The sequence below is a fragment of the Paenibacillus sp. SAFN-117 genome, assembly GCF_051966115.1.
Lineage (GTDB): Bacteria > Bacillota > Bacilli > Paenibacillales > NBRC-103111 > Paenibacillus_L > Paenibacillus_L residui.
In genome coordinates this window covers 288,358-346,028 of the sequence record NZ_JBQCLK010000001.1, presented here as the reverse complement: position 1 = coordinate 346,028, position 57,671 = coordinate 288,358, and the positions used below count along the sequence as shown (strand labels likewise).

Here is a 57,671-nt window from a genome sequence, read left to right as displayed (position 1 = left end):
GGAAATCCCGGTGGAGAAAGAGTTTTACAATCTGGTTAAAATGGCTGACGAAGCTTATTTGAACCCGGAGAGGCCGATCGCGGACATTACGCATGGAGAGCATATGCCAACACCTCCGGAAGATATTCAGATGATTGTCTCCAGCGTCAACAAGCAGATCGATGATCTGTGGAATAAAGCCATCGTCAGCGGCCCGTCCTATACTGCCGATCAAGCCATGACTGAGGCGAAGACTCTGTGGGACAAGGCGGGAGGCAAGCAAGTCGAAGAATGGTATGCCAAATGGTACAGCGAAAACAAGGATACGGCGCTGCTGCGAGACAAATTGTATGAATTCAAGTGATAAAGCAAGCCCCCCTTGGAATTTGCAGGCGCTGTCGCGAAGTCCCCGGATTTTTCCGCTGCCGGAATGGGAGGATGGGGACATTAAAGCGCTGTTCTATGAGGGAATGCCTTACCAGGGCCGTTCCACCCGTGTCTTCGCTTACTATGCCCTGCCTGAATCGTCTGCGGGGAAGAAGGTGCCCGCCATCGTGCTGGCGCATGGAGGAGGGGGAACGGCTTTTAAAGAATGGGTGCGGCTGTGGAAGGACCGAGGCTATGCCGCCATTGCCATGGATTTGGAGGGCCAGCTCCCTCTGGGGAAGGACAGCCGGGGGTTGAGACCCGGGCATGAATGGGGAGGCCCGCGCAGGCAGGGAATTTTCGCCGATTATGGTGAATCCCAGGAAGATCAATGGATGTACCACGCGGTGGCGGATGTCATTCTTGCCCATTCCTTTATCCGAACCCTGGAACGGGTCGATGCAGAGCGGATAGGGATTAGCGGAATATCGTGGGGAGGGGTCATTGCGAGTATCGCAGCGGGAGTGGATCACCGCCTGGCCTTCTCCATTCCTGTATATGGCTGCGGATATTTATATGAAGCCGACAACCAGTATGGCGACAGCTTCAGGGAGATGCCGCCGGAGGCCGCCGCCATGGTGAAGCGCCTATGGGACCCGTCCTCTTATTTCCGGCAAGTCTCGATTCCTGTGCTATGGGTCAATGGGGGCGAGGATTCTCACTTTCCGCTGCATTTGACCGGCAAATCATATGAGGCCGCTCATAACGGCATCCCCGGGTCCGCGATGTGCATTCATTTTGGCTTGGGTCATTCCCATCACGCAGGGTGGAGTCCGCCGGAAATTTATGCCTTCGCCGATCATGTGGCCCGGGGCGGAAAGCCGCTTGTACAAGTCATTCGTCAAGATTCGGACGGAAAGCAAGCTCAAGCTGAATTCCGCTCCGACATTGCCGTAACCAAGGCGGAGTTGAGGGTATCCCATTCGGATAAGTATAAAGTCGAATGGGAGCCTCGGGAAGCCCGAATCGACAAGGATACCGGCAAAATTAGCGCCGAGCTCCCGGAGCAAGCGGCTGCGTATTTTTTTCAAATCGTGGACGAATGGGGAAGGCTGGTGAGCACTCCCCTTGTGAGTCTTCAATAAAGATAAAGGCGGATAAAGCTTTGCCTTCGAACCCGTGCCGGGACAGGTCAACGGGTGGGCATTTTTAAACTCAAACCAAGATGGAGGATGGAATCGGAATGCAGTACAGACGTTTAGGAGCCAGCGGCTTGAAGATAAGCGAAATTGGCTTGGGCAGTTGGCTGACCTATGGAAATTCAATGGAAGAGAAGCAATCGGAAGCGGTCGTGGACAAGGCTTACGAGCTGGGGATCAATTTTTTCGATACGGCCAACATGTATGGCAGAGGTGCCGCAGAACGAATCATGGGCAAGGCGTTGTCAAAATACCCGCGGCATTCCTACGTCATTGCGACGAAAGTGTTCCATCCGATGGGGGACGGGCCTAACGACAGAGGGCTGTCCCGCAAGCATATTATGGAGCAATGCGAAGCCAGTCTGCGGCGGATGGGTGTCGATTATATCGATTTGTATCAATGTCACGGCTACGATTCGAACACTCCTCTCGAGGAGACGCTGCGGGCGTTGGATGATTTGATCACGCAGGGGAAAATTGTTTACGCCGGGGTAAGCCGCTGGAAGGCGGCCCAACTTGCGGATGCCGTCCATACCGCCGAGAAGTATAACCTGGACCGGATCATCTCCAATCAGCCCCAGTACAACATGTTCGCGCGGGGTCTGGAACAGGAGGTGCTGCCCTTGTGCGAACGGCACGGGATCGGGCAGGTCGTCTTCTCTCCGCTGGCCCAAGGGGTGTTGACCGGAAAATACAAGCCGGGCATGGCTCCGCCGGAAGATTCCCGAGCCGCCGATCCGAAATCCAACATGTTCATGCAATCATTCATTCAGGAAGCAAATCTGGTTAAAGTGGAGAAAATGCGGCCGATTGCCGAGCGAAACGGGCTTAGTATGGCTCAGCTTGCGCTGGCTTGGATTCTGAGGCAGGATAATGTGGCCAGCTGTATCATCGGCGCCTCCCGTCCGGAGCAGGTGGAGGATAACGTCAAGGCGGCGGGAGTGAAGCTGCCGGCCGGAGATCTGGAAGAAATCGAAGCCATTTTAAACGGATAATTCGGTTTTTCATCGACGTAGGGCCGTTGACGATAGCCAATCGTGAGAGGCTTCGAGCCGGCAGGCAGGCTGATTAACCGGGAGTGAATTATAGACATTTTATAGTTAAGTCGCTTACTCTCTTTTGCATTATAATGGTCGTAAGTAAGGGGGATCGGTAGAAAATGCAGCCGGAGCCGCCCGCCATCCGATCCTGAAAGGGCTGTCATGGCCTGTCTTGTCAGCTTTGTCGGTCCGAGGCACGAATCCATTATGAGGAAAGAGGGTAAGGACAATGGAAAAGGTTGATTTGGAGAAGCTGGCTTTAAACGGTGGAGCTCCTGCCCGGAGCAAGCCGCTCCCGCCCAATTATCCGGGGGCAGTCGTCATGGGAGAGGAGGAGGCGGTTCACGCCGGTCAGATCATTAGGGCACAGTCTCCTTTTCGCTTCTATGGGCCCGATGTGCGGAATGCGGTAACGACGCTGGAGAGCATGATGGAACGGGACTTGAATGTCCCTTATGCCTTGGGGGTAACCTCCTGTACGGCCGCTCTTGTCGTTGCTTTGAAAGCTTTGGGCATAGGGTATGGGGATAAGGTCATTGTTCCCGCCGTCACTTTTCTGGCTACGGCCGGAGCGGTAGTATCCGCCAATGCGGTACCGGTTTTTGCCGATGTGGATGAGAGCCTGAATCTCGATCCCGCCGACCTGGAGCGCGTCATGGATGAGGAAGTGAAAGCGATTATTGCGGTCCCCATCCTCGGCGTTCCCTGCGACATGGACCCGATTATGGACTTTGCCCGCAAGCATGGAGTTCCGGTTATCGAGGATGTGGCCCAATCCTGCGGGGTACAGTACAAGGGTCGTTACGCCGGCGCTATCGGCGATGTCGGGGTTTTCAGCTTTCAGATGAATAAAATCATTACCGCCGGCGAAGGTGGAGCGGTGGTCACTCACAGTGCGGAACTATATGAGCGTGCGGCAAGGTATCATGACCAGGGGCTGCTGCGGCCGCAGTTGAAGGAGCGTCACGGGCTAAATCCGGATGAGGAAACCGCGGCGTTCATCGGGCAAAACTACCGGATGAGCGAAATTACCGGAGCCGTTCTGATCGAGCAATGGAAGAAGCTGGACGGAATCGTGGCGACGATGAGGAGCCATCACCGGTATTTGAAACAGGCACTGGCTGACAGTGTGCCGGGCATCCGGTTCCGTTCTTCCCCGGATGAGGAGGGTGATATCGGGTCCAATCTCGGGATCATCCTGCCGTCGGCTGAGCAAGCACAGACCTTCATGAAGGCTATGCAGGCGGAAAATATTACTGCCCATACGTTATATGGAAATCTCCCGGTTTACAGGGTTCCGCAAATTTTTCATCAGCGGACCGCAGAGAAGGATAACTTCCCCTTCAATTACCCGTTTCAAAAACCGGTTATCTATACGGAGGACATGTGTCCGCGGGCGGTTGACCTGCTGCCGCGCACCGTCTTCGTACCGCTCAGCCCGGTGCTGGAGCAGAACGATCTGGATGAAATCGTCAGCGGCATAACGAAAGTCTATCGGACCCTGGACTAGACGGCAAGAGCGGGACACCCGCCTTGGAGACAGGGATGAATGCAGTCCGATGACAACGTATATGAAATAGATAAGAAAGCCTGCTTCCCGTTCCGGGCTGCGGGCTTTTTCTTCGGGATTCGAAATCGGTGGTCTGTTCTTTTGCAGAAGGAAGAGGTATTAAGGGGGCTGTGGAAGCTAAAAGAGAGCTGGTGCCGGGGAACGGGATGGAGGCTGAATCAGGTCCGGAACCCGAACCGGAACCCGGAAACCCGGAACCTTGAACCCCGAACCCCGAACCCCGAACTCGGAAATGGAGCCGCAGCCCTGTTTACGAGATTGACATCGGTGCCGGACAAATGCTACCCTTCAAATAAGTGGACTTACTTGTATTGGACAACAAAATTATAAATACGGAACAACCCACCATTCGTTCACGTATTTGACAGGAGAGATGAAGACGATGTTATTTTCAAAGTTACTGGTAGCTTATGACGGGTCCGAGACTTCGAAGAAAGCTCTGGATAAGGCGATCAGCTACGTCAAGGAAAATCCGGCAGCCCAGATGGAGGTCGTCTACGTCCTGAACATGCAAAGCCTCATTATAGGAGAAGCGATGATTAACATTCCGGTTCACCTCGAGAATGAGATGTACGAGCAGGCGGAATCCGTCGTGAAGGAAGTGAATGAGCGGCTGGCCGAGTTCTCTGGAGCGAAGGCGATTCTCAAGCGCGGTGCGCCGGCCCGTACGATTCTGGAGTATGCGGAGGAAGGCGGCTTTGACGTCATCGTCATCGGAAGCCGCGGGCTTGGCGGACTTCGCGAGTTCATGCTCGGAAGCGTCAGCCATAGCGTAGCCCAGCATGCCGAAATTCCGGTGCTTATCGTGAAATAACAACGGAGATAACAGTTAGCATGAGGAAGGCCCCGAGGAACCGGGGCCTTTTAGTTTGCGGCGTGCCCAGTCAAGCATGCCGCATCAAAAGAAGTGAAGCTCCGCTCACGGCATCCTCCGTCTGGTTGCGGATGGGAAACTATGAGCAGCAGAGACATTCCGCAAGGAGGCTGACGGCGCTGGGGGAAGTGGAGGCGATGAACGCCTGACCGGCATTCCAGGAGGCCTGAGCTACCTGGGCCCGGGCATTCTCTTTGGTCAAGCGTTAAGACGGCCGAACAGCTCCGACACTTGCCGGACGGTCCGGCGGATGATGTCGGCCGCCCCTTCCGTCCGGCACAGGGCGGAGGCCTGTCCCGCCCATAGCGACATGCCTTCGGCATCGCCGGCCCTCGCGGCCGCTTGCCGGATATCGCGCGTCAGGGCATTCTGGACGGGGTAGGGCGGTATCCGCGCCTCGCATCGCTCCATGTCCGCGATGAACGAGTTGCGGATGCCGCGCGCGGGCCTGCCCGAGAACGCTCGGGTCAGCGTCGTGCTCTCATCGGTGGACCGCTTAAGCTCCTCCTGGTAGCGGGGGTGAGCCCCGCTCTCCAGAGCGGTCAGGAAAGCGGTCCCCATCTGCACGCCCGACGCGCCGAGAGCGAGCGCAGCGGCTACCCCGCGCCCGTCCATAATGCCGCCGGCGGCGATGATCGGCACGCGGACGCGGTCGGCGATCTGCGGGATGAGCGCCATCGTGCCGACGAGCGCCTGCTCGTGCGGGACGGCGAATGTGCCGCGGTGACCGCCGGCTTCGCTGCCCTGGCCGACGATCAGGTCGATCCCGGCCTGCTCCAGCCGGACGGCCTCGCTCACCGTAGTCGCCGTGCCGATGGTGACGATGCCGCGGCTTCGCAGCCGGTCGATCACATCGCCGGAGGGCTGCCCGAACGTGAAGCTGAACGCCGGCACCCGTTCCTCCAGCACAGTCTCGAGCTGTTCTTCGAACGGTTCACTGTACCGGTCGGGAGCCGGCGGGGCTTCCGGGAGGCCGAGCTTCCGGCGGTACGCACCGAGCGCTTCGTTCATCGCTGCGATGTCCTCGGTCCGCACTTCGTACGGCTCCGGAATGAACAGGTTGACGGCGAACGGCCGGTCCGTCAGCTCGCGGATACGGCGAATGGCTTCGCGGATTTGCTCCGCCGTCATGTAGCCTGCGCCCAGCGAGCCGAGTCCGCCGGCATTGGAGACGGCGGCGACGAGCTCCGGCGTAGTGCTGCCTCCGGCCATCCCGGCCTGGATGATCGGGTAGCGAAGGTTCAGTTTTTCGCTGACAGCGGTTTGGTACCAGGGCAAGGAAGCGGAGGATGGGGCGGCGTTCGTGTCGGTAGAAAGCCCCGAAGCAGTTTCATTGGCAGAGAATGCGGGCGTAATGTTTGGTTTGGCCATACATATCAGCTCCTTTTTACCGAATGATCTTTAGACTATTGCTCAGCTGTCAGTTCATGGTGGATAAAGCGAAATTAAGATGATTGTGCCGGGGTAAAAGTTCAACGGCTGTGTAGCAGCAATGAAACCGGACAGGCAGCGATGTCACATCCGAGGCCAACGATTCTGTAACGGATTAACAATGGCGCACAACAAATGGCAGTTGAACAGTACAAGGCAACATGGCACAATAGATGGCCCTGAGCCTGTAACGATTAACAATGGCGCACAACAAATGGTAATTGAACAGCACGGGCATCAATGACACAACAGACGGTAATGAAACTGTAACGGACTTAGGAAGGCTGTCGATTCATTTGGGAAAGGTATTACAACAGGATGTTGTACTAGTGAAAAGTCTGATTGATATAGTATCAATGAAACTAGTTATGGTTAAACAGCGAAAATGTAACGGAACTGGGAGACCCTATTTCGTCAAAATAGGCCGTTTTTTTAAACTAACGGAACCAGTCGCGCTTATTGCTTGGAATTCTCCTACTTTCGCGAGCATTTCTAGGGAATAAGGTCATCTGGTTCCGTTAAAATGACCGAAAGGCCCTTTTGGGGCGAATAAGGTCATCTGGTTCCGTTAAAACCAAAACCCTGCAGGATCTTCGCATGATCTCTGGTTGCATACCATTAATCGACAGCCTCTTAGGGGACCTTATTCTGCCCAAATCGGCCGTTTTTCGTGCTAAACGGACACAGATGCGCTTATTTCATAAATTTCTGCTGTTTTCGCCTGCGTTTCGTATAAATAAGGTCATCTGAGTCCGGTAAAATCGCTGAAAAGCCTTTCTGGACCGAATAAGGTCTCTGGTGTCCATTGCAACCAATATTGCTAAGCTGGACATGCATCCTAATTATCCGCAACCGCATATGTTTCCGGGCAATTCATCCGAAATCATGGAACGAACAGGCTCGTCCATGTGGATGAAGTGAAAATTCGATGTGCCGCTGGCTGGAAAGCGGGACCTTATGACAAAATGCGGCCGGATGCCGCAATCCGCCCACGCCTTCCCGCGGAGCGGGAGTTCAAACCTATTATAGTCTATAGAAGTTTCCCTCTTCTACTTTTTATCATGAAGGTTGAAGAATCGGGCAGCCAGCCGTCCATTTAATATCCGGCGAGAAGAAAGGTTGTTCGCTCCCAAAAAAATGGCTATTTGCTAGTTTTTGGTGTGCAAAGGCTGGACCCTCGTACCATATGTGCACATTTAACTGTATGATATTTCATACCAAGGAGCCTCACTCACGGAATTAGTGCGCCCATCTGTACGGTATTTCATACAAAATGCACCCGTTCGCATCAAGCTAACACGCATTTGTACCTCTAGCAGGCAGTTTGCTGCCGGGGACGCAGAGGTTGAGAACAAAGGAAAGGGGAAAGTGGAAACTTGAGCACCTACGGAACGGCTCCATACCAAGTCCTGTTAATTCACGGAGGGCCCGGGGCGGCCGGAGAGATGGCCCCTGTTGCAGAGAGGCTGAGCGGCGAAACAGGTGTGGTCGAAGCATACCAAACCAAACGAACGATAGATGAACTGTTGACAGAATTAGATGACATCATTGACAAAGCATGTGACTCCCCGGTTACATTATGCGGCTATTCCTGGGGAGCTTGGCTGTCCTATATATATTCCGCAACATACCCTGACAAAGTAAGAAAGCTCATACTCATCAGCAGCGGGCCCTTCTATGAACACTATGCCCCTGAGATCGCGGCAGCCAGAAGGAGCAGAATGTCTGAGGAGGACAAGCTGGCTCATGATCGTCTGGTGAGCAAACTCAATCGTAACGGGACTACGAAATCCGATGATTTACGAGATTTCGGCAGGCTGATGACCCAAATAGACAGTTATGCTCCCCTTCCATTGGAAGCCGATTCCTTGAATGTAGACATGGAGATTTATCAGAGGATTTGGCCGGAGGCCGGCATTCTGCGAGCAAGCGGCAAGCTGGCGGAGTATGGAACAAGCATTTCTTGTCCGGTTGTAGCAATCCATGGAACCTATGATCCTCATCCGTATCAAGGCGTTATCGAGCCTTTATCCGGACGCGTTAAAGACTTCAAGTATATTTTGTTGGAGAAATGCGGACATACTCCGTGGATCGAAAGATATGCACGAGACCGTTTTTACGAAGTGCTCCTTCCAGAATTGGAAAAATAGCCCTATCCCTCATCAATAAGTTGCCGTTTTTTAAGTGAAAAACTTAATAAAAGTGAACATTCGGTGAACCCCGTCCTCAAACCGGCAGGGGCATGCTACAATGAAACAAAATACGGTAAAGAGGTGACTGCGTTGTGGGCACAGCGATGGTTGTTTCTTTCATATGCGTGATCATTGTATCCGCTATGACATTCTGGGTGACCCGGCTAGCCTATTCCAGGAAATGGGAGGAATCGGATTCGGATTAATTCCATTCATTTATTAAGACAGCACCGATAATAGTTATAGAGTAATTAACCGGCCATTCTCATGCGAAGCGGCCGGTTTTTTGCATAGGCTGCGATATAAATTAACGAGCCTGTTGGCCGGTGCTCCTATATTCTTTCGCCACATGACGCCGCTGCAGCGCTGCAAGGAGGGCGCCCGGGCACCAAAGCTTGCAGGCATATTTTACTCAAGAAAAATATTTCCAACATATAAACCAAGAACCGGCGGTATGCCGGATGGGGTGTCGAGTCGGTCCCGGCCGGCGCTTCCGCAACCCTTCAAGGCACGCTGCTGCTTTGTCTGGATATCTCTTGAGCGATCCATTCGTCTTTGCTTTCTCACGAACGCATCGGCTTCCCCTTCTCCTTCTCCTTCTCCTTTCGATTTTCAACCCTTCCTATCCGGAAAACGTGAGTGGAGGCTGATTAAGGAGGATTCCGGAAAATGACGGCGATATGGCACCTTTAGCCTTAGCTTGATTATTTTGGCAAAATATTTCACAATAAAAGCAAAGCAGAGCTTCGATTTCATACCGCTGAGTGCTTGACCGATACCGTTGCAAACCGATGAACCTTATGTCAAAAAAAGGGAAGAGGAGGGGCTCAGGCCTTGAAAAACGCAGCAGCCAGTACTAGCATTGTTCTGCGCCTGGAAATCGACAAGGAGCAAACATCCTTCGGACAGATCGCGACCGCAATTGGCGACGCCGGAGGAGATATTATCGCCGTCGACGTTACCCGGGCGGGTAAAACCTCGACGACCCGGGATATCACCGTTCAACTGACGGACGCCTCGCTCAGTCAAGACCTCGTCCGAAGCGTCGCCCAATTGCCCGGCGTCCAGGTAATTAACGTCTCAGATTCGACGTTCTTACTTCATCTGGGCGGCAAAATTGAAGTGACGCCGAAGATGCCGATCAAGAACCGCGATGATCTGTCCCGCGTCTATACGCCGGGCGTTGCCCGCGTGTCGATGGCGATCCACGAGAAGCCATCCCGCGCCCATACGCTGACGATCAAGCGCAATACGGTGGCGGTCGTCTCCGACGGAACCGCCGTGCTCGGGCTCGGGGACATCGGCCCGCTCGGGGCGATGCCGGTCATGGAAGGCAAGGCGATGCTGTTCAAGCAGCTGGCGGGCGTCGATGCTTTCCCGATTTGTCTGGATACCCGGGACACGGAGGAAATCATCCGCACCGTCAAAGCGATCGCCCCGGCCTTCGGCGGCATCAACCTCGAGGACATCTCGTCCCCGCGCTGCTTCGAGATTGAGCGGCGGCTCAGCGAGGAGCTCGACATCCCCGTGTTCCATGACGATCAGCATGGAACGGCAGTCGTGCTCCTGGCAGGCCTGCTCAATGCAGTGAAGCTCGTCGGCAAGCGGCTCGCCGACTGCAAAATCGTGCTGTGCGGGCTCGGCGCGGCCGGCATCGCCTGCACGAAAATTTTGCTTGCCGCCGGCGCGCAGAATATCATCGGCGTCGACCGCTGCGGCGCGCTCGTCGCGGGGAAGACGTATGCGCATGAGGCGTGGAATTGGTACGCCGCGCATACGAATCCCCACCGCGAGGAGGGAGCGCTATCGGACGTCATCGCGGGAGCCGATATTTTCGTCGGCGTCTCCGCTCCGGGCGTCCTGCGGGTCGACGACGTGAAGAAGATGGCGCCGGACGCGATCGTGTTCGCGATGGCGAATCCGACGCCGGAGATCGCGCCGGAGGAGGCCGAGGGCTACGTGCGCGTCATGGCGACGGGCCGCTCCGACTATCCGAACCAGATCAACAACGTGCTGTGCTTCCCCGGCTTATTCCGCGGCGTTCTCGATTGCCGGGCGTCGCGGATTACGGAAGGGATGAAGCTGGCAGCCGCGAAGGCGATCGCTTCGGTTGTCGGGGAGGATGAGCTGAACGAGCTGTACATTATCCCGAGCGTGTTCAACCAGAGCGTAGCCGAGAAGGTAAGAGAGGCGGTCATCGATGCGGCTTATGCAGAAGGTGTAGCCCGCCGCAGGGATTTTCGCGAGAACAAATAGCTGAATCGCTTTGTCGGAATCTATCAGAGCGTGGCTGGTTGGAGAGACGGCTTCCTTGTAACCGATAATGCTCCATAGTTGAGTTACTTTCCGACAGATCGTTTTGTTCGGTATTTATCAGACTTTTTTTACGATTGGCAGGAGGACACGGTGAATGAAAGAGTGGATTGAATATGGCTTGGCCAAGAAAGGGGCGTTCAAGGATTACCCCTTCGGAGCGCAGCCGTTGGTTCTGAAGGTGGGCACCCGAATGTTTGCCCTCATCGATGAAGAAGGGAATCCGGGGAGTATGTCCTTGAAATGCGATCCGGAAATGGCCCATCTGCTTCGGCAGCAGCATCCTTCGGTCAGGCCGGGGTATCATCTGAACAAGCAGCACTGGAATACAATCAGCTTGGACGGCACCGTGCCCGAGGAAGATATAAAGTGGATGATGGATCACTCTTATGAATTGGTCGTCAAGGGCATGAAGAAATCGGAAGCCCGCGAGTTGGGTTTACTTTAAAATATTAGAAACTATAGGAGAGTATAATATTCACCTAGTGCCCGAAGCCTTGATTTCGATTGACATTAGCCTGCACATTTGCTCGTCTTTAGCTGATGCTAGCTAAATTTCGTCTAAGCACCTGCATTATTGCACGTGCTTATCCATTAAACTTTCCCCAACGGCACTTCGAGGCAAGGACCGCTGCAGACCATACTGCCGCGGTCCTTCTTTTGGAACGGATTGAAGCCGAATAAATGAGCATGGCCTCCTTCCACATGAATAATTCATTCCATCCCGACAAAAGTTAGGAAAAATAGTGATGGAGGAAACCTGTATGAAAAAAGCATTGGCAGCAGCCATTATTTGTATCGGTGTGGTCATGTTCGCCCCTGAGGCAGCGTCTGCCGACGGGAATCCGGCAAGTCTTGAATGGCAGGGACCGTTCACGTTTTCTTTAGTCCATAATGCGGAGCGGAACGTCCCGGAATACGCCAAGTGGGGAAACCTGGCTATGAGGGAAGCCAGCAAGAAGGGCTATCAAATTTTAGATTACAAATATGTAGGTAAACAAAAAATCAACCCCACGGTTACCGAGCAAACCTTCAAATTCTGGGTTAAGAAAGCCGGTAAGCCGATGGGGCTGTATGTGTCGCTGCGGTATGAGACCGCTACGGAAAGAGTATTGAATATCGATTATCGGGAGACCGCCCGTTAGGCCTAGGCTTGATGCTCTTTGTCCGAGGACAAGCCCACATAAGCATCGCGTCCCGCTCCCAGGCCAAAGATGAGCAGAAGCAAGACGGTTGCCAGAAGCAGAAGCAGCGGGACGGTCCAGTTAAGCGTATAATCATGAATCCAGCCCATGAGCATGGGGCCGACGGCTGCCAGCAAATAACCGATACACTGGGCCATACCGGACAACCGGGAGGTTTGCCGGGGATTCTTCGTCCGCAAAGCTATAAACACAAGTGCTAGACTGATATATGCCCCGCCGCCCAGGCCGATGAAGGCTACCCAAAGCGGCAGCAGAGACGCCCCTCCGGCAAACAGGCCGAGGTAGCCGATCGCGGAAAAGCAGAAAGTAAGGACGACGAAGCTGCGTTGACTGGGTCGGCGTCCGGCCAACAACGGCATAAGGAAAGAAGTCGGCAGGCTGCAGAGCTGCATCAGGGAAAGCATCCAGCCTGCAGCGGTAGCGCTGTAACCGCGGTCCGCCACGATTTCAGGCAGCCATGTTACGGTTACGTAGAAGAGCAGGGATTGCAGCCCCATAAAGAAAGTAACCTGCCAGGCTAAAGCCGATTTCCATAAGGGGCTGTTCTGATCGGCTTTGGCTGTCACTTCCGGCCGATGAGAACGCAGTTGAGGCAGCCATACTATAATAGCCAACACGGTAACCCCTGCCCAGCAGACGAGAGCCCCCCGCCAGCCAAGCCCGAGTCCGACGGCCATCGGGACACTGATTCCGGAGGCCAATGCTGCCCAAAGATTCATGGACATGGTATAAACCCCAGTCATAAGTCCCACATGATTGGCGAAATGCTGCTTGACCAGAGCGGGCAGCAGGACGTTGCATACGGCAATCGCAAGCCCGATCAGCAGCGTTCCTGTAAACAAGGTAAGGGTATTAGGAAGCGACCGCAGCACGGTACCGACAGCGAGCGTAATTAAGCTGGCGAACAATGTATTCTCCGCCCCGAACCGATTAGCGATGGACGGTGCAAGCGGAGAGAGAATGGCAAAGGCGATCAGAGGAAGGGTGGTAAGCATGCCGACCAGCGCACCGGATAAGCCGGTGTCCGCTTGGATCGTTCCGATTAAAGGCCCGACGGCCGTAATGGAAGCGCGCATATTGGCGGCTACCAGAATAACGCCGATGACCAGCAAGGCTCCGGTCAGTTTAATAGGTTTATTCATTACTGCAGGTTTTGTCATGTTTCTCATTGTTGGCTTTCCTTCCTTCCCGGTGGTGAAGACTGGTTTGTAGAGCTTCGATGTAAGAACGCACGGCTTCCTCCGCCGCTTCTGGATCGGAGTTGGCAATCGCCTCAACCATATCATGATGCGCCTCATGATGAGGCTCAATAGTTAGCGTTTCGTCCACGGCGGTGTCGATGGATTGAAGAAGCGCATCCGCCATGTGCTCGTATAAATCGATCAGCAGACCGTTATAGGTAGCCGCCAGTACGGCTTGATGCAGCATCAGATCCGCCTTGATGTAAGCGGCCGTATCGTTGCTTCTGAGCGCAGCATTACGACGCTGCAGACATGCGCGCATCTTGTCGATGTCCTCTTCGGTACGCCTCATGGCGGCCAGCCTGGCCGCTTCCCGTTCGAGGCAATACCGGACCTCAAACGTGTCGGCAACGCTCGATTTGCGCAGCCGGCGCTGAATCGCCGCCCTCAATTCACTGGAGGAGCATACATAAGTGCCGTCCCCGGGCTTCGCCTCCAGCAGCCCTGTATGGATTAAAGCCCGAACCGCCTCGCGAATCGTATTCCGGCTGACTCCCAATTGATTCACGAGCTCCGGCTCCGCGGGAATTCGTGAGCCTACCGGCCATTTTCCGGAACTGATCAGCTCTTCCAACTGGGCCGCTACCTGCTGGGACAGGGTCAGTCGGGTAGGTTGCTGCAGTTTCAATTTCATGACCTCCTTTATTCCATAAATGTATAGGTAATTACTCAATTGTCTCGGTACGAGCAGTGGTTTTAAGAATGGATGAAACTGGCAAAAATAGGCTTGGATAGATGATGTAAACATTATCCAATCATCCAAACATAGGATGTTTGATACGTTGACCATTATACGCCTCACTTTTGATGGATGCAAGCCTGAAAATAGGCGCCATTAGAGCGATACGATAAACTTTCCCTTAATCATGCTGCCGATCCGGCCGGATGAAACCGGGTCAATTTGCATTAAATGGCCATCTTGGTTTGCTGTGCCCTCATGGAAATGTTATCCTTTAAATATTGCCCTTTTCCAAAATTTTTTTAATGAGGTTAGTTTTATGGTTTATTCGGTGCTTCACAAATTGAAGAAAGTTGATCCGGTCATTATTTGTATATTAGGCTGCTTCATGATTCTAAGCACGATGGTCATCTACAGCGCGACCTCCGGCACACGGCTGGACGGACTTCATATCAGCAGCCTGAAGCTGTATTTCCTGCTTATGATCCCGCTGTTTTTGGCGGCATTTATCAATTATAAATTTTTGATTCGATACGGTACTTACGGGTTATATGTTATAGGATTGGGTTTGCTTGTCTATGTCCTGCTCAGAGGAGTCAATATTAATAATTCGGTTCGATGGATCAGCATCGGCGGGCAACAGTTTCAGCCTTCCGAGCTTGTCAAGATCTTTATGATTCTGATGCTGGCGAAAATATTTTCCCGCAGACAGGGAGAACAGCTCAGACTGGTCAATGATATCCTTCCGGCCGGCTTGCTAACGGCGGTTCCCGTTCTGCTCATTATGAAGCAGCCGGATTTGGGAACAGCGCTTGTATTCGTTGCGATATTTATCGGAATGCTGTGGATGGCAAACGTGCGCCTCGCCCATATTCTTCTGGGGCTCCTATTGGCCGCACTTGCCGTTGGCCTGCTTGTATGGCTCTATTACAATCAATTTGATTTGTTTGCCAAAATTATTAAGCCCCATCAGCTAAGAAGAATAGAAACCTTCCTGGACCCGTCGACAAATCCCCAGCAAAGCTGGCATGTTCTCAATTCCATAGGTGCAATCAGCGTCGGACATTTGCTCGGCAAAGGTTTTTTGCATGGGGATTTCGTCCAAAACGGCTTCATTCCCTATCATTATTCCGATTCCATCTTCGTAGTAATCGGGGAGGAATTCGGCTTCATCGGCTCGGCGGTTTTGCTGCTGCTCTATTTTCTGCTTATTTACCGGATGATCCGGATAGCACTCGGCTGTAAAGACTTGTTCGGCTCCTACATAATCATAGGGATCGTCTCCATGTTTACGCTTCAGGTGTTTGAAAATATTGCGATGCATATCGGACTTCTGCCGCTTACGGGTATATCCCTGCCTTTCGTCAGCTACGGGGGAAGCTCGCTGCTCACCTACATGATAGCCATCGGACTGGTGTTTAACGTCAAAATCCATTCCGAGGAAGCTGTTATTCCCGAATAGCCCTAAGCCGTCAGGCGGATTTAAAGGAGGCAAGCAGGTAAAACCATCATTCGTACGGACATCCGTTCTTGCCGTGAAAGATAGAAACGGTAAACTACGGATGTTTTTTCTATATATCTGACCTTCAGCGGCAGATTTCGAAAGAACCATAAGCGCGATTTTTAAGATTACATTAATGTTTCTATGTTAAGTTAAGGAAACGTAGCAGGGGAGGTATCGTAGTTGAACAGTTCAAGGTTCCGTTGGTCTGAGCCGTTCGTCGTTTTTTCCTTTCTGATGGTGTTAAAAATTAATTTAGCCTGGTTCGTCATTTTTGGCGCGGCGAACGTCATTCCTTTTTTGGTCGTCAGTATTCCGTCCGTCTGGGTTCTCTTCGGCTTGATCGAATGGCTGGCGGTCAAGAGAAAGCTGTTGTTTTATATGCTGGCCAATCTCATAACGACATCCATTTATTTTGCTGCGATCATGTACTATAAATATTACGGGGTTATAGTTAATTATAAAGCGCTTCAGCAAGCCAAGCAGGTTGTTCAGGTTAAAGCGAGCGTCTTTGATCTGATGCATCCGCATTATTTGCTGATTTATCTGGATATCGTTATTTTGCTAGGAGTATTTCTATGGAGCAAAAAATCGCGGACCTGGGGAAAAACGCAGTCCCCCATTGCCCGCAAGGGGATTCCGGTCATCCTCTCCGTCTCCTTGTTAACCTGTCTGATGACGGTCTGGTCCAATCGCGGGATAGCCAATGAATTGAAGCAGGCGGAGCAGATGGGGATATTGAATTATCAGGTCTATACAGTATTTGCCAACATGCGGAAGGAAGAGCCGATTCCGGTCGATTTGGATACGATACGTGAGCTTAAGAACATCGAATGGAAGGAAGACGAAGACCGGGTTTATTGGAAAGCGGCGGAAGATAAACATCTTATCGTCGTTCAGCTGGAATCTTTTCAGAACTTCCTGATCGGCCTTACAGTCAACGGCCAGGAGGTCACTCCGGTATTGAACAGGCTGGTGGAGCAATCCCTGTATTTCCCTAAAGTTTACCAGCAGGTCGGACAAGGGAACACATCGGATTCCGAATATATGTCCAATACGTCATTTTATATTCCAGCAGGAGGAGCGGCCTCGGAGGTGATCGGCCATAAGGAGATTCCATCCCTGCCCAAGCTGCTGAAGGGGAAAGGGTACCGCTCGGCCACCTTTCATACGAATAGCGTCAATTTCTGGAATCGTATGGAGATGTATCCTGCCCTAGGCTTCGATCAATATTATGACCGTGAATTTTTTGGGGATGAGGATCCGATCGCTTTCGCGGCATCCGATGAAGTGCTGTATAACAAGGCGGCAGCCGAAATAGCCGATTTGGTGCGCGAAGGAGACAGACTCTATGCGCAGGTTATATCGATGTCGAACCATCACCCTTTTGAATTGCCGGAAGACAAACATCGGATCGAGATTCCCGACAAATACAAGGAAACGCTTGTCGGCAATTATTTGCAGGCAGCCAGCTATGCGGATTATGCGTTAGGTTTGTTTATCGATCGACTGGAGGAAGAAGCGGTCCGCAGCCAAAGCGTAATCGTTATGTATGGAGACCATATGGGACTGCCGATCTATTCTCTCGATGGACCCGAAAGGGAATATATGGAGGAACTCCTCGGCAAACCATACGAATATGTGGACATGTTGAACATCCCGCTGCTGATCTATGCTCCCGAAATCGTTGAACCGGGCGTCGTCGATCATCTGGGGGGACACGTCGACATTATGCCTACGATAGCGAACCTGATGGGAGTATCGCTTAAGGATCACATCCACTTCGGCCAAGACTTGATAAATTATACGAGCAATTTACTTCCCGAGAGGTATTATTTGCCATCCGGCTCCTATATTTCCGATGATTTTATTTTCATTCCCGGCGTGGGCGTAGAGGATGGAGAGATATATCCGCTGGCAGGCTATGAGGAAACTGCCTCCGTACAAGAGAGGGACTATGAACGGGCTCTGCGCCTCCTGGAATTGTCGGACAGTTATTTGCAGCAGCTGCCGGACCGAGACCGGGGAGAACAGGCGGATGAATAGGAAGGTGTACTGTTTATCCGAAATGTAAAAAAATAGCGGATTTTCATTGAAGCCGGGTACCTTTCACGATATGCTTAAGGAGGTAGATAATATTTTAATGATGGGGGCCCAATATGAAACGCACTTCCAGAATCCTCTTATGGATTCTCTTGCTTTGTCTGGCGTGGGGGACAACGGGCTGCGCCAGCCAGCCGGCTCCCGGACAATCCAATAGCCGTCAATCGCTGAACGATGGTGCCTCCGCTTCTAAGGAACCGTCAGGCACGGAGGCAGCGGCGAATACGGCAGCACCGGCACCAACGCCTTCTCCAACTCCGGAGCCGGAAGAGACGGTCACTTCCCTCACCTTCGTGGCGGTAGGGGATGTACTCATTCACAGTTCCTTATACAAAGACGCCTACACGCCTGAAGGATATCATTTCGATCCGATGTTCGAACTGGTTGCGCAAACAATCAAGGATGCTGATTTCGCCATGGCCAATCAGGAATCCATGATTGGTGGAGTGGAGATCGGGTTGTCCGACTACCCCAGCTTCAACAGTCCGTTCGAAATCGGAACGACTTTGAAGGAAGTAGGCTTCGATGCGGTGACGATTGCCAATAACCATACGCTGGACCGCGGCGAACAGGCCATTCTCAACGCTATCGGGCATTGGGATGCCATCGGGATGACCTATGTCGGGGCTTATCGTTCCCGGGAAGACCAGGAGACTCTGCGAATCGCCGAGCAGAACGGGATTAAGCTGGCACTTCTTGGTTACACCTATGGAACGAACGGAATTCCCGTACCGGAGGGCAAGGACTACCTGGTTAATCTGATTGACCCGGAAGTGATCGTCCGTGACATTCAGGAAGCCTCCCGGAAAGCGGATGCCGTCGTCGTCAATCTTCATTTCGGCCGCGAATATGAACGGATGCCTAATGAGGAACAGAAGAAGCTGGCCGAACGGCTGGCCCAGGCCGGGGCGGATTTGATCATCGGGCACCATCCCCATGTGCTCCAGCCATGCGAATGGATTGAAAGAGAGGATGGAGGACGGACCTTCGTCATCTATTCGCTGGGCAATTTCCTTTCCGGGCAGGAAGGGGTGTACAAGGAAATCGGGGGAATTCTTCACGTAACGATTGAGAAGCGCGAAAGAGGGGATCAGCGATCTATATCCATATTGGAGCCGGCTCTGCTGCCCACCTGGACCCATAAGAAAAATTGGCGCCAATATAAAATCATCCCCCTCGATCAGGTTACGGAGCAGCAGCTCCCCGGAGCGGCTGAATATCGTGAAGAGATTCGTCGGCATATGACCCAATGGATGCCCGAACTGACCATTCTCACCTCTGATCGGTCCGGATAACGAACCGGGGACAGCTCTCCAAGGAGCTGTCTTTTTTTGCGTTTTCGGGGCTCCCCGGAAAGTACCCGTCACACGGGCTTATCATCTTTCCACATGACCGCTTTACCCTCGGGCCCTCTTGCGGTATTCCAGAGGGCTCACTTTGGCCAGTTCCTTGAATACCCGGCCGAAGTGGGCGATATTCTCGTATCCTACCTGTTCCGCAATTTCTATTATCTTCAGACGGGATTCCCTAAGAAGTTTCTGTGCCTCCTTGATCCTCACGGTATTTACATATTCCACGTAAGTAAATCCAGTCACTTCCTTGAACTTCCGGCTTAAATAATACGGACTGATATAATGCTTCTCCGCAACCGAGCCAAGGGTAATGGCGGACATGTAGTGGTTGTTGATATATTCGACGATATCATAAATTTTAAGCTGCAGCGGATTAGCCTGCTCGGGGGAAGGCTCCGGCTCCGCCAAGCATTTTCTCCCGGCCAGAATGAGCAGTTGAGCCAGCTTCGCCTGCAGGCTGGTCTTCCATCCCGGCGACTTCGTGTCCTCCTCCTCCAGCATCGAGAACAACAGCTCCTCTACGGCTCTTCGGTCCCCGGAGTTTAATTGAAGCCGTCTGGTCCGGCTCTGGAAAGGCGCAAAGCATACCGGATCGGCAAACGAATTCAGCCAATGTTCGTCAAAATGAAGCAAAATCCTCTCATGATCCGCCACTCCGGTATCAGTCGTCTTGTGAAGCTCATATTTATCTATAAATACAATGCCGCCTTCCTTAAGAGGATGCGTCCGGTCCTTGATAAAATAATCCCGCTCCCCGCGCAGCAAGTAGTAGATTTCATAATACGGATGAAAATGATTATCGGACATGGTGTAGTGGCCGGTTCTGCGAATGTGCTCGATAAAGAAGGATTTCAACAGCCGCTCTTCCTTTCTTGTACTGTTTCAGAATATTATACAATATTTGCGCTTGATATGGACAAAAAATGCAAGGTTTTATCCTCTTTAAGCAATAATTGATTAGATCATAATCTATTCTTGCGCTAGAATTAGGAAAAATTGATTATAAAAGAGGAGAATGTCAGATGACGCTGAAGAGATATGCGCTCGTGGGAACCGGCGGCCGTGCGGAGTTTTTCTATGGCCCGCTGGCTCAAAAATATCGGGAAACCTCCCGGTTAGTCGCTTTTTGCGATATCAATCAAACGAGGATGAATTACGCTAACCGGCTGCTACAGGACAAGTACGAAAGTGCCCCTGTTCCGACTTACAGAGCCGACGAGTTCGACCGGATGATTGCCGAAACCAAGCCGGATATTGTCATTGTGACCTCTATCGACCGGACTCATCATACTTACATTATTAGGGCCATGGAGCTGGGTTGCGATGTGATTACCGAGAAGCCGATGACCGTTGATGAAGAGAAATGTCAGCAAATCATCGATGCGGTGAAGCGGACAGGCCGCCACTTGCGGGTAACCTTCAATTACCGATATGCCCCGCACAATACGAAAATTCGCGAGCTGATTAAAGACGGTGTCATTGGGGAAGTTTTCTCGGTCCATTTCGAATGGCTGCTCAATACACAGCACGGGGCCGATTATTTCCGCCGTTGGCATCGGGATAAGCGAAATAGCGGGGGGCTGCTGGTTCACAAGTCTACGCATCATTTCGATTTGGTCAACTTCTGGCTGGGCAGCCGGCCGGAAACCGTCTACGCGATGGGAGGACTTCGGTTCTACGGGCGCGAGAATGCAGAAAGCCGCGGGGTGACGCAATTTTATCAAAGAGCTCATGGCAGCGAGGCGGCGCTCAATGATCCGTTCGCTTTGCATATGGAGAACAACAGCCATTTGAAGGCTCTTTATCTGGATGCCGAGCATGAGGATGGCTATCAAAGGGATCAAAGCGTATTCGGGGACGGAATCAGCATTGAGGATACGCTGGGAGTCATGGTGCGCTACAAGAACAAAGCGATCATGACCTACTCTTTAAACGCTTACTTGCCTTGGGAAGGGTTCAATGTTGTGTTTAACGGCAGCAAGGGCCGCTTGGAGGTAAATGTCGTGGAGCGCCCTTATGTCAATTCCGGCGGCAATAAAGCCGACGAAGGCGCCCTCAAGCACAAAACCGTGACCGTTCACCCGATGTTCGATGTCCCGTATCAAGTGGCTATCGAGGAGAAGGAAGGCGGGCATGGAGGCGGTGATCCCATTCTGCTGAACGATCTCTTCGGGAATCCGGAGCCGGATCCGCTTAATCGGGCGGCCTCGCACGTGGATGGAGCCATCTCGATTCTGACCGGTATCGCGGGAAATATTTCGCTGCGTACGGGACAGCCGATAAGCATCGATCATCTGGTCCGTTTCTGATTAATAACGCCATGCTGATTATATTCGGTTGCATCTTGTGAGGCAGATGGGCAGATAGCGGCCAGGGGCGGAACGTTAATCCAAGCTGAGGGTAGGCGGAGGAAATAATCATGGCTAGGGGGAGCGAGAATGGACCTTTATTTATCTTTGATTGAAAAGTGGAACGAAGCGGAAAATAATGCGATTACGGAAAATATTTTGCGAAAGAGCCGCTTTCCGGAGACGGGGGATCAGGCGGGGCAGTGGACGGTATACGGGCAATCCTATACATCGCTGGATGGCGCCAGGCTGTTGATGGTCAAGGGCCCGGAAGGAAAGAAAATGCTTGTCTGGGGAGAAGGGGAGCTCTATCGGCAATTAAACGGGGAGGAAGGCAGCGGCTACAAGCTGTGCGGGCTGACCCACGAGAACCGGCTTGTTCTGAACCGCCTGCTGCCGTTTACCGCTCCCCGGGCGCTGGGCAAACAGACGGCAACGATTGGTCTGGGAGACCGGCTGGGCCTGGCCTCTCCGGGCCATATCCAGACCGTGCGGGGCCGGGAGATCAGGCCGGTCCTTGCACAGCAGAGCATTCGCGAGCTTAATCTGACCAACCGCGATTATAAGCAGGTGCTCGATGCCGCCAGCTATGCGGTGCTTCAGGAAGGCTACCGGGACGGGTATGGTGCGGACGGCGATCACTTGAAGGTGGAGGCCGATATCGAGATGGCACTCGGCCTTGGATTCACCATGCTGACCCTGGACTGCTCCGAACGGATCGATAATACGATTGACGGTAAATCGGAGGAGGAGATTGACCGCCGATATGCGAAACTTCCGGTGCAGGAAAGAAAGCGGCTGGAAGAGACCTACCTGCAGAAGGAATTCCAGGCGGGCTCTTATGTAATTCATTTTGATCCGCTCCATTTAAAAAAGTATGCGCTCATTTACGGAGAAGCTATCCGCTTCACAATAGACATCTATGAACGGTATATCCGGAATCTCGGGCGGCCGATCGATTTCGAACTGTCTATTGACGAAACGATGACGCCGACCGATCCCGCCGCGCATTATATGGTGGCGAACGAGCTTCACGCGACCGGGCTGGATTTATACAGTGTGGCTCCCCGCTTCTGCGGAGAATTCCAGAAGGGGATCGATTACATCGGCGATCTGGAACAATTCGAGCGGCAGCTTCAGGTTCATGCGGCCATTGCGGATCATTTCGGCTACAAGCTGAGCATTCATTCGGGCAGTGATAAATTCAGCGTTTTTCCGATGATTGCCCGGTATACGGGCGGCCGTTTTCATGTGAAAACAGCGGGAACGAATTGGCTGGAAGCGATGAGAACGGTAGCCAGGGTAAATCCGAAGCTGTACCGGCGAATGCATGAATACGCGATGAAGCATTACCCGGAAGCTTTGGCTTATTACCATGTAACCACCGATTTCGATGCGATTGTTCCGCCGGAGAAGCTGGACGACGGACGTCTGCCGGAGTATATGGAAGATAATAATGCCCGCCAGTTAATTCATATTACCTACGGATTGCTGCTGCAGGCCAAGGATGAACAGGGCCGCAGTCTGTTCAAGGAGGAGCTGTATCAGACGCTGGAACAGCATGAAACGGATTATGAGCAGGCGCTTCTCCATCATATCGGCCGCCATCTGGAGCTGTTAGGCAAGTAGGACATATGCCGTTATGAACGGCGCCGATGTCCTTTACAAACGCATTTGGCTGATTTTCTTGTTGGAATGCTGCACTAGTTATGATTTAAGGAGGCATGGATATGATCAGCGAACGTGAAACGCTGAAAGCCGTTGTGCAAGATGCGGTCCAACGGCAGAAAGTCACCGACATGCACACCCATTTGTACTCCCCGAATTTTGGCGACATTCTGCTATGGGGAGTAGACGAATTATTGACCTACCATTACTTGGTAGCCGAGGTGATGAGGTGGAGCGACATCCCGATCAGTGATTTCTGGGAGCTCGGCAAGCGGGAGCAGGCCGATCTCATATGGAATAAGCTCTTCGTAGAGCATTCGCCTGTCAGCGAAGCTTGCCGCGGCGTTCTTACCACCCTGCAAGGATTGGGAGCAGATTTGTCGACACGCAATTTGGAGCAGTATCGTGAGCGGATCGGGCAGTCGGACCGGTTCCGCCAGGTGGATGAAGTGATGAGATTGGCCAATGTCGATCATATCGTCATGACGAACGATCCGTTCGATGACCGCGAAAGGGCCGTCTGGCTGGCAGGGACCAAGCCCGATTCCCGTTTTCATGCGGCGCTCAGGATCGATCCGCTGCTGAATGAATTTTCCGCCAGCAAGCATCGTCTTCGAGAGTGGGGATACGCCGTCGGGGACGAATGGAACGAGCCGTCTGCCGGGGAGGTCCGCCGGTTCCTGAAGGACTGGATCGGACGGATGAATCCCCTGTATATGGCCGTTTCGCTTCCTCCGGGCTTCGCTTATCCGGAGGAGTCCGACCGCGGGCGGATCATTCGCGATTGTATTCTTCCGGTTGCGCGCGAGGCGGGCATTCCGTTTGCCATGATGATCGGCGTCAAGAAGAAGGTCCATCCCGCACTGGGCGATGCCGGAGATTTCGTCGGTCAGGCCGGGATGGAGGCGTTGGAATATTTGCTGTCGCATTATCCCGACAACAAATTTATCGTCACGATGCTGTCACGGGAAAATCAGCATGAGCTGGCTGTTCTGGGGCGTAAATTCCGCAATTTGATGATTTTCGGCTGCTGGTGGTTTCTTAACAATCCGGTCATTATTAACGAAATGACCCGAATGCGTCTGGAGCTTCTCGGTTTAAGCATCGTACCGCAGCATTCCGATGCCCGGGTCCTCGATCAATTGATTTATAAATGGAAGCATTCGAAGGAGATCATCGCCGAGGTGCTGATTGAGAAGTATGATGATCTCCTCCGGACAGGCTGGAGGATCGATCCGTCCGAAATACGGCGGGATGTGGCGGATCTGTTCCGCAACAATTTCTGGCGCTTTGTCGGACGGCCTGATCTGGTGGAAGATCCGGAAGAATAAAGCGATATTGCGGTGGAGCGGTTCCTTATGCAGGATTTCCTGAGGGGGCCGCTTTTTTTTCTGTTAGACGTGCCATTCCGTTTGCAAGGCACCAGCTGAAAATGAAAATAGACCGATTTTCAAGGTAGAGGAAAAAAAGCTGCTGGGACATCGTTCTATCTTCTGATGGTTCATCCCATATGGTTGGCCCCGGAATATGTTGGAATGTGGGAGACAACCATCCATTTTTCTTCATTTGTCTGTCCTTCTCCTAGTACTTGAATATGCTGTAAAGACAAATCTATTACGAGGGAGACCATGGTATGAAAAATCGAGGATCCATCCCCTATTACAACCGCAAAGGCGTCTTTGGCCAGTCTTCCTTCCCGCTTTTTAACGACCGCATTAAAGGAAATATCAGGAAGGGGGGGCGGTTAGCCCAACGTCCTGTTATCCGGAAGAGCAATTCGGAGGCCCCACCTGAAGCAGTTGTGGAAGACAGGCAGGACCGGGAAAGAGAAATCGTTCCAAGGAAATCCCCGAATGCGGAAGCGGCCGCCGAGGTTTCCCCGGAGCCGAATGAAACGAATGCTTCTTCATCAAAGGTTGTACAGGAAAGGACAAAATCGACGGCTGTGCCCAGGAAGAGGCAGAGACGGGCCGAACAGAAGCAGCCCGAGGACACACCCGAGTCGAGAACCGTTATCGTTCCGGATCCCAAGAGTGAGGCTCCGCGAAACGGCCGGAGGATCTACGGCAAGAGAAAAGCGGGGAGAAAATTGGAAGTGGAAAGAATGGACAGCTTGTTTAATGAATTGGCCCTGCTCGATGAAGAACCGGAGGATCGGCATTACCGATCGCGAAGCCATTCTGGCAGGCAGCGCTCCGAGTCCACATAACCGCAGTATTTTATAACTTGAAACCAACTATCCATAACAGCAAAAATCCTCAGAAGATCTGGGGATTTTTGCTGTTTTTTGTCGTGTAGAAGGATGGAACGGGATACAGAAATTAATAAAAGCAGGGCAAGATGGGAATATTTAGATTGAACTGGTGCTTCATTGCATGGGCAATGAAATTTTTGTCAAAACTACTGGCCTTCTTCGGGGGGGACTCATGATTCTTAACAATGATTCATTAAGGCAGAAAGCTCGAGAGCTGGCACTGAAGCACGATACTCGTGCGGCGATGCGTCCAGCTGCGCGGTTATGGAGAAATTTTAATGCGGACGTGGACAGCCTGCGTTCGTTCGTGCGGTCTTTGCAGAATAAGGATACAAATTGTTCGCAGCCTGCGGAAGAATGGCTGTTGGATAATGCGGAATTTATAGAAGAGCAGGAATTAACGGTTCGTGAAGAATTATCTTCCTATGCTTTGCGCCGTCTGCCTTGTCTGCGCAAGAGCGGCGAGCTGCGGATTCAATCGGTCTGTGCGGATTATTTGGAGCATGTGGACGGCATCGCTGATCCGGAAACACTCGCTACCTACATCCGGGCCTATCAGGAGGTCTCGGTCCTGACCATTGCGGAAGCATGGGCCATTCCGCTTATTCTGCGAGTCTCTCTGATGACACGGCTGGCCAAAGAAATGGAGCTTGTTCGTGAACGAAGAGAGGTCTGCGCCCAAGTTCAGCATTTTCTCAACAAAATAGAACCGGCCAGGCTGGATCCGGAAGTTCTCCGTACAGCGCTGGATGAAGCGGGACAGGATATTCCCTTGTCCGGCCCGTGGATCGTTCATATGGTAAGCCATCTCAGGGAGTGGGCCGACGATGCCTCCATGGTGCGAGAGTGGCTGTTATGCAAGCTCGAGAACGGTCCGGAAAGCTTGGATCGTCTGGTTACTTATGAGCATCAGCTTCAGGCAGGGTTTCAAGCGACAGCCGGTCATCTGATCGGGAGCTTCCGCAGGGTGGAGCGATGGGACTGGAGAGAGACCTTCGAGAAAATTTGCCTCGTAGAGCAAACTCTCCGGGAAGACGCTACCGGCGTCTATCCCCGTCTGGATGAATCCAGCAGAGACACGATACGCAAACGGGTGGAAGAGATCGCCCGCGGGCTGCGGGTGCCGGAAAACCTGGTTGCCAGGCAGGCTGTAGAGCTGGCCGAAGCCGCTTACGCCGAAGCGAAATCCGGTCAAGTGACTCGGGACGGGTCGAATTCTCCGGCAGATGCCGGCAAAGCTGCCGAAGCTATCGAAGCGAGCAGCGAATCGCGGGAGGTAGAGGGAGCTTCGGAGGGAACCGTAACCGGGGCGGACCACAGCGCCTCCCGACCTGTGCCGGAGCTGCCGAGACAGACCTTCCTCGCTTATTACTTGTTGGAGAATGAAGGAATTAAGAAGCTGCGTCAGGCGCTCAAAATGTGCAGTGAATCTCGTTTGCGGATGAGGCCGCAGGGGATGACTCGCCGGGGAACCGGCTCTTATTTTTCTCTGCTGTCTGCTGCTTTCTTCATCGCCCTGCTAGGCTTCACCCTATGGATGGGAGCGGGTTATGATTTACGGCCCGTCCACTGGATAGTCGTTGCCCTCTTGCTGGTTCTGCCGGCCAGCGAATGGGCCGTAACCGCGGCGCACTGGCTGATTGAACGCTTGACGCGCCCGCGCCCTTTGCTGAGATATGATTTTTCGGCGGGAATCGCCGAGGAAGCGGCGACGATGGTCGTCATTCCCGTCATCTGGTCCACAGCCGAGGAGGTGCGGGAGCTGGCGGACCGCTTGGAGCTTCACTATTTGGCTAACCGCGATCCCCACATCCACTTCGCTCTTCTGGGTGATTTTACGGATGCCGAGACGGAGAGCACGCCACAGGATCAAATCATCCTGGAAAGCGCCAAGGGCCATATTGAAAGACTGAACCATCTGTATTCCCGGGAGGGAGGGACGACCTTCCATCTCTATCAGAGAAGAAGACAATGGAACGCCTCCGAAGGAGTTTGGATGGGATGGGAAAGAAAGCGCGGCAAGCTGGTCGAATTCGTAGAGTACCTGCAGGGAAGCCGGGACACGAGCTATCAGTACACCATCGGAGATGACTCCGTGCTGCAGCGAATTCGTTACATTATTACACTGGATACGGATACGCAGCTTCCGCTCGGGTCGGCCCAGCGAATGATCGGCACGATCCATCTGCCCTATAACCGTCCCCGACTTAACGAGAGCAAGTCCCGGGTAATTGAAGGGTACGGTGTTCTTCAGCCGCGGATCGGAACCAGTCTGGAGGCGGCCATGCGTTCCCGCCTGGCCGGTCTATGGTCGGGGAACCCCGGCATCGATCCGTATTCCTTCGCCGCATCGGACCCTTACCAGGATGGATTGGGGCAAGGAATTTTTACGGGAAAAGGCATCTTCGACGTCCAGGCGTTCCATCAGGTATTGTGCGAACGAATTCCGGACAACCATGTGCTCAGTCATGATTTGCTGGAGGGCGGGTTTCTGCGTGCGGGCCTGCTCTCGGATATTGAATTGGTGGATGATTATCCCTCCACCTTCCGCTCGTACCAAATGCGGCTGCACCGCTGGGTGCGGGGAGACTGGCAGTTGGTCTGCTGGTTGTTTCCCCGTATATGTGACCGGCGGGGCACGCTCAAGCCCATCGATTTATCCGCTTTGACCCGATGGCAGATGATCGATAATTTGCGGAGAAGCTTGATGCCTCCGGTTCTTTTTCTTATCCTGCTGCTGGGTCTGACCATTCTCCCCGGATCGCCCGTCCGTTGGCTGGCCGTCGTATTCCTTACCTTCATGCTGCCGGTCATACGTCAACTGGCAGCCTTGGGAAGAGGGCTGCGGATCAGAGGCCTGCTGGCATCCATCGGCCAAGCTTTGCTGGCGATTGGAACGCTGCCCTACCAAGCGGTAATAATGGCTGATGCCGCGGGAAGAAGTCTCTACCGGCTGTATATTTCCAAGAAGCATCTATTGGAATGGGTCAGCTCTGCGGAAATCGAACGGCGCAGCTCTGGAAAAGACGGCGCCCCTGTATTGGGGATGGGCCGGGGATTGGCTTGCACCGCACTTTTTGCCGTGGTTTCGCTCTTTGCGCCGGGCTACGGGCCGGCTATCGGGCTTATTTTGTCGCTTATATGGGCGTTGGCTCCGCTGGGCATCCGCTGGCTGGACGAGCGTCCGTCCCGTTCGGCCGTTTCCTTCACCCGTGAGGAAGAACAGCATTTGCGAACCTTGGCCAAGCAAATCTGGATGTATTTCGAAGACTTCGCCGGGGAACGGGATCATTGGCTGCCGCCGGACAACGTGCAGTTGGATCCGCCGAACGGAGTTGCTCATCGCACCTCCCCGACGAATATCGGTTTTCTGTTAACCTGTACGTTAGCGGCAAGGGATTTCGGGTTTATCGACACCCGCGGAATGATGGAAAGAATAGGGAGGACCTTGGGGACGCTCGAGCGGATGGATAAATGGAATGGTCATTTGTACAACTGGTACGATACCGTTACGCTGGCTCCCCTGCCTCCGTTATATGTATCAACTGTCGATTCCGGTAATTTTGTCGCCAGTCTGATGACGGTGAAGGAAGGCTTGGCGGAGTGGCTGCGGACAGACTTCGGGCTGCAGGGCTTCTCCGGTAAGGAGCAGGTCGACAGGGGCCGTTATTCAAAACGGGAGAACGATAGAAGACAGAACACGGAGGCAGGTATCGGCAAGCCCACTCTTTCCGTCCATGAAGAATTTGCCGTGGAGTGGGAGCCGACGGAGAGAAGTGAGGTCGATGAGCCCGGGCTTCCTATAGGGGAAGGCCCCTTCGCTCCTTCGGAGGATGATGAAGGTTCCGGGGAATCTGCTGCGGAGGCGGCCGACCGGGAGCAGTGGCTCGCATACGGTCACCAGCTCCTGGCCCGGCTGGAAACATTAATCGAGGAGACGGATTTCCGGCCTCTGTACGATCATCGGGCCAAGCTGTTCTCGCTCGGCTATCATGTGGCCGCGGGAGAGCGGGAAGGGATTCTCTATGATTTGCTTGCCTCCGAAGCGAGACAGGCCAGCTTTGTCGCGATTGCCCTCGGCCAGATTTCCGTATCTCACTGGTTCGCGCTTGGACGGACCATGACGAAGATCGGCAATGAAGCGGCATTGATCTCCTGGTCGGGGACCATGTTTGAATATATGATGCCGTGGCTGATCATGCGAACCTATCCGAACACTATATGGGAACGCACGTACCGCAGTGTCGTCCGTAAACAAATACAATATGCTCACAGCCGGGGGGTGCCGTTCGGAATTTCCGAATCCGGATACTACGCGTTCGATTATGACCTTAACTATCAATATCGGGCGTTCGGTGTTCCCGGTCTCGGATTCAAGCGGGGACTTGAACAGGATTTGGTGCTTGCCCCGTACGCGACGATTATGGCACTGCCCTACGCCCGGGATCAGGGGCTTGAGGATCTGCGAAGGATGGAGAAGCTAGGTGCCCGGGGCAAATATGGGTACTATGAAGCGATCGATTTTACACAGGAAAGGATGCCCAAGGATCAGGAATATCAGATCGTCCGCAGCTTTATGGCGCATCATCAGGGAATGAGTCTGCTCACCCTGGGAAATTTGCTGCTTCCGCATAAAATGTATGACCGTTTCCACAGCGACAAGCGGGTGCGGGCAGCGGAATTGCTGCTGCAGGAACGGGCAGCGGCGCGACCAAAAGTTATTGAGAGACTGGTCATGGAACGAGTGCCCCGCCCGGCCGCCAAGCTCGAGGGTGTCCCTGCGACGCGGGAATTCTCCTCTCCGGATACGCCTTCTCCGGAAGTCTGTGTATTGTCCAATGGGACCTTCACGACCGTTCTGACCAACAGCGGCAGCGGGTTCAGCAGATACGAGGGAATAGCGGTCTCCCGCTGGCGTGAGGACCCTGTTGCCGATGACTGGGGAAGCTATATCTATATTCGCGATGTCGCCGAGGATGCCGTCTGGTCGGCGACACATCAGCCTTGCCTAGTGCCGGTCAAGGAGCAGTTGACTCAATTTATGCTGGAGAAGGCCGTGTATACCCGCGAGAATAAGGAGCTCGCCACCCATCTCGAGGTCTGTGTCTCTCCGGAGGCTAATGCGGAAGTCCGCAGACTTACCCTCACTAATCGGGGGAAGGAAATTCGGACGGTTGAAGTAACGACTTTCCTGGAGGTCGTCCTTGCTCCGCCCGATGCGGACGATGCGCATCCGGCCTTCAGCAAGCTATTTGTGAAGACGGAATACTGTCCGGATGCCCAGTGCCTGCTTGCCCAACGAAGGCCGCGGGACGGGGGCGAGCAGGCTCTGTGGGCCGCTCACGCCCTAATTGCTTCCGAACATGGGCCCGTGGAGTACGAGTCGGACCGTGCGGCTTTCATCGGTCGCGGGCATACTTTGGCCGATCCGCAAGGTCTTCGCTCCAGGCTTGGCGGCACCTTAGGGGCGGTCGCCGATCCTGCCTTCATCATGCGGAGGCAGTTGACGCTGAAGCCGGGAGAGCGGGTCCAATTGTTTGCCGTAACGGGAGTGGCAGACTCTCGGGAAGAAGTGATTGAAATGATGAAGCGGTTCGGCAGCGGCCACCAAGTCGAGCGCAGCTTCCAGATGGCCTGGACACGCAGTCAGATTGAACTTAGGCATCTGCATCTGAAAGCGGCGGATGCGGCTCTGTTCCAACAGCTTGCCGGCCGGGCTCTGTATGCCCACACGCTTGCCGAGGAGCAATCCCGGAGGATTGCGGACAATGTCCGGGGCCAGTCCGGCTTGTGGTCCCACGGAATTTCCGGAGACCGGCCGATCGTGCTGGTCCGCATTGACGATACGGCTAACCTGGCCTTCGTTACGAAGCTGCTTGTCGGCCATGAATACTTGCGCCGTTTGGGGATGCCGCTCGATCTGGTTGTTCTGAACGAATCCCAGGGCGGTTATCAGCAGGATCTGCAGGAAGCGATCCGGCGTATAGCGGAGCAAGGAGCGGTCCGCTTCGGCAATGACCGCGGGGGCATCTTCCTGGTAGCGGCCAATCAGCTTTCGGAAGAGGACAAGACGCTGCTCCTGGCTACGGCGAGAGTGCTTCTCCGTGCAGGGGGGCCGAGCCTCAAGGCACAGCTTAAGCCGGCTCGCGGAAGCGGCCAACAGGAATGGTCGGCTTCTCCGGTGCCGGCGAAAGAATCTTGGCAGCAGCGGAATCCTTCGATTACGACGACGCGGGATCAACCTTCTGCCGAAGCCGCCGAGCCGCTCACATTGTTTAACGGGTGGGGGGGCTTCAGTCCGGACGGCCGGGAGTACCGGATCGTCATCAAAAATGGAAACCACTTGCCGGCCCCTTGGGTGAACGTGATCGCCAACCCTCGATTCGGTACGGTTCTGTCCGAATTGTATACGGGCTATACCTGGTGGCGTAACAGCCGGGAATGCAAGCTGACCCCATGGTCCAACGATCCGGTTGTCGACCGGCCCGGGGAAATTTGCTATCTGCGCGATGAAGAAAGCGGCCAATTCTGGCAAATCCCGCATGGCCGGACGGAGGCGGGAAGCTCCCATACGGTGACGCACGGCAGGGGATTTACCCGCTACAACCAGGAAAGCCACGGGCTGTCTCAGGAGATGACGGTATTCGTACCGCTTAACGATCCCGTGAAAGTCATCCGCTTAAGCCTGACGAATCGGACGGAGGAGAAGCGCCGTCTGTCGGTAACGTACTATGCGGACTGGGTGCTTGGGGTGCGCCGCGAAGCAACGTCTCCTTTCATCGTGACGGAGTGGGACGAGCGCGCCTCCATGCTGTATGCCCGCAACACTTATCAAGAATCGTTCCGCGAGGCGACCGCTTTCCTGACCGTTCTGACGGATTCCGATGATTTAACCGGAACGGGGGATAAGGAGATGCCGGCAAGCGCCCGTAAGGAATTGTCATGGACAGCGGACCGCGAGGAATTTATCGGGCGCAACGGTACACCGGCGCGGCCGGCCGCGATGGGCCGAAGCAGATTATCCGGCCGGACGGGACCGGTGTATGACAGCTGCGGGGCCGTACAAGCCAAGCTGTCCGTTGAGCCGGGCGAGCAGGTGACGGTCTATACGCTGCTGGGCTGCGAGGATTCTCGGGAATCCGCCATGGAGCTGGTCCGGAAGTATAAGCAAGCAAGTCAATGCGAGAAGGCATTCGGCCAGGTCGCAGCCTTCTGGGATCGGGTTCTGGAGCAGGTTCAGATCTCTACCCCCAGTCCGGAAATGGATCTGATGATGAACGGCTGGCTGCTCTACCAATCCTTGTCCTGCCGCATGTGGGCACGCACGGCCTTCTATCAGGCTGGCGGCGCCTACGGCTTCCGGGACCAGCTGCAGGATTCCCTGTCCTTGCTGCACAGCCTGCCCCATCTGACCCGCTCGCAAATTATTCTGCATGCCTCCCATCAATATATAGAAGGGGATGTGCAGCATTGGTGGCACGAGGAGACACATAAAGGGATCCGGACGCGATTCTCCGATGACCTGTTATGGCTCCCCTATGCGGTTACGAGGTACCTGGAGCATACCGGGGATGAGAGCATCCTGGAAGAGACTGCGCCCTATCTGCATAGTGATCCGCTGGGAGAAGGCGAGCTGGAACGGTATGAGCCGACTGTCGTCTCGGAAGAGAGCGGGACCATCTATGAGCACTGCTTGCGCGCCATTGACCGCTCCCTGAGCTTCGGAGAGCACGGGCTTCCGCTCATCGGAATAGGGGACTGGAACGACGGGCTAAGCCGCGTAGGGGATGCCGGAAGGGGAGAAAGCGTCTGGCTGGGCTGGTTTATATGCTATATTTTGGACCGGTTCGCCGACCTGTGCGCCCGCCGGGGAGAGCCGGACAGGGCGGAGCGTTACCGGCAAGTCCGCGGTGAACTGGCCGCATCCCTCAACGAGCATGCCTGGGACGGTCAATGGTACCGGAGAGCCTTCACGGATGACGGGCAGTGGCTGGGCTCGCTCCATAACAACGAGTGCCGGATAGACGCCATTGCCCAATCCTGGTCGGTTATTTCGGAAGCGGGCGAGCCCGACAAGGCGCATCGCGCCATGGAGTCGTTCGACCGGAATTTGGTGGACCGCAGCCTGTCCGTTGTCCGGCTGCTCACCCCGCCGTTCGACCACACCGATCCGTCTCCCGGGTATATTCAAGGCTATCCGCCGGGGATTCGCGAGAACGGGGCGCAGTACACGCACGGCGTTCTCTGGGGGATTCTGGCCTGGTGCCGGCTTGGCAACGGGGACAAAGCATTCGAGCTGTTCCATATGCTGAACCCGATCACCCATACCCGGACGCCCGGAGAGGTGCGGCGCTATGTCGGCGAGCCTTACGTGATGGCGGCAGACGTCTACACGACGGACCCGCATAAGGGGCATGCCGGATGGACCTGGTATACGGGTGCCGCCGGCTGGATGTATCAGGTCGGCCTCGAGGGCATTCTCGGGCTGCAGCGGCGCGGCGCACGTCTGTATATCCGGCCCTGCATTCCGTCAGACTGGCCGGAGGTCACCATCCGTTATCGCTATGGAGATGCCTCATACCGGATCACGATCCGCAATCCGGAGCGCAAGTGCAACGGTGCGGCGGTCTTTGAGGTGGACGGCCGGAAGATCCCCTTAACCGAATTCGGGGAGGAAGGTCCTTTCGTCGATTTGAGTGATGACGGCAAGGATCACGAAGTCGTCCTAACCCTGTAGAACGAATACAGCAATTGAAGAAGTGTTGGCTTTAATTAACACGAACGGGCGCGGGTGACGTTCAGGCCGTTCCATCAGCGGGCAACCGTTGGCGGAGCGGCCCTTTTTCAATTCAGGGGGTTCCCCGCAAAGTACCATGAATAGGCTTAGAAGGTTATGCGTCACTTTGTGGGGGATTTAACAGGGCTCCCCAAAGTGTAATGTATAAACCTTTATCGAAGTAAAGCAAGAGGAACTATCGTATTTAGAGGAAGGTTTAGACGCCGTTAATGCAGGCAAGAATTCCTGCGATAATACATCCATTTAGAAGCGGTTCAGACACCTATGGAGAAAAGCCTGCGAAAATACATTAATTTCGGTCTCCAATCACCCGATCCCCCCCTGGAATTAGAAAAAAGATGTATTTTTTCAGGCATTGCTGCGGACTACGGGCAAAATGGCCAAAAGCATGCACAATTGCAGGCTTTCTGTCCGCCGCTGCGTTTCCGCTGCGTTAACATGGCGTCAACATATATTTTTACCGGCATAAAACCTAACTTTAGATTGATTTTTGCTGGAAGGAGGGAGACACCTGTGCTCTCCATTGCAACATGGGTGAAGTGACGGGAAGCGAGCCAATTCTCGAAATTGGATTGTCCTTCGTTGTTATGTCTTTCGAAACTTTTACAGTGGATTAATATCCCTATAACATAAGCTTGAAAATCGCGTGAGATAATGAGAAAAAAGGCTGAATGGAGGAGTAATTATGGGGACCATCCAAGTTGACCGATTAGTCAGGCTGCTGATCGTCGCCCTGTCGTTCCTGACTCTGCTCATTACGCTGTACACAATGACTCATCCGGAGCCGTCTGCCAACCGAAACGAACACTCCAAGATCATACGAGAGAAGGTGGTCTGATTGCAGCATTGGATTGGAAAAATAAGGGAAAACGAAATTCGTTTACTGTACTTTATTAACGGGAAAATGAGATCCCGATGGATGGATAGAACCATGTCCGCCATTACTCATCTGGGAGGGGCTATGTTTACGGTCGCCCTGCTGATGGCTCTGCCGTTGGCCTTCCCGTTCGGATGGGACGGAATCGTCTCCTTGACGGCGAGCCATCTGGCGGTGCAGGCAGCCAAAAGATCCTTCGGCCGGACAAGGCCATACGTTACGCTTCCCCACCTGCAGGCTCCGGCCAAGCTTCTCTCGGACCATTCCTTCCCATCCGGCCATACGACAGCCATCTTCTCGGCCGCCACTTCCATCAGCCTGGCTGTTCCTTCGATTGCTCCGGCTATGTATCTAGCCGCGTTTGCCGTAGGCTGGTCCAGAATATATCTCGGACATCACTATCCTTCGGATGTCGTCTTCGGTGCGGTGACCGGCGCCGGATTTGCCGTGGCTGCCCGTTATGCTTTCCAGCATTTATTCGGATAGCGCGGATGAACGGGCTTCTCTGTTTTCTTAATTTTTACTGCAAGAGACGTCCAGAAAAAGGAGATTCACTCCAACGCCTGTGAACAATCCGCAGGAATGATTGCGGCCGGCAGCGAATAAAAATAGAGTGGCATTTCATTCCCCGGATATTCCGGAGAGGAGGGCGGGGGTTGGAGACTTTTGGCAGGGGCTGTTTGTATATTATTATTGGCATCGTTCTATTGCTTTTGTTGGCGTTTCTGATAGGGGGCAGCATTACGATTCCGTGGTTTATTGCCATTCCGCTGATTGTTCTGGCATTCTGGGCTGCCGGCAGGAGAAGCGGAAAGTGACGTCGAACACTGTCGGCCGCCGAATGCTGTCGTTGAAAAATTCCGCCTTTTCCATAGCATTTGAAGGCTTGCTGCACCCCTTAATGTCAGCGCTTATCGTCTCGGGGAGGGGACTTTCGGGAGCCGGGAGACAGCGGCGAGTTGGTTTCCCGGTCCATTCGTTCCCGGTATTCACTGGGGGAAATCCCCAATCTTGAGCGAAATACACGGTGGAAATAGGAGTAGCTCTGGAAGCCGCAAAATTCCGCAATCTGCTCAAGCGTCATGGAGCTGTATTCCATCCTTTCCCTGGCAATGGAGAGCCGGACCTCTATTGCGTAGTCGATGATCGATTTGCCGTGAGTTTCTTTGAACAAATGGCTGGCCCGGGACGGGCTGATCCCTACCGATTCGGCGACTTGCTTCAACGTTATCGGCTCTGTCGCATGCTGCTCGACATATTCTTTCAGCCGGTAAGGGATGGAAGACAGAGAAGATTTCTTCGGTGATTGTCTGGTTTCATCCAGCAGCCGGTCGATGGTCAGGCACAGAATTTGGCTGTAGCAGGTCAAGATTTCCTCGCTTTGGTCGTTAACTCTTCTTTTCTCTTGTACGATCTGTCTCCAAATCGCTAACAGCCGCTCATCGGGTGCTATATTTACTTTCGTAGGGCGATCACGAATCCTCCACCATTGATCGAACCATTCCCCGACGACCATCAAATAATAGTCCGAGCTGTGGATTTTGCTTAATCTCTTCAAAGAGTTCGGATTCTGGTAGCCTACGATCAATTCATAAGGGTCCGAAGGACGCAGAAGAAGCAGGTCTCCGGGCTGGATCCATTCATATTTGTCCCGTACCCATACGAAACAGTTTCCCTGGGTTTGCCATCGTAATAAGTAGCAGTTTAATCCTTTTTTCTCGCTAACGGTATGAGGCTTGTTATGTCTGGAATAGCCTGCCGTGAGCACATGCCTCTCTGCAAAATATGCCGTTCCATGCATTGCAGCAACTCCTTCCAGGTTATTATTATAGCAAGATAGTTCATGATATAGTGAGATCATTCATTCTCATTATAGTTAACCCGGGTTTAGAATGAAAGCAAGGTTCGGGGCAAATCAGTAGATTAAATGGCGTAAAATATTTCATGTAGAGGAGAATGGCCATGGGGCGAATGGGGATCGGCCTGCAGATGTATACTTTGCGGGACGAAACGGCGCGTGATTTTCCAGGCACACTGAGAAAAGTAGCCGCACTCGGCTATGAAGGCGTAGAGTTTGCCGGATATGGAGGAATGACACCGCCACAATTAAAAAACCTATTGGAAGAGCTTCAGTTGAGAGCAATTGGAAGTCATGTTTCCGTCAGCGATTTGAAGGACAGGCTGGAAGAGGTTGTTGAAATGAATGCCGCTATCGGCGCCTCCTATGTTGTATGTCCTTATTTAACCGTGGAGCAGCGTTCCGAGGGAGCCCTTGCGGATACGGTATCCTTATTCCAGAAGGCCAGCCGTGAATTGGCCAAGCACGGGATTCGCTTCGGATACCACAATCACGACTTCGAATTGACCGAGACCGTTGGCGGCGAGAGGCTCTTTGACCGGCTGTTCGGCATGATGAGTAACGAAGAATGCTTTGTCGAAATGGACGTATGCTGGGTGCATCACGGGGGACAGGATCCGCTGGAATATATTCGCAAATATGCGGGAAGAGTGCCTCTAATTCACTTGAAGGATATGCGGACTCTGGAGAATGGCAAGGCTCAAACCGTTGAACTGGGCCAAGGAGAAATTGACCTTCCGGCGGTCATATCGGCGGCAGGCTCTGCCGGTGCCGAATGGTTGATCGTGGAACAGGACCATTGTCAGAATCCGCCTCTGGAGAGCATTGAAACCAGTATGCGCTGGCTGAAAACCAATTACTTATAATCAAATGATTGGAGGATTACGATGACGACTAAATATCGGGTAGCTATTATTGGCTGTGGCGGGATTGCCAACGGCAAGCATATGCCAAGTCTCGCCAAGATCGACAAGGTAGAAATGGTGGCGTTTTGCGATATCGATCTGCAGAAAGCGCAGGAGGCCGCTCAGAAATTCGGCACTGCGGATGCGAAAGTTTATGAGGATTATAAGGAGCTGCTGGCCGACGGTTCGATCGACATCGTTCATGTCTGCACACCTAATGATTCCCATGCCGATATTTCCATTGCCGCATTGGAATCCGGAAAGCATGTCATGTGCGAGAAGCCGATGGCCAAGACGGCAGCCGACGCCAGAAGAATGGTGGAAGCAGCCAAAAGGACGGGCAAGAAGCTGACGATCGGATACCAGAACCGTTTCCGCACCGACAGCCAATATTTGCACCAGGTTTGCCGGGACGGCGAGCTGGGTGACATTTACTTTGCCAAGGCTCATGCGATTCGCCGCCGTGCCGTGCCGACGTGGGGGGTCTTCCTGGATGAAGAGAAGCAGGGTGGAGGCCCGCTCATTGATATCGGTACGCATGCTTTGGATTTGACCCTTTGGATGATGAACAATTACAAGCCCAAGGCGGTTCTCGGAACGGCTTTCCATAAGCTGTCGAGCAAAGCGGATGCGGCGAATGCCTGGGGCCCTTGGGATCCTCAGAAGTTTACGGTCGAGGATTCGGCTTTCGGCATGATTACGATGGAGAACGGCGCAACGATCATACTGGAATCCAGCTGGGCGTTGAACATGCGTCAGGTCGGCGAAGCCAAATGTACTCTCTGCGGGACCGAAGGCGGAGCGGACATGTGGGACGGATTGACGATCAACGGCGAGAAGCGGAGCCGGCTTTATGAAAATAAAATTTCGCTGAACAGCGGCGGAGTCGCTTTCTACGAAGGAAAATCGGTCAGTGAAGCCGATCTGGAAGCCAGACTGTGGATTGAGGCCATCGAGAATGATACCGATCCGGTAGTTACACCGGAGCAAGCCTGCGTCGTTTCGGAAATTTTAGAGGCGATCTATGAATCTTCCAAGACAGGCAAAGCAGTTTACTTCGATAAATGATTTGGAAAATGGGGCTGTCCTTGTTAAAGAGGACGCCCTTTTTCTTACCACATTAGAAAGTTTTGTTCATTAAAGCGTTAAAAAGGAACAACTTTCTAATTGGCATAAAAAGCTACCTTTAAAACCGGGTTATTCGTCTTCGAAGAGGCTCCGTTAGGAGCTTTTTTTAAAATATAGGAAAGTATAAGTTTTCATCTATACCTGTTCTTATATTTCATCGGTAAACGCTCCCGTCCTAAGGACGGCGATAGCCGTTTATTCTTGTACCTGGTTGTCGCAACCATGAATGCACCGATAGAATATCGTGCCGATGCCCGGAATAAGCGCGTATATGCATTTTTATTTAAGCCGTTCTTTACCAAAGCCCGGCAAACCGATCACTCTTACACCTGAGAGGAGCGTCTCTTATCCCTCCGCTTCGCCGGACTCCTTGGAAATGCTGGGCTTGGGCCGGAATTGGGTAGGGGGCATGCCGGACCAGCGGCGAAATTGTCTGGAGAAATGACTAATGGAGCCGAAGCCGAGCCGCGAAGAAATCTCCTCTATCGTCATGTCGCTGTTTACCAGCAGCTGCTTGGCTTTGTTCAGCTTTAACCGGCTTAAATACTGGCGCGGCGGGATACCGTAAACGCGGGTGAAAATTTTGCTGCATTGACTCCGGCTAAGGTGAAGCTCTTCTGCTATATCCGAGATGGAGCCGGAGGCAAATATCATGGAACGCAATTTCTCCTCAATCGCGTGAGCGGTATCCGCTTCCGATTGGGTAGCTTCATTAGGGATAGACGGAGAATTCTGCTGGACGGCGGCGGCACCGGCTGAGGAGAAACGGATAAATTCTCTCACGATCAGCAAGGTATAGGCTTGCAGAGCCATTTGATTATCCGAGGTAAGCTCTATGCGCCCCCCGTCGGGTACAGCTTCCAAAGTGCCGTTAGCGGCAGACTGTCCGTTAACCGGAAGTAAGCTTCGTAACAGCAGCAGCTCCATTTCTTTCTTATACAGGGGCAGACTCGAATGCTCCGAATCCTGCTTGGTGATATGTCTATATTTGGAGCCGCTTAACAGCTTGCGCAGCTTGGGGTCATCGATATCAAAATGAAGATTGAAAAAGGAATAAGTTTCTCCGGAGACGTTCTGCATCTGATGCCGGACCCCCGACTGCAGCAGCAGCCAATCGCCCGCATGCAGATCAAGCTTTCTTCCGTTGATCATATGAGTAACGCTTCCGCTCCAGCAGTACAGAAGCTCAAAAAGATAATGATGATGGTTAGGGAAAGACCAGCCCGGAGGCTTGACACTGAAGTGGCAGCCGACGATTTGCAGCGTACTGGTTATGTTTGGGAAATGGACGTCGATATTCACCGCAATCCTCCTAACTGACGGAGCGACTATAAGATTTCAACTAAAGTGATTATACCACTGCCGCAGCAAAAATGTGCAAAAATAAGGATGCTTTGCTAATTGTACAAATGTCCCGGGCTTTCTATTATAAAAGTATGGATATTATGACTATTTGATAACGGAGGGTTCCTATGGGACAGTTTGCGGTTAGCGGTAAGCAATTTACGTATGACGGAAAGCCGGTTCAGCTTCTATCGGGAGCGATTCATTATTTCCGGATCGTCCCGGAATATTGGAGAGACCGGCTGCTGAAGCTGAAGGCCTGCGGCTTGAACACCGTTGAAACGTATGTGGCTTGGAACGTTCATGAGCCGAATGAAGGGCAATTCAACTTCTCCGGCCAGGCCGACCTAGTTCGGTTTATTGAGATCGCGGGCGAGCTGGGCCTGTACGTGATTGTGCGTCCAAGTCCTTATATTTGTGCGGAGTGGGAATTCGGCGGATTGCCGGCCTGGCTGTTGAGCGAGCCGGATATGAAGCTTCGCTGCTACCATAAGCCTTTCCTCGATAAAGTGGATGCGTACTACGATGTGCTGCTGCCGAAACTCAAGCCGCTGCTGTGTACGAACGGCGGACCTATTATCGCCATGCAAATCGAGAACGAATACGGCAGCTACGGCAACGATAAGCGATATTTGGAATATCTTAAAGACGGCATGATTCGTCGCGGAGTGGATGTATTGTTGTTTACATCGGACGGACCTACCGACGTTATGCTGCAGGGCGGTATGGTTGACGGGGTGCTGGCAACGGTCAACTTCGGCTCCCGGACCGAAGAATCTTTCTCCAAGCTGCTGGAATACCAGCCGGACAAGCCGCTCATGTGCATGGAGTATTGGAACGGGTGGTTCGATCATTGGGGGGAAGAGCATCATACGAGAGATGCGAAGGATGCCGCCGCCGTTTTGGACGATATGCTGAAGATCGGTGCATCGGTCAATTTCTATATGTTCCATGGCGGAACGAACTTCGGTTTCTATAACGGGGCTAATTATGGTGGTTTTTATGAACCGACAGTGACCAGCTACGATTATGATTCGGCTCTGAGCGAGAATGGGGAGCTGACGGAGAAATATTATGCCTTCCGTGAGGTTATCGGCAAGTACGCTGAAGTGGATGAGTCGATTCTGCCGGAACCGATCCGCAAGAAAGCTTATGGCCGGATACCGTTAACCGCGAGCGCAGAGTTATTCGACAGCCTGTCCCTGCTTTCCCGTCCGGTGGAAAGAACCTGTCCGGAGCCGATGGAGAAGCTGGGGCAGAATTACGGATTCATTCTGTACACGACCCGGGTGTCGGGACCGAGAGAGAAGGCGAGCCTCATCCTGCAGGAGGTTCACGACCGGGCGCTCGTTTTCCTGGACGGCGAGTATAAAGGAGTTCTGGAGAGATGGGATAAGGAATCCAAGGTCGAACTGGAAATCCCTAAGGAGGGGGCCGAGCTGAGCATTCTCGTTGAAAATATGGGAAGGGTCAACTACGGACCGAAGTTAAAAGACTACAAAGGAATTACGGAGGCGGTCCGGTTAGGCTATCAGGCTCTGTATCACTGGACGATTCATACGCTTCCGTTGGATGATCTCTCTCCGCTGAAGTTTCAGAAGAGCGGTCCCGTTTCTGAGAAGCCGGTGTTCTACCGGGGAACCTTCCAGGTGGAGGAGGCGGCGGACACCTTCCTCGATATGTCCGGCTGGACTAAAGGGGTAGCCTATATTAACGGATTTAACCTTGGGCGGTACTGGAAGCGCGGTCCGCAGCAAACGCTGTACATCCCGGGTCCGTTGCTAAAAGAAGGCGAGAATGAAATAGTCATCTTCGAGCTGCATGGAACCGATGAAGCGGCCGTTACGCTGACAGACCGGCCTAACCTGGGGTAAAAAGCTTGACGCTATACCTCCTCACCTTTTGCGGTGAGGGGGTTTTTCTATTTAGGGCTAAGAATATCACTTGTCGCGAGCTTCGATTCGACTCCTACTGGCCGTACTTTTCTTGCCATAAATCACGCCATTCAATAAAGCTCAAGCCGGTGACTTCCTCAAGGGTCTGGCCATCGATGGAATAATATGCGCTAGTCTCTTGAGTTACTTGTACTGTCCTATTCTACGGGTAGCTTGTATAATCAAATTATCCTGATGAAGAGAGCCGGCAACGATAAATTGTTATTCAGAACGTGTAAAGGCAGAAGAAGTTCGTGCGGTCGTGCGGTTTTTCAAAAAACAGCGGAGAAAGGATGATTCAGATGAAAATTTCCCTATATTCGGATGATTCCCATTTAACGGAAGCCCCTTCCATAACCGCTTATTGGGCGGATGGAGAAGGGCCGAAGCCGGCTATGATCGTATGCCCGGGAGGAGGCTACAGACATAAAGCGAAACATGAAGGAGAACCGGTCGCCCGTTGGCTGAACGGAATCGGCATTACCGCCTTCGTTCTCGATTACCGGGTGGCGCCGCATCGTCATCCGCTGCCATTGTCCGATGCTCAACGGGCCATTCGATTGGTCCGGCATCGGGCTGCAGATTGGGGCGTGGATCCGTCCCGAATCGGCATTCTCGGATTTTCCGCGGGCGGGCATCTCGCAGCATCCGCCGGAACAATGGAAGCCCCGGCCGCTTCGGGGAACACTGATCCTGTTGAACGGGAAAGCACCCGTCCCGATCTGATGGTTCTGTGCTACCCGGTCATTACCTTCGGGGAAGGCGGGCATGAAGGTTCCCGCCTCAACCTGCTGGGGCCCGATCCATCGCCGGAGCTTCGGGCACAGCTTTCAGTTGAAAACCGGGTAAGTGCCGATACACCACCTGCATTTGTATGGCATACGGCGGATGATCTGAGCGTACCCGTTCAGAACAGCCTGAAGTTTGTAAACGCGCTGGCAAGCTTCGGCATTCCGTTCGAGCTGCATGTATTCCCGCATGGCCGTCATGGTCTGGGATTAGCCGAAGAAGACGAACATGTTCAGCAGTGGACGCGGCTATGTGCCGCATGGCTCCGAAAGAACGGATTTTAGGCAGTAGCGGCCTCCTCCCGAGTGGATTTATTCCGCGAAGTCCGCAAAGGCAGTCTCTAGCGACTTCCGCGACTTTCCGGATAGAGTGCTCTAAGGGAGGGAGTTGCCCGCATTAGTCCCTGCCGTGGATGGCCCGTGTTCCGGATTAGCGGATTTGCTTGCGGTATGCAGTAGGACTCTTCCCATAGTGGGAAGTAAACTGTTTGGTAAAATAATACGGACTTTGAAAGCCGACATCCTCGGCGATTTCAGCGACCGTACGTGAAGTGAATTCAAGCAGCCGCGCGGCTTGCCGCAGCCGGATTTTTGCCCGGGTGGCTGCAATTGAATCGCCTACCTGTTCTTTGAATAAATGTGCAAGGCGGGAAGGCGATAATTGCACCTGGCGGGCTAACCCGGCAATGCTGAAGGATTGCTTCAAGTCACGGGTAATTATTCCGAGCACTTCTTCGATTCTTGAATCCAGCCTCTTGGCCGTATCATTGACTCTCTGTGCCAGCAGCAGAATCATTTCCTCCATCGCGTTAAGGGCAAGCAGCCCGGAGTACGGCTGCTCTAACCTGCAATCCCCGATCATCCTTTCGAATACGGCTTGTAACCGTGCTTCTACGGAAGCATCGTTCAACCGGACAATCAACAGTCCGGGATGCGGCTCCGGCCAAGCCAGCCATTCCAGCCAGGAAGGCTGGGGAATAAAATGAGCCCAATAAAACTCCCACATCGTCCCTTCGCCGGCAGCATAGTGATGAACGGTGCCCGGCTTCAGCACGACGATATCTCCTCTATGACATGTCCAATTCCGCTCACCGATCCAATACGAACCGCTTCCAGAGAGGGTGTAGGTAATCAACCAGTCTCTGGTACCTCTTGAACGGTACACCCGATAGCCATCGGGCTCGGAGTAATGATCCGCAACGAGTATGCCCGGAGCGGGGCTTGCCGTTTCGACAGCAGGATCGTTAAGGAATTCAGCCATTTCCAGCATTCCTCCCTTCTCCATCTCATTCTACAATGAAAGCATCCGATCCAGAAGGCCTGAATCCTTGCAAAGGGGGGATCGCCGTCGGACAATGCCATGCCGTGTGGCGGGAACCGCACGCTTTTTCGGTGAAGACTGCCGATAGCCGGTGAAGATTGCCGACAACGAGAAGCCCGGCCCGGATCGAATGATTGAAATTCGGCAAAATTTTATAATAAGGAGAGGTAAAAGAGATGGAGAGTAGTTTGTCAATGGAGGCGGGTAACGAAAGGTACAAAATGCAGTTTGCAAGCGAGGGTTATACGATAGTCAGAGGACTGTTAAGCGAACCGGAGGTAGGAGAGATTAAAGAGACCTTTATGGAAATGCATCGACAAGGCCCGATTCCAGGTTATTTCGCACCGGTTTCCGCAGAGGAATCCGGAGGCGATATTCTGAAACAATTTCCGCGGGTTATGCACCCCCACCGGTTCAATGAATTGGCTAAGCGCTATATGCTTCATCCGGATATCATGAATGTCTTGGAGGATTTATTGGAGGAAGAGCCGATCGCGGCGCAAAGCATGTTTTATTTCAAGCCCCCCGGTGCCCGGGGTCAGGCGCTGCACCAAGATAATTTCTATTTGAAGGTTCAGCCCGGCACATGTATAGCGGCTTGGGCAGCAATAGATCCGTCGGATGAGGAAAACGGAGGAATTATGCTGGTGCCCGGTTCTCACCGACTCTATATTGAGTGCCCGCATTTGGCTGACCCGAGTGTTTCCTTTTCCAAGGAAGAAGTAAATGTACCTGAAGGGATGAAGGTCATCCCTACCCGGCTCAACGCGGGCGATGTTCTGTTCTTTAACGGCAGCGTTATTCACGGTTCTTATCCGAACCGTTCCGCCAACCGGTTTCGCCGTTCTTTTATTTGCCATTATGCGGGAATATCCGCTCGCCAAATCGGTCAATTCTATAACCCGTTATATACTAGAGACGGTCAATTGCTGGAATTGGAAGGAAATCCGGATTCGGGCCCTTGCGGGTCGGAATTTGGTACTCCTGCGGAAGCCCACTGAGGATAGAATCTACGTCAACTTCGCCGAAATATTAATGGAAAAGGGACAGACCGGAAGCAGATTCCGTTGCTTACACGGTTTACCTCTATATCGAGGCTTTGGACTGTTATCCCCTTGCCTCAGAAAAGCGAGATGACCATGAATTCCATCGGCTAGATTCCTTCCAGCCCGTTAAATTTCTGTTTCATAACAAGAAAGATCACACCCCTCCAGATGATACTGAGCTAACGGGATAACAGCCAAAGGATCGGGGAGAGCGTACGGGCCTGCCACTACTGAGCGAATGGGATAACAGCCAAAGGAGCCTAGAAATCAGTCCGGCAAAACGGTCATTCCTCCACCGAACCCTCCGGTAGAGTTTTTTTCATAAAAACAGGGAAAAAGGAGAATAATTGTTATGTCTTAACAATTATGGGACCAGAGGTGGATTTTCATGCAGGAATGGCTCGAAGTGGCGCTGCGCACATTGACGGCTGTCGTCATTTTATTCGTGTTAACCAAGCTGCTGGGCAAAAGACAAGTTACTCAGCTTTCGGTCTTCGAATACATTACGGGAATTACCATCGGGAGCTTGGCCGCTTATATTTCCCTCGATCTTGAAGCGAACTGGTATCTGGGAATCGTCGCTTTGGTCGTGTGGGTAGGCGTCTCTCTGGGAGCGGAATTTCTTCAGATCAAAAGCAAGAGATTCAGAAACTGGATTGACGGGAAAGGGACGGTCCTGATCAAGGACGGCAAAATAATGGAGGACAATCTGAAGAAGGAGCGTCTCTCCACGGACGAGCTGCTGGAGCAGCTTCGCAGGAAGAACGCCTTCCGGGCGGCGGATGTTGAATTCGCCGTTATGGAGCCTAGCGGGGAAATCAATGTGCTGCTTAAGCGGGAAAACCAGCCGATCACGCCGCGTCACTTGGGGATCAAGGTCGGACCCGAGCAGGAGCCTCAGACGGTAATTATGGACGGCGTTATCATGGATGAGCCGTTGGCCACCATCGGGCTCAGCCGAGAATGGCTCAAAACGGAGCTGGAGAAGCTGGGAGTCGCACAGGAGAACGTATTTCTCGGACAAGTGGACACCTACGGGCAGTTATACGTCGATTTGTTCGATGATTTGATCAAAGTTCCCGAGCCCTCGCAGAAAGCCGCTTTGCTCGCCACTCTCAAGAAATGCGAAGCCGATCTGGAAATGTTCGCTCTGTCCTCCGAGGATAAAGTAGCGAAGGAAATGTACGGCCGCTGTTCGGAGGTCATGCAGGAAGTCATACTCGAAGTCAGGCCGCTATTAACCGGTTAGTTCGAATTCATGGTCAATCCGTTGAGGATCGTATCGATGTTCCGTTTCATCATCTTGAGATAAGTATCTCCGTCCGTCCCCGGTTTTCCGAGGGAATCGGTAAATACTGTGCCTCCGATCGGAGCGCCCGTATCCTCGGAAACCATCTCCATGCTGCGCGGATCTACGCTTGTTTCCAGGAACAGGACGGGCACCTGGTTATCGCGGATTAGATCGATGATTGTAATAAGCTGGGACGGCGTTCCCTGCTTTTCCGAGTTGATTTCCCATATATATTGCGCTTCGAAGCCATAAGCCCGGCTGAAATACTTGAAGGCTCCTTCGCTGGTAACCAAAATGCGCTTATCTTCAGGAATGTGGTTAAAGCGTTCCACGGCTTCCCGATGAAGCTTATCGAGCTCAGCAATGTACAGCTCTGCGTTAGCCTTATAATCCGTCTCATGCTCCGGGTCTATAAGAATCAAGGCATCGCGGACATTCTCGGCGTAACGGATTCCGTTGCGGATATCGAGCCAGGCATGGGGGTCTATTTCTCCTTCGCTGCCGGCCGATGTGAGGAACAGCGGTTCTACACCGTCGCTTATCTGGAATACGGGTGCATCGGGGCCGTCCTTATGGGTGGCCTCAAGCAATTTTTCAAACCAGGAGTTGCCGGCTTCCAAATTCATGCCGTTATAGAAGACCGCGTCCGCATCCGCCGTATTCTTGACATCGGCGGGGAGGGGATCGTATTCATGCGGGTCGGAGCCGACGGGGGCAAGGCTGACGACTTCTACCCGGTCTCCTCCGACATTTCGGACAATGTCATAAATGATGGAATAGGTGGCAACGACCTTGAGCTTGTCATTCTGCTGTCCGGAGGAGCCGCCGGAAGAATCCGTTGGACGGTTATCGGGGGCGCATCCCGCAACCCACAGCAGAACGAGGAGTAACAAAGTGATTTTTACGATAATCGGTCTCAACTCTCTCCCTCCAACTCTCCATTTCATGAACCGAGCATCGCCTTTTTCCGCCGTGTCCTTATCGTGCGAATGAGCAGCCCTTGTTTCGGAGACAGCATAAATGCGGCAAAGAACAAAACGGTCGCAACAATGACGATACTGGCCCCGGAAGCCAAATTATAGACGTAGCTGATATACATTCCGGCGATCGATGAAATAACCCCGAACAAGGACGACAGATAGATCATGATCCACAGCCTGTTGGTCAGCAAGTATGCCGTGGCTGCAGGCGTAATCAGCATGGCTACGACGAGAATAATCCCCACCGTTTGCAGGGAAGCGACGGTCACCATCGTCAGCAAGGTCATCAGGATATAGTGGATCAACCGGTTAGGTAATCCGTAAGCTGCCGACATGGTCGGGTCGAAGGTGCTGACCAGCAGCTCTTTGTAGAATAAATGAATCGTCCCGATGACTACAATCCCGATAATTAATGTAAACCACATTTCGGAGGCCCGGACAGCCAGCACATTGCCAAACAGAATATGGTATAGATCGGTGCTGCTCTTCAACAGGGTGATCAAAATAATTCCCAAAGCAAAAGCGAAAGTAAACATGATACCGATCGAAATATCGTTCTTGATCCGGCTGTTCTGGCTGACGAAGCCGATGCCGACCGCGGTCAATATTCCCGTGGCGACGGCGCCGATAAAAAAGTTAATGCCCAGCATATAAGAAATGGCTACCCCGGGAAGAACCGCGTGGGAGATGGCATCCCCCATCAAAGCCATGCCGCGCAGAATGATGAAGCAGCCGATCACGCCGCAGATAATACCGACCATGATAGAGGTCAGAAGGGCCTTCTGCATAAAGCCATAGTTCATAATGGCATCGATAAAAGTCATCATAGGCCCACCCCCAATTCTTTCATAAACGAAAATTCGCCGCGATAGGCTCTGGCCAGAATGTCCGGGCGGAACACATCTTCCACCGGGCCGAAGCTGATCAGCTCCCGGTTTAGCAGGATCAATTGGTTAAAATAGGCGCTCGCCTTATTCAAGTCGTGATGCACGACGATGATCGTTTTGCCGCTGTCCTTCAACTGCTTCAGAATAGCGATAATCGTCTCTTCGCTGGCCAGATCGACACCGACGAACGGTTCATCCAGGAAGAAAATTTCCGATTGCTGGGCCAATGCCCTCGCAAGAAACACGCGCTGCTGCTGGCCCCCTGACAATTCACCGATTTGCCGCCGGCTGAAGGCTTCCATTCCGACCCGCTCAAGACATTGATAGGCCCATTCCCGCTGTTCCTTCTTCGGACGCCTGAACAGGCCCAGTTTGGGATAGGTGCCGAGAAGAACCGTATCCAGCACCGTGATGGGAAAGGTCCAATCGATATCGTTGCGCTGCGGAACATAGGCGATCTGCTTGCGAATCTCGGCAATCGATTTATCAAAGTACGTAATGTTGCCTTTGTCTTTCGGAATCAGATCGAGCAGCGCTTTTAACAAAGTCGATTTCCCGGCGCCGTTCGGGCCGATGACTCCGACCAGATTACCCGGGGCAAGAGAGAAGGATACATCTTTGATCGCTTCGTTCCCATGGTAGGAAACATAAAGATGCTCGACGGTAATAGCTGCGGACATTGTTCGTCACCTCTTATTCCATGCGTGTCATTCTAACAGTATATTAATCAGGATTAGCCTTCGCCACATTTCTTTCGATAAAGAATACAATATGTTCTTATGAAAAAATGTTTACCTAGGCAAAATTTTAAAGGCGATTCCGCATCCTGTCAATATAAATCTTGGTTTCGAAAATGTTCCTAAAAACGTCAAGAGTGCGAACGGCAACCGGTTGACGTTTCTGTTTTATATATACTACAATCCATAGTGTAAGTGAGTTGGAACGGTTGCATAGAAGCGGTATAATAAGTGGGTCCTGAGTTGACGAAAGGAGAAGCAATCAACATGAAGAAATACCGGAAATGGCTCCAGATCGGAATACTAACCATCTTCGTCGTGCTGGGAGTAGTTACGGTTGCAAATACCTTCTCGGCAAGCGGAAGCTCGGCCAAGGAAGGAAATTTGGCCCCGGAATTTACTTTGTACGACCTCAGTGGAAATAAACATTCCCTCGGCGAATATCGGGGTAAGGCGGTTCTTGTCAATTTCTGGGGCACGTTCTGCCCGCCTTGTAAGGATGAGATGCCCGCTATTCAGAATCAATATGATAAATGGAAGGAACAGGGGCTGGAGGTGCTCGGTCTCAACCTGGGTGAATCCAAGGTGACGATCGACAGCTTCGTCAGACAAGAAAACGTACGCTTTTCGATCTTGATGGACCGTAATTTGGAAACCGCCAGAAACAAATATAACGTGACCCGATATCCGACATCGTTCTTTATCCGGCCGGATGGGGTCATTCATAAAGTGTACGTTGGAGAAATGAATGAACAGATTATTGAGGCGCTGGTCAAGGAAATTTTGCCAAGCCAATAAGAACCGGAGAACGGAGCTTGCTGTAGATAGATATTAAAGTGGGGGAGGCATCCTGTGTTGAAGAGGCGGTCTCATCTGGCCATACTTGTTTTTTTGATGCTTATGGTCAGTTTTGCTGCGGTTTCTTACGCAGAAGAAGAAAAAGAAGAAGGAATTTTCATTTCCAGTGTTTCCTTGAGTGAAGTATATGCGAATACGAAAACGGAGTACTACGTGAAAGTGATCGATGCCGGCGTGGAGCCGGGCACGGAGAGGGACAAGCTGCCGGCGGCGGATGCCAAGGTGAGCATCCGGATGACCAAAGGCTCCCAGGAATTAAAGCAGGAGCTCGTATTCAGCGGGGAAGAGGGCTATAAGGGAGAGGTCACTTTTCCCGAAGCGGGATTGTGGAATATAGTCATATCGGCCGTGGATCAGAATAATGAAGCTCATTCGGACATGCTGGAAATGGAGCTGACGGTCAAGGAGAAAAGCAATGAAATGACCTACTTATGGCTCGGGATTATGGCGCTGTTCGCGGCGGGCATCATCTATGTGATATTTCGAATCCGCAAATTAATGAAAAGATAATGGCATGGAATAGTGCAGTTAGCGTTAAAGACATGCGGGAGTGCATGTCTTTTGTCGATTTTATTCAAACACCTTCCAAAGACCTGTATGTTTGCAGGTCTTTTTTCTTCTGTGCCCTGAGGAAGTATTCGTCATTTATTTTAATGCGAGTGGCGGGAGGTCGGCGGGAGTGTTTCGACCAATGTACCCGGAACATGCTGGAGAGCAAAAAGAATAATGAGAGCAACGACCAGAAACAGGGTCACGGGCCGGAACCAGAAGGATCGGTCAGTCCGGGATTCCTCTTGGTGACCACTGTCGTGGAGCATGACAAAAATAAGAAAAATAATGACACTGTACAAAACCACCATCCATTGGACGATAGCTCCGACATCCTCCGGCGGCATCATTTCCGTCAGCATAGCCCCCATCATTCCGGCCATAACCCCCGATAGGAGCCCGTCTATTACGGCCATTATTCCGACGGGAGCGCCTGCCAGAGCGCCTGCTGCGGCTCCTGCAGCCATTCCCAGCGCAGTCGATTCGGCAAAGGATTCCGGGATCCATGCGGCTATAAGAGAGCCGAGGCCCAGACCAGCCCCCATCCCCAGAGCCATGGCGGCCGTCATACCGGCCATGGAGGACAGACGCTTCCGATATCGGAATACGGTATAAACAATCCATGCGGCAAGGAGTCCATAGATGATCGCGAACGGCATCAAACCGGTCATCGGACATTCCTCCTTTCATATCTACATTTATATAGCCTGCTTGTTCGAAATATGAAATCCTCCGTAAACATATTCAAAGGACAAGACCCATATACTGGGTGGAAAGAAGGGAAAGACGGAGGGGAAGGTCATGGAAGGAAGGAGCCAGACGGACGAATGGAGGATTCGCATAACCGGAATGACCTGTGCCGCATGCGCAGCGCGAATTGAACGGGTGATCGGAAGAATGGAAGGGGTTCGCGAAATCAAGGTGAACCTGGCTCTGGAGCAGGCCTCGATTGTTCGCGATCCCCTGCTCGTCACGAAACAGCAGTTGGAGGAACGAATCATTCAATTGGGCTTCGGGGTTGACCAGAATAAGGAAGCGGAGAAGGGCGAAGACGGACTGGGGCTATCCGCACAGGAGCAGCGCTTCAGGTCTCTGCGCCGCTCTTTCGTGCTGTCGGCTTTATTCACTTTGCCCTTGCTGTGGACGATGGTTACCCATTATTCTTTTACTTCCTGGATATGGGTCCCCGCATGGCTGCTTGATCCCTGGGTTCAGCTCGGGCTGGCCTCGATTGTCCAGTTTGTTTTTGGCCGGCCTTTTTATTTCAACGCTTATTACGCCTTGAAGAATAGAAGCGCCAATATGGATGTTCTGATTGTTCTCGGCACGTCGGCGGCTTTTTTCTACAGCCATTATTTAACGGTTCGCTCCATCCATTTGCCTGCAGGGGAGCATGTACCGCTCTACTTCGAAACGAGCGCCATGCTGATTACTATTGTGCTGCTGGGCAAGTGGATGGAAGCGGCGGCCAAGCGCAAGACGACCGATTCGCTCCGCCATCTCCACGAGCTGAGGCCGAAAGAAGCCAGCGTAATCCGGGATGGGCAGGAGTGGTCCGTGCCTGCCGGACAGGTCAATCCGGGGGAGGTGGTACGGATACGTCCCGGAGAAAGGATTCCGGTCGACGGCCGGGTCATCTCCGGCTATTCCACCGTAGATGAATCGATGCTGACCGGGGAAGCCCTGCCGGTGGACAAACGGCCGGGCGACGAGGTGATCGGGGGGACGGTCAACCGTAGCGGAACGCTGAAGGTAACCGTCATTCGCGCCGGTGAGGAGACGTCGGCCTCGAGAATGGTCAGACTGTTCGAGCAGGCACAGGCTTCCAAAGCGCCGATTCAGAGAATAGCCGACCGGATCTCTGGAGTATTCGTTCCCTGCATCATCGCGATAGCGTCGGCAGCTTTCCTGGCCGGCTATTTCTATCTGGAGCCGGGGATGTTCGGCAGCGCGCTGGAGCGGGCGATCACTGTGCTCGTTGTGGCATGTCCCTGCGCCCTCGGTTTGGCGACTCCGACCTCGGTACTGGTCGGGTCCGGACGGGCAGCGGAGCACGGAATCTGGTTCAAGGACGGGAAGACGATGGAGCAGATGCAGCAGGTTCGCACCGTTCTGCTGGACAAGACGGGCACCATTACAGCAGGAATGCCTGCCGTTACCGAAGTATACGCTCATCGGGGGGACCGGCTAACCCTGCTGCGCCTTGCGGCATCGGCGGAAGGGCCTTCCGAGCATCCGTTTGCCCATGCGGTAGTGCAAGCTGCGCAGATGGAGCAAGTGGACACGGTTGAGCCGGAGAGGTTCGCGGTCATTCCGGGCAGCGGTATCCGTGCAATCGTTCAAGGGCACGAGGTATTAATCGGCACACGGAGGCTTCTGCAGCGTCATGGGGCAGGGCGAATTGAAAATGAACAGCGGGCCGGCGAGTGGGAAGCCCAGGGGAAGACGGTGCTATTCATCGCCGTTGATGGCCGGTTCAGCGGCTATATTGCCGTGACTGATCCGATGAAGCCGTCCGTCCGGAAGGCGGTCCGCCGTCTGCGCAAGCTTAGAGTCCGCACCATAATGGTGTCCGGGGACAATTATCGGACGGCCAGGGCGGTAGCGGAGGAAGCGGGGATTGCCGACGTCCATGCCGAAGTGCTGCCGGAAGGTAAAGTCGAGCTGGTCCGCAAGCATCAGCAGAACGACAGGAAGGTGGCGATGGTCGGAGACGGCTTGAACGATGCTCCGGCTCTGGCAGCCGCCGATATTGGCATTGCCGTTGGCGGAGGCACCGATCTTGCTCTGGAGGCGGCGGATGTTCACCTGATGCGGGGAGATCTGAACGGCATCGCCGACGCGATCTGGATAAGCAGGCGGACAACGAGGAATATTAAGCAAAATTTAGCATTTGCCTTGCTGTATAATACGATGGCGATCCCGGTCGCTTTCCTCGGCCTGCTCGCACCTTGGGTAGCCGGAACCGCCATGGCTTTAAGCTCGGTGTCCGTCGTGGCGAACTCTCTTCGCTTAAGGAAGGTTAAGCTGGGACGATAGAAGGTTCGCGCTAACGGGGGCTGAGCACTCGCCATGCGCGCTTAACGTGTCGCGTGATGCATCTGTTAGATTAAAGCGGACTATCCCAATACATAAATCCGAATCAGAGTGCTGCACGTCCGGGGATGGCGGGCGTCAATGGTTCAGGTTGGATAAATTGACGTTTGTTAATTATTAATATATACTAAGTTACAAAAAGTAACTAAATGAAGCAGTGTCCATTGCGTCTTCTTCGACTGCTCTGCAGAATGAGGAAGGCATGCCGTGGTTTACAATTTACAGCCGGTGCGCTTGTTTTTTGTAATGCCATGGAGGAATGACACTGCTTGGAAAGGGCGGCCAGTTGTGTATACTATACATCCGGATATCCGGCTTGGAGAAGTAAAGCTTAAAGTAAGCAATCTGAAGCGTTCCCTTGAATTCTACGAGCAAGTCGTAGGCTTGAAAATATTAAAACAAACCTCCGTTACCGCAGAAATGACAGTGGATGGAGTGCATTCCCTGCTGTCGCTTGAAGAAATCCCCAATGCTCTGGTTGTCCCTCCCCGATCGGCCAGCGGTTTGTACCATTTCGCGATTCTGGTTCCGACGCGCAAGGACCTTGGAGTAAGCCTGAGAAGGCTTATTCAATCGGGAATATCGATAGGGCAGGCGGATCATCTGGTCAGCGAAGCGCTGTATATTTCGGATCCCGATCATAACGGCATTGAAATTTATGCAGACCGGCCGCGGGATGTGTGGCAGAGAGATGCGGACGGAAATTACAGGATGGCGACTGATCCGATCGACTGGGAAGGCTTGTTGAAAGAGGCGGAGAGTGAGGTCTGGTCCGGTTTGCCGAAAGGGACGACGATCGGGCATGTGCATTTTCATGTCGGTGATCTTCAGCAGGCTGGAGCTTTCTATTGTGATTTGCTTGGATTTGAAATGGCGGCGGATTATTCCAGACTGATGCGGGCGCTTTTTATCTCTGCGGGCGGCTACCATCATCATATCGGCTTGAATGTGTGGGCGGGAATCGGCGCTTCCCCGGCTCCTCCTCACGGCACGGGGTTGGCTTATTATACAATCATGTATCCCGATGCTTCCGAATTGGAGACGGCTCTGCAAAGGATACGCGATGCCGGCGTCCCGTTAGAGGAGCAAGAGGGAGCCTGGATCGTATCCGATCCCTTCGGCATCCGGACAAGGCTGACGGTCATTCCGTCAGAATAAGAATAGCGGTTGATAAGATAGATTTCCCGAGCCTGAGTTGGCTCGGTTTTTTTTATTTTGGGCCATCCGTGGCCGGGCATATGAAAAACATGGTTGACTGAAAAATAATTTACATATACAATAATTTTTGCATATAGTAAACAAATTTGTCTGTGGACAATACATGCTTAATTAAAAAGTGTGCGGGAAACCCGGCGAGTGAAAACGCTGCGACGCTTCAACGGCAAGCTTACGGAAGAACAGGCTGGTTGGCAGCCGGACATAATGACATTCAGGAGGGGGATAGCCGATGAGGCGGCGGTCAGATATCAATTTAGGGGGGTCAGGGACAGGGCGCCTGCATTTCTCCACCAAATGGTTGCTTACGATGGGGATTCTGGCCGCCGCGACGGTTCTGGCCGTTCTCGTTGCTTCCGCGGTAGGTCCGGTGTCCGTTCCATTGAAGACGACGATGAGTCTGCTTCTTGAGAAGCTGCGGCTTCCTGTCGAAGCTGTTGCCGGTGACAGGGAACGGCTCGTTGTGGAGCAGGTACGGCTGCCCAGGGTGATCGTCGGCGGGCTCGTTGGCGCCGCTCTGGCTATCTCCGGAGCCGCCATGCAGGGTCTGTTCCGGAATCCGCTGGTGGAGCCGGGGTATGTCGGAGTATCGAGCGGTGCGGCCGCAGGAGCGGTATGTGCTTTGTTCTTCGGCTGGACCCAATTCGGAAAATGGATGCTTCCGATATCCGCGTTTGCGGGGGCGGTGGCTGCGGTTATTCTGATTTTGCTGATTTGGAGGGGCAGCCGCCAAGCTTCCATTACGACACTGCTTCTTCTGGGAATAGGGATAAATGCGCTGCTGTCGGCTCTGATCAATATTATGGTGGCCGGCTCCAAGAATGAACAGGAGTTGAGAAGCATTGTGTTTTGGCTGCAAGGCGGACTGGAAGCCCGTACCTGGGAGCACGTCCAGTTGATTGGGCCGCCGATTGTGCTTGGTTGTATATTGATTTGTATCTTCGGCAGGGATTTGAACCTGATGCTGCTGGGCGATGAACAGGCGGAAGGCTCGGGGATCCGGGTGCAGGCGACGCGCTACATGATTCTGGCGCTGGCGTCGCTCATGACCGGCTCGGCCGTGGCCGTCAGCGGGATCATCGGCTTCGTAGGGCTGGTCGTACCGCATGTCGTCCGCCTGATCGCCGGCCCGGACCATCGGCTGCTGCTTCCCGCAAGCGCATTGGGCGGGGCATGCTTTCTCATAGTAGCCGATGTTATTTCCCGCATGATCCTGCAGCCTGTGACATTGCAGGTGGGCGTCGTTTGCGCTTGTATCGGAGCCCCTCTGTTCATTTCGTTAGTACTACGTTCCAGAAAGGTGAAGATGACATGAGCATCCGATTGAATGCCTGCGGAATTTCTGTTCATATGGAACGGGCGCTCATTCTGCGGGAGCTCACATTGAGCGTATTTCAGGGAGAGTTTGTCGGGCTGATCGGGCCGAATGGCAGCGGGAAATCGACACTGCTGCGGACATTGGCCGGATTCCTCAAGCCATCGGCAGGAGAGGTGCTGCTGGATGGCGAGGACATGGCCGCCATTTCCAGAAAGGCCCTGGCCCGCAAGCTTGCTTTCGTTCCCCAGGATTTGACCGTCGACTTCGATTTTACGGTGCGGGAAGTTGTCGGAATGGGAAGGCATCCGTATATTTCCCGCTTCGCAGGAGAGAACGGGAGGGATCGTGAAGTCATAGAAAAAGCTATGCGGGAAACAGGGACACTGCACCTGAGCGACAGATCCATGCCGAGCCTGTCGGGAGGGCAGAGGCAGATGGCATTTATCGCCAAGGCGCTGGCCCAGGAGCCCGAGGTGCTGCTGCTGGACGAACCGATATCCGCTCTCGATATTGCTCATCAACTGCGGGTATTAAGCGTGATCCGCAAGCTGTGCGACCAGGGTTTAACGGCCATTGCGGCTCTGCATGATTTGAACCTGGCTTCGCGCTACTGCGACCGGCTGGTGCTTATCCGGGAGGGAGAAGTGTTGGCCCGGGGGAGTGCGGAGGAAGTCATGACGGAATCGTGTATTCGCGAGGCCTATGGCGTGGAGGCGGTCGTGGCTACCGATCCCTCGACCGGCAAGCCGTCGGTGACCGCGCTGCAGGAGGCCGCCGGATAAGGAATCACCGCCGGCGCTGGGGCACGGAGCCGTCGGCGGTTGCTTGTTGAGAAAGCATCCAAGTTACTCGCTCGTATCCCTTGGGTGGGGTCGAATAGAGGTACAAATAGATTGATGCGAACGAGTGAGTTTTGTATGAAATATCGTACGGAAAGCTGTGTACATGCGGCGAAGGTCCGCTTTTGTATGAAAACATTCATCCGTTAAATTCAGATTGCGGACCTTTCAGGACATAGCGGTTCGTGTATCGATGTATTTTATCCAATTACCGCCGGGCAAATGTGTATACTAAACGGTTTGGCAGCTTGGCGGGACTCGATCAGCTGCAACCAGGATTGCAAGAAGACCGGTATATTCTTGTTAGCAAAGCATTATGGACGTGAGGTGCAAGTTTATGTTTAATCAACGGTGGAATACAACTAATGGGAGGGGAGCTTCCCGGCCCGGAACGGATTGGAAAGGAACAAGCCGAGCCATTGCAGAACGCATCAGCGGAGAAGAACGGCAGGCAACAGCGGAGAGGGCCAGCGACGGAGCGGCGGCAGATGTCGGCAAAGGCATGGCCGGCAGCAGCGGGCCCTCCCAAACAGGCTTCAGGATCGGCCGACGTGTCAACGGCAGGGGAATCGCCGGGAAGGCGGCAGC

The 57,671-nt window shown here is 53.2% G+C and carries 47 protein-coding genes (2 of these 47 only partly in view); 35 read left to right on the top strand and 12 right to left on the bottom strand.

Annotated features, from left to right (window positions below):
• The 6 genes from ACTHRH_RS01480 to ACTHRH_RS01455 form a co-directional block, all read left to right on the top strand.
• Positions 1–343, top strand: the final stretch of a protein-coding gene (locus tag ACTHRH_RS01480; RefSeq protein WP_440413725.1) for an extracellular solute-binding protein. It extends 1,274 nt beyond the left edge of the window; only the last 343 of its 1,617 coding nucleotides appear in the window; the start codon falls outside the window, past its left edge; it ends in the stop codon at positions 341–343.
• The gene (locus ACTHRH_RS01475) at positions 330–1,490 is read left to right on the top strand and encodes an alpha/beta hydrolase family protein (protein WP_440413723.1); all 1,161 of its coding nucleotides are present in this window, start codon (positions 330–332) and stop codon (positions 1,488–1,490) included. Before ACTHRH_RS01480 ends, ACTHRH_RS01475 begins: the two co-directional genes overlap by 14 nt.
• A gap of 98 nt (positions 1,491–1,588) precedes the next feature.
• Complete coding sequence (locus ACTHRH_RS01470; protein ID WP_379290039.1) at positions 1,589–2,539, top strand: aldo/keto reductase family protein; 951 nt, start codon at positions 1,589–1,591, stop codon at positions 2,537–2,539.
• 274 nt (positions 2,540–2,813) lie between these two features.
• Positions 2,814–4,094 (top strand): DegT/DnrJ/EryC1/StrS family aminotransferase, encoded by a 1,281-nt coding sequence (locus ACTHRH_RS01465; protein WP_379290037.1) that lies wholly within the window; start codon positions 2,814–2,816, stop codon positions 4,092–4,094.
• Between the two features lie 442 nt (positions 4,095–4,536).
• Positions 4,537–4,968 (top strand): universal stress protein, encoded by a 432-nt coding sequence (locus tag ACTHRH_RS01460; RefSeq protein WP_144933921.1) that lies wholly within the window; start codon positions 4,537–4,539, stop codon positions 4,966–4,968.
• 20 nt (positions 4,969–4,988) lie between these two features.
• The gene (locus tag ACTHRH_RS01455) at positions 4,989–5,177 is read left to right on the top strand and encodes a hypothetical protein (RefSeq protein WP_440413720.1); all 189 of its coding nucleotides are present in this window, start codon (positions 4,989–4,991) and stop codon (positions 5,175–5,177) included.
• A gap of 49 nt (positions 5,178–5,226) precedes the next feature.
• Here ACTHRH_RS01455 and ACTHRH_RS01450 read toward each other — a convergent pair whose 3' ends face one another.
• Positions 5,227–6,399: an NAD(P)H-dependent flavin oxidoreductase gene (locus ACTHRH_RS01450; protein WP_440413718.1), complete on the bottom strand. Its 1,173-nt coding sequence runs from the start codon at positions 6,397–6,399 to the stop codon at positions 5,227–5,229.
• A gap of 1,436 nt (positions 6,400–7,835) precedes the next feature.
• On the opposite strand from ACTHRH_RS01450, the gene ACTHRH_RS01445 reads away from it, so the two are divergent.
• The 4 genes from ACTHRH_RS01445 (at position 7,836) to ACTHRH_RS01430 (ending at position 12,109) form a co-directional block, all read left to right on the top strand.
• Positions 7,836–8,609: an alpha/beta fold hydrolase gene (locus tag ACTHRH_RS01445; protein ID WP_440413716.1), complete on the top strand. Its 774-nt coding sequence runs from the start codon at positions 7,836–7,838 to the stop codon at positions 8,607–8,609.
• Positions 8,610–9,485: 876 nt separating this feature from the next.
• Positions 9,486–10,907 (top strand): NAD-dependent malic enzyme, encoded by a 1,422-nt coding sequence (locus ACTHRH_RS01440; protein ID WP_440413714.1) that lies wholly within the window; start codon positions 9,486–9,488, stop codon positions 10,905–10,907.
• 154 nt (positions 10,908–11,061) lie between these two features.
• A complete protein-coding gene (locus ACTHRH_RS01435) occupies positions 11,062–11,412 on the top strand; it encodes an MmcQ/YjbR family DNA-binding protein (protein WP_144933927.1) in 351 nt (116 codons plus the stop codon).
• Between the two features lie 316 nt (positions 11,413–11,728).
• Positions 11,729–12,109 carry a DUF3889 domain-containing protein gene (locus tag ACTHRH_RS01430; RefSeq protein WP_379290028.1) on the top strand — a complete coding sequence of 127 codons (381 nt, stop codon included), beginning with the start codon at positions 11,729–11,731 and terminating at the stop codon, positions 12,107–12,109.
• 2 nt (positions 12,110–12,111) lie between these two features.
• Here ACTHRH_RS01430 and ACTHRH_RS01425 read toward each other — a convergent pair whose 3' ends face one another.
• Positions 12,112–13,338, bottom strand: coding sequence for a CynX/NimT family MFS transporter (locus tag ACTHRH_RS01425; RefSeq protein WP_440413711.1), 1,227 nt, complete (start codon positions 13,336–13,338; stop codon positions 12,112–12,114).
• The gene (locus ACTHRH_RS01420; protein ID WP_440413709.1) at positions 13,304–14,044 is read right to left on the bottom strand and encodes a FadR/GntR family transcriptional regulator; all 741 of its coding nucleotides are present in this window, start codon (positions 14,042–14,044) and stop codon (positions 13,304–13,306) included. The genes ACTHRH_RS01425 and ACTHRH_RS01420 overlap by 35 nt, the downstream gene beginning before the upstream one ends.
• Positions 14,045–14,408: 364 nt before the next feature.
• Between ACTHRH_RS01420 and ACTHRH_RS01415 the strand changes: the two genes are divergently transcribed.
• The 3 genes from ACTHRH_RS01415 to ACTHRH_RS01405 all read left to right on the top strand — a co-directional run bounded on the left by ACTHRH_RS01415 (position 14,409) and on the right by ACTHRH_RS01405 (position 18,988).
• On the top strand, positions 14,409–15,551 hold the full coding sequence (locus tag ACTHRH_RS01415) for an FtsW/RodA/SpoVE family cell cycle protein (RefSeq protein ID WP_440413707.1): 1,143 nt from the start codon (positions 14,409–14,411) through the stop codon (positions 15,549–15,551).
• Positions 15,552–15,773: 222 nt separating this feature from the next.
• Positions 15,774–17,636: an LTA synthase family protein gene (locus ACTHRH_RS01410; RefSeq protein WP_440413705.1), complete on the top strand. Its 1,863-nt coding sequence runs from the start codon at positions 15,774–15,776 to the stop codon at positions 17,634–17,636.
• A gap of 113 nt (positions 17,637–17,749) precedes the next feature.
• Positions 17,750–18,988: a CapA family protein gene (locus ACTHRH_RS01405; RefSeq protein ID WP_144933937.1), complete on the top strand. Its 1,239-nt coding sequence runs from the start codon at positions 17,750–17,752 to the stop codon at positions 18,986–18,988.
• A 102-nt stretch (positions 18,989–19,090) separates the two neighbouring features.
• Here the strand turns inward: ACTHRH_RS01405 and ACTHRH_RS01400 are convergent, their stop codons facing one another.
• Positions 19,091–19,900, bottom strand: coding sequence for a helix-turn-helix domain-containing protein (locus tag ACTHRH_RS01400; RefSeq protein ID WP_144933939.1), 810 nt, complete (start codon positions 19,898–19,900; stop codon positions 19,091–19,093).
• Between the two features lie 167 nt (positions 19,901–20,067).
• Here ACTHRH_RS01400 and ACTHRH_RS01395 point away from each other — a divergent pair, with 167 nt between their 5' ends.
• From ACTHRH_RS01395 to ACTHRH_RS01385, 3 genes are all read left to right on the top strand, one after another.
• Positions 20,068–21,354, top strand: a complete 1,287-nt coding sequence (locus ACTHRH_RS01395; RefSeq protein ID WP_379290015.1) for a Gfo/Idh/MocA family protein — start codon at positions 20,068–20,070, stop codon at positions 21,352–21,354.
• Positions 21,355–21,483: 129 nt separating this feature from the next.
• Complete coding sequence (locus ACTHRH_RS01390) at positions 21,484–23,022, top strand: tagaturonate epimerase family protein (RefSeq protein WP_440413702.1); 1,539 nt, start codon at positions 21,484–21,486, stop codon at positions 23,020–23,022.
• A 101-nt stretch (positions 23,023–23,123) separates the two neighbouring features.
• A complete protein-coding gene (locus ACTHRH_RS01385; RefSeq protein ID WP_440413700.1) occupies positions 23,124–24,392 on the top strand; it encodes a glucuronate isomerase in 1,269 nt (422 codons plus the stop codon).
• 25 nt (positions 24,393–24,417) lie between these two features.
• Here ACTHRH_RS01385 and ACTHRH_RS01380 read toward each other — a convergent pair whose 3' ends face one another.
• A complete protein-coding gene (locus tag ACTHRH_RS01380; RefSeq protein ID WP_440413698.1) occupies positions 24,418–24,627 on the bottom strand; it encodes a hypothetical protein in 210 nt (69 codons plus the stop codon).
• 67 nt (positions 24,628–24,694) lie between these two features.
• Between ACTHRH_RS01380 and ACTHRH_RS01375 the strand changes: the two genes are divergently transcribed.
• From ACTHRH_RS01375 to ACTHRH_RS01350, 6 genes are all read left to right on the top strand, one after another.
• Positions 24,695–25,270, top strand: a complete 576-nt coding sequence (locus ACTHRH_RS01375; protein WP_440413696.1) for a hypothetical protein — start codon at positions 24,695–24,697, stop codon at positions 25,268–25,270.
• A gap of 217 nt (positions 25,271–25,487) precedes the next feature.
• The gene (locus ACTHRH_RS01370) at positions 25,488–34,052 is read left to right on the top strand and encodes a GH36-type glycosyl hydrolase domain-containing protein (RefSeq protein ID WP_440413694.1); all 8,565 of its coding nucleotides are present in this window, start codon (positions 25,488–25,490) and stop codon (positions 34,050–34,052) included.
• A 324-nt stretch (positions 34,053–34,376) separates the two neighbouring features.
• Positions 34,377–34,655: a hypothetical protein gene (locus ACTHRH_RS01365; protein WP_150959181.1), complete on the top strand. Its 279-nt coding sequence runs from the start codon at positions 34,377–34,379 to the stop codon at positions 34,653–34,655.
• 142 nt (positions 34,656–34,797) lie between these two features.
• Entirely contained in the window at positions 34,798–34,950 is a 153-nt protein-coding gene (locus tag ACTHRH_RS01360) for a hypothetical protein (protein WP_191964277.1), read from the top strand.
• 81 nt (positions 34,951–35,031) lie between these two features.
• Positions 35,032–35,475, top strand: coding sequence for a phosphatase PAP2 family protein (locus tag ACTHRH_RS01355; protein WP_191964278.1), 444 nt, complete (start codon positions 35,032–35,034; stop codon positions 35,473–35,475).
• Positions 35,476–35,645: 170 nt separating this feature from the next.
• Entirely contained in the window at positions 35,646–35,807 is a 162-nt protein-coding gene (locus ACTHRH_RS01350; protein ID WP_186328249.1) for a hypothetical protein, read from the top strand.
• Between the two features lie 86 nt (positions 35,808–35,893).
• On the opposite strand, the gene ACTHRH_RS01345 is transcribed toward ACTHRH_RS01350, so the two are convergent.
• Positions 35,894–36,790, bottom strand: a complete 897-nt coding sequence (locus tag ACTHRH_RS01345) for an AraC family transcriptional regulator (protein WP_440413690.1) — start codon at positions 36,788–36,790, stop codon at positions 35,894–35,896.
• A 161-nt stretch (positions 36,791–36,951) separates the two neighbouring features.
• On the opposite strand from ACTHRH_RS01345, the gene ACTHRH_RS01340 reads away from it, so the two are divergent.
• Both ACTHRH_RS01340 and ACTHRH_RS01335 read left to right on the top strand, forming a co-directional pair.
• Positions 36,952–37,713 carry a sugar phosphate isomerase/epimerase family protein gene (locus ACTHRH_RS01340; RefSeq protein WP_150959184.1) on the top strand — a complete coding sequence of 254 codons (762 nt, stop codon included), beginning with the start codon at positions 36,952–36,954 and terminating at the stop codon, positions 37,711–37,713.
• A gap of 21 nt (positions 37,714–37,734) precedes the next feature.
• The gene (locus ACTHRH_RS01335) at positions 37,735–38,820 is read left to right on the top strand and encodes a Gfo/Idh/MocA family protein (RefSeq protein WP_150959185.1); all 1,086 of its coding nucleotides are present in this window, start codon (positions 37,735–37,737) and stop codon (positions 38,818–38,820) included.
• Between the two features lie 405 nt (positions 38,821–39,225).
• Here the strand turns inward: ACTHRH_RS01335 and ACTHRH_RS01330 are convergent, their stop codons facing one another.
• Positions 39,226–40,182 carry an AraC family transcriptional regulator gene (locus tag ACTHRH_RS01330; RefSeq protein ID WP_440413687.1) on the bottom strand — a complete coding sequence of 319 codons (957 nt, stop codon included), beginning with the start codon at positions 40,180–40,182 and terminating at the stop codon, positions 39,226–39,228.
• 170 nt (positions 40,183–40,352) lie between these two features.
• Here ACTHRH_RS01330 and ACTHRH_RS01325 point away from each other — a divergent pair, with 170 nt between their 5' ends.
• On the top strand, positions 40,353–42,098 hold the full coding sequence (locus ACTHRH_RS01325; protein ID WP_440413685.1) for a glycoside hydrolase family 35 protein: 1,746 nt from the start codon (positions 40,353–40,355) through the stop codon (positions 42,096–42,098).
• Positions 42,099–42,460: 362 nt separating this feature from the next.
• Entirely contained in the window at positions 42,461–43,231 is a 771-nt protein-coding gene (locus ACTHRH_RS01320) for an alpha/beta hydrolase (RefSeq protein WP_260982019.1), read from the top strand.
• A gap of 145 nt (positions 43,232–43,376) precedes the next feature.
• On the opposite strand, the gene ACTHRH_RS01315 is transcribed toward ACTHRH_RS01320, so the two are convergent.
• A complete protein-coding gene (locus ACTHRH_RS01315; RefSeq protein WP_440413683.1) occupies positions 43,377–44,207 on the bottom strand; it encodes a helix-turn-helix domain-containing protein in 831 nt (276 codons plus the stop codon).
• Between the two features lie 236 nt (positions 44,208–44,443).
• Here ACTHRH_RS01315 and ACTHRH_RS01310 point away from each other — a divergent pair, with 236 nt between their 5' ends.
• Both ACTHRH_RS01310 and ACTHRH_RS01305 read left to right on the top strand, forming a co-directional pair.
• Complete coding sequence (locus ACTHRH_RS01310; protein ID WP_440413681.1) at positions 44,444–45,268, top strand: phytanoyl-CoA dioxygenase family protein; 825 nt, start codon at positions 44,444–44,446, stop codon at positions 45,266–45,268.
• Positions 45,269–45,701: 433 nt separating this feature from the next.
• Positions 45,702–46,562, top strand: coding sequence for a DUF421 domain-containing protein (locus ACTHRH_RS01305; RefSeq protein WP_150959191.1), 861 nt, complete (start codon positions 45,702–45,704; stop codon positions 46,560–46,562).
• Here the strand turns inward: ACTHRH_RS01305 and ACTHRH_RS01300 are convergent.
• From ACTHRH_RS01300 to ACTHRH_RS01290, 3 genes are read right to left on the bottom strand one after another with little or no spacing between them, the layout of a single operon-like run.
• Positions 46,559–47,551: a metal ABC transporter substrate-binding protein gene (locus tag ACTHRH_RS01300; protein WP_150959192.1), complete on the bottom strand. Its 993-nt coding sequence runs from the start codon at positions 47,549–47,551 to the stop codon at positions 46,559–46,561. The two genes, ACTHRH_RS01305 and ACTHRH_RS01300, sit on opposite strands and share 4 nt — an antisense overlap.
• Positions 47,548–48,408: a metal ABC transporter permease gene (locus tag ACTHRH_RS01295; RefSeq protein WP_144934024.1), complete on the bottom strand. Its 861-nt coding sequence runs from the start codon at positions 48,406–48,408 to the stop codon at positions 47,548–47,550. Before ACTHRH_RS01295 ends, ACTHRH_RS01300 begins: the two co-directional genes overlap by 4 nt.
• Complete coding sequence (locus ACTHRH_RS01290) at positions 48,408–49,151, bottom strand: metal ABC transporter ATP-binding protein (protein WP_144933970.1); 744 nt, start codon at positions 49,149–49,151, stop codon at positions 48,408–48,410. Before ACTHRH_RS01290 ends, ACTHRH_RS01295 begins: the two co-directional genes overlap by 1 nt.
• A gap of 324 nt (positions 49,152–49,475) precedes the next feature.
• Between ACTHRH_RS01290 and resA the strand changes: the two genes are divergently transcribed.
• Together resA and ACTHRH_RS01280 are read left to right on the top strand one after the other, a co-directional pair.
• Positions 49,476–50,006 (top strand): thiol-disulfide oxidoreductase ResA, encoded by a 531-nt coding sequence (gene resA / locus ACTHRH_RS01285; RefSeq protein ID WP_144933972.1) that lies wholly within the window; start codon positions 49,476–49,478, stop codon positions 50,004–50,006.
• A 57-nt stretch (positions 50,007–50,063) separates the two neighbouring features.
• Positions 50,064–50,576, top strand: a complete 513-nt coding sequence (locus tag ACTHRH_RS01280; protein WP_144933974.1) for a hypothetical protein — start codon at positions 50,064–50,066, stop codon at positions 50,574–50,576.
• A 140-nt stretch (positions 50,577–50,716) separates the two neighbouring features.
• On the opposite strand, the gene ACTHRH_RS01275 is transcribed toward ACTHRH_RS01280, so the two are convergent.
• The gene (locus ACTHRH_RS01275) at positions 50,717–51,286 is read right to left on the bottom strand and encodes a hypothetical protein (protein WP_144933976.1); all 570 of its coding nucleotides are present in this window, start codon (positions 51,284–51,286) and stop codon (positions 50,717–50,719) included.
• 130 nt (positions 51,287–51,416) lie between these two features.
• Between ACTHRH_RS01275 and ACTHRH_RS01270 the strand changes: the two genes are divergently transcribed.
• From ACTHRH_RS01270 to ACTHRH_RS01250, 5 genes are all read left to right on the top strand, one after another.
• The gene (locus ACTHRH_RS01270; RefSeq protein ID WP_144933978.1) at positions 51,417–53,654 is read left to right on the top strand and encodes a heavy metal translocating P-type ATPase; all 2,238 of its coding nucleotides are present in this window, start codon (positions 51,417–51,419) and stop codon (positions 53,652–53,654) included.
• 345 nt (positions 53,655–53,999) lie between these two features.
• Positions 54,000–54,869, top strand: a complete 870-nt coding sequence (locus ACTHRH_RS01265; RefSeq protein WP_440413677.1) for a VOC family protein — start codon at positions 54,000–54,002, stop codon at positions 54,867–54,869.
• Between the two features lie 289 nt (positions 54,870–55,158).
• Positions 55,159–56,241 carry a FecCD family ABC transporter permease gene (locus ACTHRH_RS01260; protein WP_144933983.1) on the top strand — a complete coding sequence of 361 codons (1,083 nt, stop codon included), beginning with the start codon at positions 55,159–55,161 and terminating at the stop codon, positions 56,239–56,241.
• On the top strand, positions 56,238–57,026 hold the full coding sequence (locus tag ACTHRH_RS01255; protein ID WP_144933985.1) for a heme ABC transporter ATP-binding protein: 789 nt from the start codon (positions 56,238–56,240) through the stop codon (positions 57,024–57,026). Before ACTHRH_RS01260 ends, ACTHRH_RS01255 begins: the two co-directional genes overlap by 4 nt.
• Before the next feature lie 394 nt (positions 57,027–57,420).
• Positions 57,421–57,671 carry the 5' end (the start) of an ABC transporter substrate-binding protein gene (locus ACTHRH_RS01250; protein ID WP_379290398.1) on the top strand. Its footprint extends 1,081 nt past the window's final position, so 251 of the gene's 1,332 nt are visible here — the first part of the coding sequence; its start codon is at positions 57,421–57,423; its stop codon lies beyond the right edge, outside the window.

Coding starts and splice junctions, on each gene's coding strand:
- ACTHRH_RS01430 (WP_379290028.1), top strand. CDS start 11,729: ATGAAAAAAGCATTGGCAGCAGCCATTATTTGTATCGGTGTGGTCATG.
- ACTHRH_RS01260 (WP_144933983.1), top strand. CDS start 55,159: ATGAGGCGGCGGTCAGATATCAATTTAGGGGGGTCAGGGACAGGGCGC.
- ACTHRH_RS01370 (WP_440413694.1), top strand. CDS start 25,488: ATGATTCTTAACAATGATTCATTAAGGCAGAAAGCTCGAGAGCTGGCA.
- ACTHRH_RS01435 (WP_144933927.1), top strand. CDS start 11,062: ATGAAAGAGTGGATTGAATATGGCTTGGCCAAGAAAGGGGCGTTCAAG.
- ACTHRH_RS01355 (WP_191964278.1), top strand. CDS start 35,032: ATGGATAGAACCATGTCCGCCATTACTCATCTGGGAGGGGCTATGTTT.
- ACTHRH_RS01310 (WP_440413681.1), top strand. CDS start 44,444: ATGGAGAGTAGTTTGTCAATGGAGGCGGGTAACGAAAGGTACAAAATG.
- ACTHRH_RS01340 (WP_150959184.1), top strand. CDS start 36,952: ATGGGGCGAATGGGGATCGGCCTGCAGATGTATACTTTGCGGGACGAA.
- ACTHRH_RS01305 (WP_150959191.1), top strand. CDS start 45,702: ATGCAGGAATGGCTCGAAGTGGCGCTGCGCACATTGACGGCTGTCGTC.
- ACTHRH_RS01335 (WP_150959185.1), top strand. CDS start 37,735: ATGACGACTAAATATCGGGTAGCTATTATTGGCTGTGGCGGGATTGCC.
- ACTHRH_RS01325 (WP_440413685.1), top strand. CDS start 40,353: ATGGGACAGTTTGCGGTTAGCGGTAAGCAATTTACGTATGACGGAAAG.
- ACTHRH_RS01345 (WP_440413690.1), bottom strand. CDS start 36,790: ATGCATGGAACGGCATATTTTGCAGAGAGGCATGTGCTCACGGCAGGC.
- ACTHRH_RS01470 (WP_379290039.1), top strand. CDS start 1,589: ATGCAGTACAGACGTTTAGGAGCCAGCGGCTTGAAGATAAGCGAAATT.
- ACTHRH_RS01295 (WP_144934024.1), bottom strand. CDS start 48,408: ATGACTTTTATCGATGCCATTATGAACTATGGCTTTATGCAGAAGGCC.
- ACTHRH_RS01275 (WP_144933976.1), bottom strand. CDS start 51,286: ATGACCGGTTTGATGCCGTTCGCGATCATCTATGGACTCCTTGCCGCA.
- ACTHRH_RS01475 (WP_440413723.1), top strand. CDS start 330: ATGAATTCAAGTGATAAAGCAAGCCCCCCTTGGAATTTGCAGGCGCTG.
- ACTHRH_RS01360 (WP_191964277.1), top strand. CDS start 34,798: ATGGGGACCATCCAAGTTGACCGATTAGTCAGGCTGCTGATCGTCGCC.
- ACTHRH_RS01455 (WP_440413720.1), top strand. CDS start 4,989: ATGAGGAAGGCCCCGAGGAACCGGGGCCTTTTAGTTTGCGGCGTGCCC.
- ACTHRH_RS01270 (WP_144933978.1), top strand. CDS start 51,417: ATGGAAGGAAGGAGCCAGACGGACGAATGGAGGATTCGCATAACCGGA.
- ACTHRH_RS01460 (WP_144933921.1), top strand. CDS start 4,537: ATGTTATTTTCAAAGTTACTGGTAGCTTATGACGGGTCCGAGACTTCG.
- ACTHRH_RS01385 (WP_440413700.1), top strand. CDS start 23,124: ATGATCAGCGAACGTGAAACGCTGAAAGCCGTTGTGCAAGATGCGGTC.
- ACTHRH_RS01300 (WP_150959192.1), bottom strand. CDS start 47,551: ATGAAATGGAGAGTTGGAGGGAGAGAGTTGAGACCGATTATCGTAAAA.
- ACTHRH_RS01420 (WP_440413709.1), bottom strand. CDS start 14,044: ATGAAATTGAAACTGCAGCAACCTACCCGACTGACCCTGTCCCAGCAG.
- ACTHRH_RS01375 (WP_440413696.1), top strand. CDS start 24,695: ATGAAAAATCGAGGATCCATCCCCTATTACAACCGCAAAGGCGTCTTT.
- ACTHRH_RS01465 (WP_379290037.1), top strand. CDS start 2,814: ATGGAAAAGGTTGATTTGGAGAAGCTGGCTTTAAACGGTGGAGCTCCT.
- ACTHRH_RS01380 (WP_440413698.1), bottom strand. CDS start 24,627: ATGAAGAAAAATGGATGGTTGTCTCCCACATTCCAACATATTCCGGGG.
- ACTHRH_RS01255 (WP_144933985.1), top strand. CDS start 56,238: ATGAGCATCCGATTGAATGCCTGCGGAATTTCTGTTCATATGGAACGG.
- ACTHRH_RS01365 (WP_150959181.1), top strand. CDS start 34,377: ATGGAGAAAAGCCTGCGAAAATACATTAATTTCGGTCTCCAATCACCC.
- ACTHRH_RS01395 (WP_379290015.1), top strand. CDS start 20,068: ATGACGCTGAAGAGATATGCGCTCGTGGGAACCGGCGGCCGTGCGGAG.
- ACTHRH_RS01290 (WP_144933970.1), bottom strand. CDS start 49,151: ATGTCCGCAGCTATTACCGTCGAGCATCTTTATGTTTCCTACCATGGG.
- ACTHRH_RS01405 (WP_144933937.1), top strand. CDS start 17,750: ATGAAACGCACTTCCAGAATCCTCTTATGGATTCTCTTGCTTTGTCTG.
- ACTHRH_RS01390 (WP_440413702.1), top strand. CDS start 21,484: ATGGACCTTTATTTATCTTTGATTGAAAAGTGGAACGAAGCGGAAAAT.
- ACTHRH_RS01450 (WP_440413718.1), bottom strand. CDS start 6,399: ATGGCCAAACCAAACATTACGCCCGCATTCTCTGCCAATGAAACTGCT.
- ACTHRH_RS01425 (WP_440413711.1), bottom strand. CDS start 13,338: ATGAGAAACATGACAAAACCTGCAGTAATGAATAAACCTATTAAACTG.
- resA (WP_144933972.1), top strand. CDS start 49,476: ATGAAGAAATACCGGAAATGGCTCCAGATCGGAATACTAACCATCTTC.
- ACTHRH_RS01315 (WP_440413683.1), bottom strand. CDS start 44,207: ATGGCTGAATTCCTTAACGATCCTGCTGTCGAAACGGCAAGCCCCGCT.
- ACTHRH_RS01415 (WP_440413707.1), top strand. CDS start 14,409: ATGGTTTATTCGGTGCTTCACAAATTGAAGAAAGTTGATCCGGTCATT.
- ACTHRH_RS01320 (WP_260982019.1), top strand. CDS start 42,461: ATGAAAATTTCCCTATATTCGGATGATTCCCATTTAACGGAAGCCCCT.